General features: G+C 73.1%; 49 protein-coding genes (2 of these 49 running past the window's edge). 26 read left to right on the top strand and 23 right to left on the bottom strand.

What is annotated here, in order from left to right; translation table 11 throughout:
* Together stsB and ACWDXC_RS13460 are read right to left on the bottom strand one after the other, a co-directional pair.
* Positions 1-864, bottom strand: partial view of a StsB family radical SAM/SPASM domain sactipeptide maturase gene (stsB, locus tag ACWDXC_RS13465; RefSeq protein ID WP_449981290.1) — the 5' portion only. 579 nt of this gene lie to the left of the window's left edge; the window shows 864 of its 1,443 coding nt (coding positions 1-864); it begins with the start codon at positions 862-864; its stop codon lies off the left edge, out of view.
* Positions 865-962: 98 nt separating this feature from the next.
* Entirely contained in the window at positions 963-1,232 is a 270-nt protein-coding gene (locus ACWDXC_RS13460) for a StsA-related sactipeptide RiPP (RefSeq protein WP_219517446.1), read from the bottom strand.
* Positions 1,233-1,445: 213 nt separating this feature from the next.
* Between ACWDXC_RS13460 and ACWDXC_RS13455 the strand changes: the two genes are divergently transcribed.
* From ACWDXC_RS13455 to ACWDXC_RS13435, 5 genes are all read left to right on the top strand, one after another.
* Complete coding sequence (locus ACWDXC_RS13455; protein WP_219517448.1) at positions 1,446-1,646, top strand: aroma-sacti cluster domain-containing protein; 201 nt, start codon at positions 1,446-1,448, stop codon at positions 1,644-1,646.
* The gene (locus ACWDXC_RS13450) at positions 1,643-4,735 is read left to right on the top strand and encodes an AAA family ATPase (protein WP_449981288.1); all 3,093 of its coding nucleotides are present in this window, start codon (positions 1,643-1,645) and stop codon (positions 4,733-4,735) included. Before ACWDXC_RS13455 ends, ACWDXC_RS13450 begins: the two co-directional genes overlap by 4 nt.
* A 2-nt stretch (positions 4,736-4,737) precedes the next feature.
* Positions 4,738-5,607 carry a S8 family serine peptidase gene (locus ACWDXC_RS13445; protein WP_219514662.1) on the top strand — a complete coding sequence of 290 codons (870 nt, stop codon included), beginning with the start codon at positions 4,738-4,740 and terminating at the stop codon, positions 5,605-5,607.
* Complete coding sequence (locus ACWDXC_RS13440) at positions 5,597-6,199, top strand: GAF domain-containing protein (protein WP_219514664.1); 603 nt, start codon at positions 5,597-5,599, stop codon at positions 6,197-6,199. The genes ACWDXC_RS13445 and ACWDXC_RS13440 overlap by 11 nt, the downstream gene beginning before the upstream one ends.
* Before the next feature lie 208 nt (positions 6,200-6,407).
* Positions 6,408-9,044 carry a LuxR C-terminal-related transcriptional regulator gene (locus ACWDXC_RS13435; protein WP_449981285.1) on the top strand — a complete coding sequence of 879 codons (2,637 nt, stop codon included), beginning with the start codon at positions 6,408-6,410 and terminating at the stop codon, positions 9,042-9,044.
* 9 nt (positions 9,045-9,053) lie between these two features.
* Here the strand turns inward: ACWDXC_RS13435 and dop are convergent, their stop codons facing one another.
* Positions 9,054-10,568 (bottom strand): depupylase/deamidase Dop, encoded by a 1,515-nt coding sequence (dop, locus tag ACWDXC_RS13430; RefSeq protein WP_246646523.1) that lies wholly within the window; start codon positions 10,566-10,568, stop codon positions 9,054-9,056.
* An 85-nt stretch (positions 10,569-10,653) separates the two neighbouring features.
* Positions 10,654-11,778 (bottom strand): acyltransferase family protein, encoded by a 1,125-nt coding sequence (locus tag ACWDXC_RS13425; RefSeq protein ID WP_219514673.1) that lies wholly within the window; start codon positions 11,776-11,778, stop codon positions 10,654-10,656.
* Positions 11,779-11,917: 139 nt separating this feature from the next.
* Between ACWDXC_RS13425 and ACWDXC_RS13420 the strand changes: the two genes are divergently transcribed.
* The 5 genes from ACWDXC_RS13420 to ACWDXC_RS13400 all read left to right on the top strand — a co-directional run bounded on the left by ACWDXC_RS13420 (position 11,918) and on the right by ACWDXC_RS13400 (position 17,142).
* Positions 11,918-12,787: an ABC transporter substrate-binding protein gene (locus tag ACWDXC_RS13420; RefSeq protein ID WP_246646524.1), complete on the top strand. Its 870-nt coding sequence runs from the start codon at positions 11,918-11,920 to the stop codon at positions 12,785-12,787.
* Positions 12,784-13,623: an amino acid ABC transporter permease gene (locus ACWDXC_RS13415; RefSeq protein ID WP_449981282.1), complete on the top strand. Its 840-nt coding sequence runs from the start codon at positions 12,784-12,786 to the stop codon at positions 13,621-13,623. The genes ACWDXC_RS13420 and ACWDXC_RS13415 overlap by 4 nt, the downstream gene beginning before the upstream one ends.
* A complete protein-coding gene (locus ACWDXC_RS13410; RefSeq protein WP_449981280.1) occupies positions 13,620-14,381 on the top strand; it encodes an amino acid ABC transporter ATP-binding protein in 762 nt (253 codons plus the stop codon). Before ACWDXC_RS13415 ends, ACWDXC_RS13410 begins: the two co-directional genes overlap by 4 nt.
* A complete protein-coding gene (locus ACWDXC_RS13405) occupies positions 14,378-15,997 on the top strand; it encodes an N-acyl-D-amino-acid deacylase family protein (protein WP_449981278.1) in 1,620 nt (539 codons plus the stop codon). Before ACWDXC_RS13410 ends, ACWDXC_RS13405 begins: the two co-directional genes overlap by 4 nt.
* Positions 15,998-16,173: 176 nt before the next feature.
* Complete coding sequence (locus tag ACWDXC_RS13400; protein ID WP_449981276.1) at positions 16,174-17,142, top strand: serine hydrolase; 969 nt, start codon at positions 16,174-16,176, stop codon at positions 17,140-17,142.
* A 52-nt stretch (positions 17,143-17,194) separates the two neighbouring features.
* Here the strand turns inward: ACWDXC_RS13400 and ACWDXC_RS13395 are convergent, their stop codons facing one another.
* The 3 genes from ACWDXC_RS13395 to ACWDXC_RS13385 form a co-directional block, all read right to left on the bottom strand.
* The gene (locus tag ACWDXC_RS13395) at positions 17,195-18,109 is read right to left on the bottom strand and encodes a LysR family transcriptional regulator (protein ID WP_357586807.1); all 915 of its coding nucleotides are present in this window, start codon (positions 18,107-18,109) and stop codon (positions 17,195-17,197) included.
* Positions 18,110-18,171: 62 nt separating this feature from the next.
* Positions 18,172-19,935 (bottom strand): proteasome ATPase, encoded by a 1,764-nt coding sequence (arc, locus tag ACWDXC_RS13390; RefSeq protein ID WP_219514687.1) that lies wholly within the window; start codon positions 19,933-19,935, stop codon positions 18,172-18,174.
* A 204-nt stretch (positions 19,936-20,139) separates the two neighbouring features.
* Positions 20,140-20,991, bottom strand: coding sequence for a tRNA (adenine-N1)-methyltransferase (locus ACWDXC_RS13385; RefSeq protein ID WP_219514694.1), 852 nt, complete (start codon positions 20,989-20,991; stop codon positions 20,140-20,142).
* Positions 20,992-21,046: 55 nt separating this feature from the next.
* On the opposite strand from ACWDXC_RS13385, the gene ACWDXC_RS13380 reads away from it, so the two are divergent.
* Both ACWDXC_RS13380 and ACWDXC_RS13375 read left to right on the top strand, forming a co-directional pair.
* Positions 21,047-22,153 carry a GNAT family N-acetyltransferase gene (locus tag ACWDXC_RS13380; protein ID WP_449981273.1) on the top strand — a complete coding sequence of 369 codons (1,107 nt, stop codon included), beginning with the start codon at positions 21,047-21,049 and terminating at the stop codon, positions 22,151-22,153.
* Between the two features lie 117 nt (positions 22,154-22,270).
* Complete coding sequence (locus ACWDXC_RS13375; RefSeq protein WP_449981271.1) at positions 22,271-22,831, top strand: hypothetical protein; 561 nt, start codon at positions 22,271-22,273, stop codon at positions 22,829-22,831.
* A gap of 163 nt (positions 22,832-22,994) precedes the next feature.
* On the opposite strand, the gene ACWDXC_RS13370 is transcribed toward ACWDXC_RS13375, so the two are convergent.
* Together ACWDXC_RS13370 and ACWDXC_RS13365 are read right to left on the bottom strand one after the other, a co-directional pair.
* The gene (locus tag ACWDXC_RS13370) at positions 22,995-24,575 is read right to left on the bottom strand and encodes an FHA domain-containing protein (RefSeq protein WP_449981269.1); all 1,581 of its coding nucleotides are present in this window, start codon (positions 24,573-24,575) and stop codon (positions 22,995-22,997) included.
* Between the two features lie 228 nt (positions 24,576-24,803).
* Positions 24,804-25,940, bottom strand: coding sequence for a site-2 protease family protein (locus tag ACWDXC_RS13365; protein ID WP_449981267.1), 1,137 nt, complete (start codon positions 25,938-25,940; stop codon positions 24,804-24,806).
* Between the two features lie 146 nt (positions 25,941-26,086).
* Here ACWDXC_RS13365 and ACWDXC_RS13360 point away from each other — a divergent pair, with 146 nt between their 5' ends.
* The 3 genes from ACWDXC_RS13360 (at position 26,087) to ACWDXC_RS13350 (ending at position 28,856) form a co-directional block, all read left to right on the top strand.
* Positions 26,087-26,947, top strand: coding sequence for a RecB family exonuclease (locus tag ACWDXC_RS13360; protein ID WP_449981265.1), 861 nt, complete (start codon positions 26,087-26,089; stop codon positions 26,945-26,947).
* 71 nt (positions 26,948-27,018) lie between these two features.
* Entirely contained in the window at positions 27,019-28,176 is a 1,158-nt protein-coding gene (locus ACWDXC_RS13355; RefSeq protein ID WP_449981263.1) for a sensor histidine kinase, read from the top strand.
* Complete coding sequence (locus tag ACWDXC_RS13350) at positions 28,173-28,856, top strand: response regulator (protein ID WP_219514710.1); 684 nt, start codon at positions 28,173-28,175, stop codon at positions 28,854-28,856. Before ACWDXC_RS13355 ends, ACWDXC_RS13350 begins: the two co-directional genes overlap by 4 nt.
* A gap of 28 nt (positions 28,857-28,884) precedes the next feature.
* Here ACWDXC_RS13350 and ACWDXC_RS13345 read toward each other — a convergent pair whose 3' ends face one another.
* The 8 genes from ACWDXC_RS13345 to metH form a co-directional block, all read right to left on the bottom strand.
* Positions 28,885-29,910, bottom strand: a complete 1,026-nt coding sequence (locus tag ACWDXC_RS13345) for an ABC transporter ATP-binding protein (protein WP_219514718.1) — start codon at positions 29,908-29,910, stop codon at positions 28,885-28,887.
* Positions 29,907-30,932 (bottom strand): ABC transporter ATP-binding protein, encoded by a 1,026-nt coding sequence (locus ACWDXC_RS13340; protein WP_449981260.1) that lies wholly within the window; start codon positions 30,930-30,932, stop codon positions 29,907-29,909. The genes ACWDXC_RS13345 and ACWDXC_RS13340 overlap by 4 nt, the downstream gene beginning before the upstream one ends.
* Positions 30,929-31,942, bottom strand: coding sequence for an ABC transporter permease (locus ACWDXC_RS13335; protein ID WP_219514722.1), 1,014 nt, complete (start codon positions 31,940-31,942; stop codon positions 30,929-30,931). The genes ACWDXC_RS13340 and ACWDXC_RS13335 overlap by 4 nt, the downstream gene beginning before the upstream one ends.
* An 85-nt stretch (positions 31,943-32,027) precedes the next feature.
* A complete protein-coding gene (locus ACWDXC_RS13330) occupies positions 32,028-33,797 on the bottom strand; it encodes an ABC transporter substrate-binding protein (RefSeq protein WP_449981258.1) in 1,770 nt (589 codons plus the stop codon).
* Between the two features lie 46 nt (positions 33,798-33,843).
* Positions 33,844-34,836, bottom strand: coding sequence for an ABC transporter permease (locus ACWDXC_RS13325; RefSeq protein WP_219514732.1), 993 nt, complete (start codon positions 34,834-34,836; stop codon positions 33,844-33,846).
* A 226-nt stretch (positions 34,837-35,062) separates the two neighbouring features.
* Positions 35,063-35,545 carry a cellulose synthase gene (locus tag ACWDXC_RS13320; protein WP_449981256.1) on the bottom strand — a complete coding sequence of 161 codons (483 nt, stop codon included), beginning with the start codon at positions 35,543-35,545 and terminating at the stop codon, positions 35,063-35,065.
* A gap of 519 nt (positions 35,546-36,064) precedes the next feature.
* Positions 36,065-36,709 carry an HAD family hydrolase gene (locus tag ACWDXC_RS13315; protein WP_357586795.1) on the bottom strand — a complete coding sequence of 215 codons (645 nt, stop codon included), beginning with the start codon at positions 36,707-36,709 and terminating at the stop codon, positions 36,065-36,067.
* Positions 36,710-37,011: 302 nt separating this feature from the next.
* The gene (gene metH / locus ACWDXC_RS13310) at positions 37,012-40,473 is read right to left on the bottom strand and encodes a methionine synthase (RefSeq protein ID WP_449981254.1); all 3,462 of its coding nucleotides are present in this window, start codon (positions 40,471-40,473) and stop codon (positions 37,012-37,014) included.
* A gap of 143 nt (positions 40,474-40,616) precedes the next feature.
* Here metH and ACWDXC_RS13305 point away from each other — a divergent pair, with 143 nt between their 5' ends.
* The gene (locus tag ACWDXC_RS13305) at positions 40,617-41,471 is read left to right on the top strand and encodes a PAC2 family protein (RefSeq protein ID WP_219519052.1); all 855 of its coding nucleotides are present in this window, start codon (positions 40,617-40,619) and stop codon (positions 41,469-41,471) included.
* Between the two features lie 92 nt (positions 41,472-41,563).
* Here ACWDXC_RS13305 and ACWDXC_RS13300 read toward each other — a convergent pair whose 3' ends face one another.
* Together ACWDXC_RS13300 and ACWDXC_RS13295 are read right to left on the bottom strand one after the other, a co-directional pair.
* The gene (locus ACWDXC_RS13300) at positions 41,564-42,445 is read right to left on the bottom strand and encodes a sirohydrochlorin chelatase (protein ID WP_449981252.1); all 882 of its coding nucleotides are present in this window, start codon (positions 42,443-42,445) and stop codon (positions 41,564-41,566) included.
* Positions 42,446-42,467: 22 nt separating this feature from the next.
* Positions 42,468-43,607 (bottom strand): uroporphyrinogen-III synthase, encoded by a 1,140-nt coding sequence (locus tag ACWDXC_RS13295; RefSeq protein ID WP_449981250.1) that lies wholly within the window; start codon positions 43,605-43,607, stop codon positions 42,468-42,470.
* Between the two features lie 238 nt (positions 43,608-43,845).
* Here ACWDXC_RS13295 and def point away from each other — a divergent pair, with 238 nt between their 5' ends.
* Positions 43,846-44,328, top strand: a complete 483-nt coding sequence (gene def, locus ACWDXC_RS13290) for a peptide deformylase (protein WP_308126248.1) — start codon at positions 43,846-43,848, stop codon at positions 44,326-44,328.
* Here def and ACWDXC_RS13285 read toward each other — a convergent pair.
* The 3 genes from ACWDXC_RS13285 to ACWDXC_RS13275 are packed head-to-tail and all read right to left on the bottom strand — an operon-like array spanning position 44,264 to position 46,080.
* Positions 44,264-44,557, bottom strand: a complete 294-nt coding sequence (locus ACWDXC_RS13285; protein ID WP_246647011.1) for a WhiB family transcriptional regulator — start codon at positions 44,555-44,557, stop codon at positions 44,264-44,266. The genes def and ACWDXC_RS13285 overlap by 65 nt on opposite strands.
* Positions 44,558-44,581: 24 nt before the next feature.
* Complete coding sequence (locus tag ACWDXC_RS13280; protein WP_449981248.1) at positions 44,582-45,502, bottom strand: glycosyltransferase; 921 nt, start codon at positions 45,500-45,502, stop codon at positions 44,582-44,584.
* The gene (locus ACWDXC_RS13275) at positions 45,499-46,080 is read right to left on the bottom strand and encodes a D-glycero-alpha-D-manno-heptose-1,7-bisphosphate 7-phosphatase (protein ID WP_308126249.1); all 582 of its coding nucleotides are present in this window, start codon (positions 46,078-46,080) and stop codon (positions 45,499-45,501) included. The genes ACWDXC_RS13280 and ACWDXC_RS13275 overlap by 4 nt, the downstream gene beginning before the upstream one ends.
* A 173-nt stretch (positions 46,081-46,253) precedes the next feature.
* Between ACWDXC_RS13275 and ACWDXC_RS13270 the strand changes: the two genes are divergently transcribed.
* From ACWDXC_RS13270 to ACWDXC_RS13230, 9 genes are read left to right on the top strand one after another with little or no spacing between them, the layout of a single operon-like run.
* Positions 46,254-47,885: a carbamoyltransferase family protein gene (locus ACWDXC_RS13270; RefSeq protein WP_219519064.1), complete on the top strand. Its 1,632-nt coding sequence runs from the start codon at positions 46,254-46,256 to the stop codon at positions 47,883-47,885.
* Positions 47,882-48,880 carry a glycosyltransferase family 2 protein gene (locus ACWDXC_RS13265; RefSeq protein WP_449981245.1) on the top strand — a complete coding sequence of 333 codons (999 nt, stop codon included), beginning with the start codon at positions 47,882-47,884 and terminating at the stop codon, positions 48,878-48,880. The genes ACWDXC_RS13270 and ACWDXC_RS13265 overlap by 4 nt, the downstream gene beginning before the upstream one ends.
* Entirely contained in the window at positions 48,877-49,992 is a 1,116-nt protein-coding gene (locus ACWDXC_RS13260; protein WP_449981243.1) for a glycosyltransferase family 9 protein, read from the top strand. Before ACWDXC_RS13265 ends, ACWDXC_RS13260 begins: the two co-directional genes overlap by 4 nt.
* A complete protein-coding gene (locus ACWDXC_RS13255; protein ID WP_449981241.1) occupies positions 49,989-51,176 on the top strand; it encodes a glycosyltransferase in 1,188 nt (395 codons plus the stop codon). The genes ACWDXC_RS13260 and ACWDXC_RS13255 overlap by 4 nt, the downstream gene beginning before the upstream one ends.
* 2 nt (positions 51,177-51,178) lie before the next feature.
* Complete coding sequence (locus tag ACWDXC_RS13250) at positions 51,179-51,727, top strand: D-sedoheptulose-7-phosphate isomerase (protein WP_357586781.1); 549 nt, start codon at positions 51,179-51,181, stop codon at positions 51,725-51,727.
* Positions 51,727-53,061, top strand: a complete 1,335-nt coding sequence (locus ACWDXC_RS13245) for a PfkB family carbohydrate kinase (protein ID WP_449982032.1) — start codon at positions 51,727-51,729, stop codon at positions 53,059-53,061. Before ACWDXC_RS13250 ends, ACWDXC_RS13245 begins: the two co-directional genes overlap by 1 nt.
* Entirely contained in the window at positions 53,058-53,732 is a 675-nt protein-coding gene (locus ACWDXC_RS13240) for an SDR family oxidoreductase (protein WP_219505570.1), read from the top strand. The genes ACWDXC_RS13245 and ACWDXC_RS13240 overlap by 4 nt, the downstream gene beginning before the upstream one ends.
* A complete protein-coding gene (locus ACWDXC_RS13235; protein WP_357586777.1) occupies positions 53,723-54,595 on the top strand; it encodes a glycosyltransferase family 9 protein in 873 nt (290 codons plus the stop codon). The genes ACWDXC_RS13240 and ACWDXC_RS13235 overlap by 10 nt, the downstream gene beginning before the upstream one ends.
* Positions 54,592-55,566 (top strand): UDP-glucuronic acid decarboxylase family protein, encoded by a 975-nt coding sequence (locus tag ACWDXC_RS13230; RefSeq protein ID WP_219505574.1) that lies wholly within the window; start codon positions 54,592-54,594, stop codon positions 55,564-55,566. Before ACWDXC_RS13235 ends, ACWDXC_RS13230 begins: the two co-directional genes overlap by 4 nt.
* A gap of 130 nt (positions 55,567-55,696) precedes the next feature.
* Here the strand turns inward: ACWDXC_RS13230 and mshC are convergent, their stop codons facing one another.
* Positions 55,697-56,651: the 3' portion of a cysteine--1-D-myo-inosityl 2-amino-2-deoxy-alpha-D-glucopyranoside ligase gene (mshC, locus tag ACWDXC_RS13225; RefSeq protein ID WP_449981238.1), read on the bottom strand. The gene runs 269 nt beyond the window's last position; 955 of the gene's 1,224 nt are visible here — the last part of the coding sequence; its start codon lies beyond the right edge, outside the window — the gene reads right to left on this strand; the stop codon is at positions 55,697-55,699.

The following is a 56,651-nucleotide window of genomic DNA, read 5'->3' as shown; positions in this document are numbered from 1 at the left end:
GATGCGCAGGTGGTCCTCCCACCCGAACTCGAACTCGTCGTCGACGCCCCGGCCCAGGTTGTTGTGGTACATCAGCCGGATGTCGCGGACCTCGATGCCCTCCATGAAGGTGGCGAAGTCCTCGAGCTGGTCGACGTTGTCGGAGGTGACCAGGTGGTTGATGAGGGGCACCACGCCGGCGTCGTTGAGCATCCGCAGCGCCCGGTGGGTCTTGTCGAACGAGCCCGCGCCCCGGGTGCGGTCGTGCGTCTCGGCCGTGGCGCCGTCGACGCTCACCGTGACGGTGCCGAACAGGTCCGCGAAGCGCCGGGCGATCTCCGGGGTCCGGATCATCGTGGCGTTCGTGATGATGTTCGAGGTCAGGCCGCTGTCGTTGGCGTGCTGGACGATCTGGAACAGGTCCTTGCGCAGCATCGGCTCGCCACCGGTGAAGATCATGGTGGAGGCGCCGAACTCGGCCACCTGGGTGACCAGCGCCAGCGACTCCTCGGTGGTGAGCTCGCCCGGCAGGCACTTCTCCGAGGAGGCGTAGCAGTACGGGCAGCGCAGGTTGCAGCCGTCGGTGATGGCGTAGTAGACCTGGCTGAGCTGCGGCTCCGACATCGTGACCCGGGGCCGGTTCCCGTTGTAGTAGACGATCCAGCTCAGGATGAGCTTGGCGAGGAGCCGGTCGGTCTCCTCGGTCTCCTCCAGCCGGCCTCCCGGACGGGCCAGAGCCCGCAGGACGCCGAACTCCCGCGCGTCCAGGACGCACCGGCCACCCGACAGCGGATTGATGACCAGGTAGTCCCCATCGTGCACGAAGTAGGTCAGGTCTTCCGGTACGTCGAACAGCGAGTGGTTCCGGGCCAGCTTCCCAGACATCATTCCCCTTCACGCTCTCAGCGGCAGGTGCGGCCCCGGGCCAGGCCCGGCGGCCTGCGGCCCGGAGCCGCGTACGCGACAGCCGGCGTCGGCCGCGCCTAGTTCGCCACGGCCCCGGACCCGGAGCCGGACCAGGCCCCGCACATGCACTTGGCGTCGGCCTCGATCGAGTGGACCTCGACCTCCGGCCTGGCCCACTGCTCGCCCGACAGGACCTCGGGCAGCGTGGCCGGGATCTTGTCCTTGAGCGAGATGAGCAGGTCGGTTTCTTCCTTGGTCAAGGTGGCGAACGCCTCCTCGACCTCAGCGGCGATCGGGTCGTTGATGATCCCGGCCTCGCGCAGAGCTTCCTTCGGATCGAAGGCCATGCCCTCACCTCTCCGTGTTGGTGATGCGTTGCAGGTCGAGTATGAGCCGGTCACGAGAGGGTGGCACAACCCCACAAACGTGGGCTCTACCGGCGGTGACCTGGACCGGCGAGACCCCACGATCGTGGGGTTCCCGATCTCTTGCGATCGGCGGTGTCCCGTTTCAGCCTGGGTGTCAGGGCGCGGTCGTTCGGCGGACGAGGGGAAGAGCTGATGAGCGGTACCGGATCGGGTGTGTTCGACGCGCTCTCGCTCCTGCGGGCGGCCGGCCATCCCATCGACCTGCTCGACGAGCGGCAGCGGCGGGTGTTCGCCGAGCTCACCGAGCCGGAGGTCGCGCTGCTGAACTCGATCAAGAAGCGTCTGGACGAGGTCGCCGGCGAGGTCGAAGGACAGGAGCTCAAGCTCGTATGAGCGCACGGGGGCCGCGGCCTGCGCGCCGCAACGTCGTGGTCCTGTTCATCGACATGGTCGGGTCGACGGAGCTGGCCGAGCGCCTGGACCCGGAGCTGCTCATGCGGGTCCTGGACCGCTACTACGCCGCCTGCCGGGCGCGGATCACCGAGCACGGCGGCGTCGTGGAGAAGTACATCGGTGACGCGATCATGGCGGTGTTCGGCGTGCCGGTGAGCCGGGAGGACGACGCGCTGCGGGCGGTGCTGGCGGCGCGCGACTCGATGGCCGAGGTGCACCGGCTGGGCGCCGAGCTGGGCGCCGAACTGGGCGCCGAACTGGGCACGGGTGCGGGTTCGGCGGCCGCCGCGCGGGAGGGCGTGCGGCTGGACGCGCACTGCGGGGTCGCGTTCGGCGAGGTGATGGTGGCCGACGGCGCGGGGCCGGGCGTGCGGGTGATCGGCGACCCGGTCAACACGGCGGCCCGCCTGCAGTCGGCCGCGGCGCCCGGGGAGATCCTCGTCGGGGACGACGTCGCCCACCTGGTACGGCGGCACGCCCTGCTGGAGGAGGTGCCGCCGCTCAGCCTCAAGGGCAAGCGGGAGCCGGTGCGCGCCTGGCGGCTGGCCGGGGTGGAGCCCGACCGGGACGAGCCGGAGCCCGGCGCGGTGCCGCTGGCCGGCCGGGCCGAGGAGCTGCGCGGGCTCACGCTGCTGCACGAACGCGTGCTGGCCGACCGGCGCTGCGGCATGGCGACGGTGCTCGGCGCGCCCGGCATCGGCAAGTCGCGGCTGGTCAGGGAGTTCCTGGACCGGCTGCCCGACGGGGTGACGGTGCTGACCGGCCGGTGCCCCTCCTACGGCATCGGCGCCACCTACCGGCCGATCGCGGAGATGCTGGAGGCGCTGAACGGCGGCTGGCCGGCCGTCGCCGCGATGCTCGGCCCGCAGAGCGCGCGGGTGCTGCGCGGGCTGGCGGGCACCGGGGAGCCCGGCGAGCTCGACACCGCCGGGGTGGCGGAGATCGCGCGGGCGGTGCGGTCGCTGTTCGAGGTGCTGGCCCGGCGCGGCCCGCTCGTGGTGGTGCTGGACAACCTGCAGTGGGCCGAGCCGACGCTGCTCGACCTGATCGAGGACTGCGCGGCGTGGCTGGCCCGGGTGCCGGTCCTGCTCGTCTGCGTGGCCCGGCCGGAGCTGTGCCGGACGCGGCCCGCGTGGGGGGCGGGCGTGGTGCGCGCCCTGTCGCTGGAGCTCGGCCCGCTGGGCCGGCCGGACATGGCCCGGCTCGTCGCCGAGCTCGCCGCCCTGCGCGCCGGTCGCGCCGAGGTGGTCGCCCACGACACGGCGGTTGCGGTGCATGACGACGTCCTCGACCGGGTGACGCACGGCTCGGACGGCAACCCGCTGTTCGCCGAGCTGATGCTGGAGACGCTGGCCGAGGGCGGCTCCTCGCTGCCGCCCACCATCCAGGCGCTGCTCGGCGCCCGGCTGGACCGGCTGGACGAGGCCGACCGCGACGTGCTGGAACGGGCCGCGACCATCGGCCAGGCGTTCACCGAGGAGCTGGTGGCGGAGCTGCTCGGCGCCGGGCCCGACGCGGTGCGGGGGTCGCTGCGGCGGCTGCGCGACGACCGGCTGATCCGGCCCGGCGCGCTCCCGGGCGCGTACGAGTTCACGCAGACGCTCACCCGGGAGACCGTCTACGCGCTGACCAGCAAGCACGCGCGGGCGGACTGGCACCGGAAGCTGGCCGCCCGGGCGGGCGGCCAGGCGGGCGGCACTCCGGAGGACGCCCCGTTCCCCGGCCCCGGCCAGGCGGACGTCAGCCTGCACCTGCTGGCCGCCTGCCGGCTCACCCGCGAGGTGCGGCCGGGCGACCCGCTGCTGCCCGAGCTGACCGACCGGGCCGCCGCCTCGCTCATCAGGGACGGCTCCCGGGCGCTGCGCCGCAAGGACCTGCCGGCGGCGATCGCGCTGCTGGAACGCGGCCGGGAGATGCTGCCGCCGGGCCGGGACGAGCACCGGTCGCTGGCCGTCCGCATCAGCGACGCCCGGCTGGCCAGGGGCGAGGGCGACCGGGCGGCCGAGGCGCTGGACCGCGCCGGGGAGCTCGCTCCGGACGACCCGCGCACCGCGCTCACCTGCGCGATCCAGCGCGAGATCCTCGCCCTGCGCGCCGGCGCCCGCGGGCCGAGGCTGCCGCCGCTGCGCGAACGGCTGGCGCTCGACCCCGGCGACGAGCTGAGCTGGTGCCGCTTCCACCAGCTCGAAGCCCTGGCCCGCATCGAGGAGGGCCGGTTCGGCGCGGCGGACCGGGCGCTGCGCGACGGGCTCGGCCGGGCGCGGGCGATGGGTGACACGTACGAGGAGGACCGGCTGCTGGGCGGGCTGTGCGAGCTGGTGCAGTGGTCGCCGGCGCCGGTCCCGGAGGGGCTGGCGCTCTGCGCCGGCCTGCTGGACCGCTTCGCCGGCGACCGCGCCCTGCTGGTCCCGGTGCTCGCCACCCGGGCGCGGCTGCTCGCGCTCGCCGGTGAGCTGGAGGCCGCCGGCGAGGCGCTCGACACGGCCGACCGGCACGCCGCCGACCTGCACCTGGGGCTGCCCGCGCTCGCGGTCGCGCAGGTGCGGGGGCTGGCCGAGTCGCTGGCCGGCGACCACGAGAGCGCCGGGGACCGGTTCCGGCGGGCCGCCGCCGCGCTGCGCGCCGCCGGTCACGGGGCGCCCGCCGCCACCCTGGAGGTCTACGCGGCGCGCGAGACCCTGCGGGCCGGGGACGCCGGGCGGGCCGCCGCCGAGCTGGCGCGGCTCGCGGACGGCGGCGGCCCTCGGCAGCTGCGTGGCGAGGTGAGCGCCGCCGCGACCCGGGCGCTGCTCGCGGCGCTCGGCGGCGCCCACGAGGAGGCGGCCCGCGCCGCCGCCCGCGCGCGGGCGCTGCTCGGCTCGACCGACGACCCCTGCCTGCGCGGCGACGTCCTGGCCGACCTCGCCAGGGCCGACCGGGCCGCCGGGCGCGACCCGGCCGCCGCCGCCCGCGCGGCGATCGAGGCGTACCTCACGAAAGGAGCGAGCTTGCCCGCCCGCAGGATCCGCGACTGGTGGGAGGAGCCGTGACCATGACGCCGCCCTGGCGCAGGGACCGGCCCGCCCAGTTCCCCGGGGTGCCCGCGTGGGGCCTGTCCACCCGGCGGCAGTCCCCCGAGCCCTTCGACGTCAGCCCGCTGTCGGGGGTGAGCAAGGAGTGGGCGTGGGGCGGGTCCGACGGCTCGGGTGTACGGGTGTGCGTGCTGGACACCGGCGTGGCCGCCGACCATCCGAGAATCGGCGGGCTGGAGCGGTCGCTGCACGTGGTCGGCGGGGACGACGGCAGGCCGGTCGTGGCCGAGTGCGAGCCCGCCGACCCGGCCGGGCACGGCACGGCCTGCGCCGGGGTGATCCGGTCGATCGCCCCCGGCGTGTCGCTCACCTCGGTGCGGGTGCTCACCGACGGGAAGACCGGCTCCGGCGACGCGCTCGTGGCCGGGCTGAGCTGGGCCATCGAGGAGGGCTTCGACCTGGTCAACCTCAGCCTGTCGACGACGAGGTCCGGCTTCCGCGAGTCGCTGCACGAGCTGGCCGACCGCGCCTACTTCCGGCGCTGCCTGCTCGTGGCCGCCGCGCACAACATGCCCGTGCTCAGCTACCCGTGGACGTTCTCCTCGGTGGTCTCGGTGGCCAGCCACGACCTGCCCGACCCGATGACGTACTACTACAACCCGGCGCCGCCCGCGGAGTTCCACGCGCGCGGCGTCAAGGTGCCCGTCGCGTGGCCGGGCGGCCGGGAGATCCGCAGCACCGGCAACAGCTTCGCGGCCCCGCACATCACCGGCATCTGCGCGCTCATCCTGGGCAAGCATCCGTGGCTGACGCCGTTCCAGCTCAAGACCGTGCTCTATCTGGCAGCCGACAACACCCTGACTCACAGCGGAGAGGCCCATGTCTCCTGACGACATCGACGGCACCGAGCGCCGGCTGCTGCAGTCGGTCGTTGAAGTGGCCCGGCACATGTTCGGCGCCGCCGCCGCCTCCATCTTCCTGGTGGAGCCGGAGACGGGCGATCTGATCTTCGAGGCGGTGTCGGGCGAGGGCGAGAAGGAGCTGGTCGGCAGCCGGTTCCCGGCCGGGACGGGGATCGCCGGCTGGGTGGCGGCGAGCGGGCAGCCGATGGTCGCGGACGACGTGGCGGAGGTCGCGCCGTTCGCCCGCGACGCCGCCGAGTCGACCGGGTACGTGCCGCGCACGATCATGGCGGCGCCGCTCATCCGCTTCGAGGAGTGCGTCGGCGTCCTGGAAGTGCTGGACCGCACGGCCTCGCGCAGCGAGCTGGACGACATGGAGCTGCTCGGGCTGTTCGCCACCCAGGCGGCCTGCGCCCTGGAGCTGCTGCTGCGCATCCGGGCCGGGCGGCGCGCCGAGCCGCCGGCCGATCCGCGCGACCTGCTGCGCCGGATCGGTGAGCGCCTGTCGGCGTCCTCGCGGCCGCCCGACGCGACGGCGGTGCGCCTGCTGGCGCTCGCCGACGACCTGCTGGGGCCGTGACGGCCGGGCTGCGGCGCCGTCACCAGGCGGTGTGACGGCAGGTCTCTTTCCACATACGAGAGCGATCTTTACGTCCACTAAGAGCTATGTCACGATCACTCCGTTTTGCCGTTTGTTCTCAGGGAAGGCGGAAGTGATCACTCCCCCACCGGCACCCCCACCCTCCCGGCCCCTTGCTTCCTGGCACGACTCACTCTGAAAGGACGACATGGGAGCCAGCCGTCCGCATGACGCACTCCCCAGGAACGCATGGCCGTTCGTCGGACGCGCCACCGCGCTGCGCACCACCACGGAGGCGGCGGCGCGGGCGGAGGTGCGCGGCGTGGTGGTCGTGGGGCCGCCGGGGGCCGGCCGGACCCGCCTGGCCGCGGAGGCGCTCGCCCGGCTGGCCGCGGCGGGACACCCGGTGGCCTGGGCCGGCGCCACCGCCGCCGCCGCGGCGATCCCGCTGGGCGCGCTGCTCCACCTCGCGCCGCTGAGCGACTGCGCGGCACACGGCACCCGGGTGGTCTTCGACCGCATCGTGGAGCGTTTCAGCGCCCCCGCCGCCGAGCGTCCGGTGCTCGTCGTGGACGACGCCCACCTGCTCGACAGCGTCTCGGCCGCGCTCGTCCACCGGCTCGCCCTGCACACGCGCGCCTTCGTGCTGCTCACCGCCCGGCAGGGGCAGCCCGCGCCCGACGTGGTGACCGCGCTGTGGAAGGAACGGCTGGCCCGGCGCGTCGAGCTGCGCCCGCTCGCCGACCACGACGTCGACACGCTGCTCGAACGCGCGCTCGGCGGGCCGCTGGACGCCGTCACCCGCCGCACGCTGCGCCGCCTGTCGGCCGGGAACCCGCTGGTGCTGCGCGAGCTGGTGCAGTCCGGGCTGGAGGGCGCGGTGCTGCACCGCGTCGACGGCCTGTGGCACCTGGGCGAGCAGCTGCGGGTCACGGGGCGGCTCGGCGACCTCCTGGAGGCGCAGATGCAGGTCGGCGACCCGGCCGTGCTGGGCGTGCTGGAGACCCTGGCCTGCCAGGAGCCCCTCGGCCAGCGGGTGCTCGAACGCCTGGCCGGGCCCGCCGCGGTCGCGCAGGCCGAACGGCAGGGGCTGATCACGGTCGACCTCTGCGGGGCGCGGCAGCGCACCCGGCTCACCATCCCCGCCTACGGCGAGGTGCTGCGCGCCCGCATGCCGCGCGCCCAGGCCCGGGTGATCTGGGGGCGGCTCGCCCGGGAGCTGGCCGCGTCACCGGGCCGCCGCGAGGACGACGCGCTCGACCTGGCCGTCGCGCGGCTCAACGCCGGTCTCGGCACGTCGGCGCGCGAGCTGCTGCACGCCGCGCAGCGCACCGCGGGGCGGCTGGAGCTGAAGGCCGCAGAACGGCTGGCCACCGCCTCTCTGGACGCCGGGGGCGGCGTGGACGCGGCCCTCACGCTGGCCGAGGTCCTGTGCCACCAGGGACGCCACGCCGACGCCGCGAGCCTGCTCCCGGCGGCCGAGCAGTGCCGCGACGCCGAACGCGCCGGACGCCGGGCGATCCTCCGCGAGAAGATCGGCTACTGGCGCCGCCAGCTCACGCCGGACCCGCAGGACCCGGGCGGCGAGCGGGCCGCGGAGGCGGTGCGGGCCTGGACGATGCTGCTCGACGGGCACGTCAGGCGCTCTCTGGCGGCCGGGACGGCGCTGCTCGGGCCGGCCGACCCGCTGCCCGCCGAGGCTGCGGTCCGCGCCGCCACGGCCGCCCAGCTCGCGGCGGGGCTCATGGGCGACACCCACCGGGCCGAGGCCGCGCACGCCCGCGGCGTGGCGGTCACCTCGGCGGGCCGGGCGGTGTCGCCGTGGGCGCGGGCCCAGGTGGCCGCCGCCCGCTGCCTGGCGCTGATGCTGGGAGGCGCGCTCACCACCGCCGCCGAGGACGTGGAGACGGGCTACCGGGAGGCCGTCGAGGGCCAGCTCACCGCGCCGGTCGTCGGCGTGTGGGCGGTCGTGCGCGGCTTCGTGGCCAAGGCGCAGGGCCGGGTGGCGCCGGCCCAGCAGGCGCTGCGCGAGGCCGTCGTGCTGCTCGGCGAGCACGACCCGCTGCGGCTGCGCGGCGTCTACCTGGCCGAGCTGGCGGGCGCGTACGCGATGGCGGGTGACACGGTGCAGGCCGACGCCTGGCTCAGCCGGATGGACGGCTGTCCCCCGCCGCCGGGCGCGCTGTTCGACCCGTGGATCGAGCGCAACCGGGCGTGGGCCGCCGCCGCCGCGCTCGACCTGCTGGGCGCCGCGAACCATGCCATGCAGGCGGCCAAGGCGGCGCGGGAGGCCGAGTCGCCGATGGTCGAGGCGCTGGCGCTGTTCGACGCGGCGCGCTTCGGCGAGGCCAGGGAGGTGTCGGCCCGGCTGCACCGGATCGCCGGGGAGACGGCGGCGCCCGCGGCGGCGGCGTTCGCGCGGGCGTCCACCGCGCTGGCCACCGACGACGCCCGGCAGCTCACGGCGGCGGCCGAGACGCTGTATCACACGGGCCACCTGCTGCACGCGGCCGAGGCGGCGGCGACGGCGCACCGGCTGCACGCCAGGGCGGGGCGGCGCACGGCGGCCAAGACCGCGCTCGCCTTCGCCAGGGAACGGCTCGCCGAGTGCGGGGCCGTGCGGACGCCGCTGACGGACCTGACGGGCAGCGAGGCGTCGCTGACGCCCCGGGAGCTCCAGATCGCCAAGCTGGTCACCGCCGGGCTGCCGGCCCGCGAGGTCGCCGGCCGGCTCGGCCTGTCGCTGCGGACCGTCAACAACCACCTGGGCCGGGTGTACGCGAAGCTCGGCGTCTCCGGACGGCACGGGCTCGCGCAGGTCCTGGGCAGCGGCCCGGAAGGCTGAGCCCGCTGGTCACTCGCCGCCGGTGAGGGCGGCGACCAGGTCGGCGGCGGTGCGGCAGCGGTCGAACAGCTCGCCGACGTGCTGCTTGGTGCCCCGCAGCGGCTCCAGCGTGGGGACGCGCTGGAGGGACTCGCGGCCCGGGATGTCGAAGATGACCGAGTCCCAGGAGGCGGCGGCCACGGAGTCGCTGTACTGGCGCAGGCAGCGCCCGCGGAAGTAGGCGCGGGTGTCGGTCGGCGGGTTCTCGACGGCGCGCTCGACCTCGTCCTCGGTGATGAGGCGCTGCATGCGGCCGCGCGCCACGAGACGGTTGTAGAGGCCGCGGTCGGGGCGGATGTCGGAGTACTGCAGGTCGACGAGCTGCAGGCGGGGGTGCGACCAGGCGAGGCCGTCGCGGCTGCGGTAGCCCTCCAGCAGCTCCAGCTTGGCGACCCAGTCGAGCTCCTTGGACAGCTGCATCGGGTCCTCGGCGAGGCGGGTGAGCACCGACTCCCAGCGGTCGAGGACGTCCTTGTTCATCTCGTCCTGGGCGGTGCCGCGCTCCTCGACATACTTGCGGGCCTGCTCCAGGTATTCCATCTGGAGCTGGACGGCGGTGAGCTTGCGGCCGTCGCGCATGGGGATCTCGTAGCGGCAGCTCGGGTCGTGGGAGACGGCGCGCAGGGACTGCACGGGGTTCTCCACGGCGAGGTCGCGGCTGAGGAAGCCCTCCTCGATCATGGCGAGGACGAGCGCCGTCGACCCTAGCTTCAGGTATGTGGAGATTTCCGACATGTTGGCGTCGCCGATGATGACGTGCAGCCGCCGGTACTTCTCCGGGTCGGCGTGCGGCTCGTCACGGGTGTTGATGATCGGCCGCTTGAGCGTCGTCTCCAGGCCCACCTCGACCTCGAAGAAGTCGGCGCGCTGGCTGATCTGGAAGCCCTCGCCGCGCGAGTCCTGGCCGATGCCGACCTTGCCGGCGCCGACGACGACCTGCCGCGAGACGAAGAACGGCGTCAGGTGGCGGACGATGTCGGCGAACGGCGTGGCCCGGCGCATCAGGTAGTTCTCGTGGCAGCCGTAGCTGGCGCCCTTGGCGTCGGTGTTGTTCTTGTAGAGCTGGATGGGGGCGTTGGCGGGGATCGCGCCGGCCCGCTGGGCGGCGTCGTACATCACCCGCTCGCCCGCCTTGTCCCAGATGACCGCGGCGCGGGGGTTGGTGCACTCCGGCGTGGAGTATTCGGGGTGCGCGTGGTCGACGTAGAGCCGGGCGCCGTTGGTCAGGATGACGTTGGCCAGCCCGAGGTCCTCGTCGGTGAGCTGGGTGGGGTCGGCGACCTCGCGGGCGAGGTCGAAGCCCCTGGCGTCGCGCAGGGGGTTCTCCTCTTCGAAGTCCCAGCGCGCTCTGCGTGCCCTGGCCGCCGAGGCCGCCAGGTAGGCGTTCACGACCTGGGAGGAGGTCACCATCGCGTTGGCGCCTGGCTGACCGGGTACGGAGATGCCGTACTCGGTCTCGATGCCCATCACCCGACGCACCGTCATGCGCACCCTCTGTTCGTCCGGATCTGTCTATCCGCCGTTTATATGCCCGAGCCTATGCCCTTCACAGTGCCCCGGGGTCACAGAGTTATGGCACCGACGCCTTTTCAACCTGTACGGCGGGAGTTGTTGTGCTTTGTGGAGTTCTGCGGGGCTTGAGTAGCCGCTGGATGGGCCGTTCGGCAAAGAGGTAGATCGCGTACGACAGCGCCACGGCCGCCAGCGTGGTCACCGCGACCACCGCGAGCGGGGGCAGATCCCCGACGAGCAGGGGGATCAGGGCCGCCGCGACCACGGAGTGGAACAGGTAAAGCGGGTAGGTGGTCGCCCCGAGCGCGGTCAGCGCCGGGCGCGCCCGCACCCGCATGAGCCCGAGCGCGACCAGCGACATGACGACGAAGATCAGCGTGACCGTGATGATCACGCTGACGTCGCTGACGGGCATGTTCCTGAACCCGGCGAGCTCGATCCGGCCGTGCACGCGTTCGAGCGCGGCGTGCAGCGACATCCCGTACGACCCGGCCACGTAGAGCCAGGGAAGCCAGGCGCTGCCGTGCTTGTGGATGAGATAGAGCGACATGCCGGCGATGAAGTAGGGCGCGTACCGGGGCATGACGATCTCGTTGAGCAGCGGGTTGCCCAGCAGCTCGGCGCCCAGCGCGGCCACCAGCCAGACGCCCGAGAAGGCCAGCACGCGCCCGTACGTGACGCCCGCGATCACCAGGATCGAGATGAGCAGGTAGAAGCGGAGCTCTGCCCACAGCGACCAGTAGACGCCCGTCGCGTCCGTGACCTTGAACAGCCGCTGGAACATGGTGGCGTTCACCAGGTAGTCGCCTGGCGAAAGTTTTGGGTTGAGCGGCTTGGCGGCGGTCAGCCCGTAGAAGGCCGCCACGGCGATCAGGCTGAGCCAGTACGCCGGGTAGAGCCGCACCAGCCGGGAGCGGGCGAACGCGCCGAGCCCGCGCCCCCACACGCTCATCAGGATGACGAATCCGCTGATGACGAAGAACAGCTCCACGCCGAGGATGCCCAGCCCGGCGATCGGGGCGACGGCGGGGAAGAGCTCGGCCGGCCGGTCACCCCAGACCGAGGCGTAGGCGATCAGGTAGTGGAAGGCCAGCACGGCGAGGGCGGCGATGAACCGCAGGAGGTCGAGCTCGGCCAGCCGGCCGTCCCCGCGAGCATGCTTCGGCCGGTTCGCTTGACGCACGGCCCTTAGACGTCACAACGATCACTTCGGTTCCATTTATTCACTTCTGTCACAACAAGCATCGAAATTTTCGTGGCTGAGAGCCGTAAGCCGTCACGGTCGTTGGGGCCGGGGTGTGCCGCTCGTCACCATGTCGGCCATGCGAAATCACCTGGTCATCGCAGTGGCGGCGGTCGCCCTGCTGAGCGCGGGCTGCGGCCGGTCCACCTCCGGCGCGGCGGCGCCCTCCGTACCCCCCACCACCGGCAAGAGCGCGAAGGATCTCGTCCCCGAGGACGTCCGCAAGACGGGCGTGCTGCGGGTCGCCACGGCGGAGGGCTATCCGCCGATGGAGATGTACAAGCCCGGCACCCAGGAGCTGACGGGCGTCGACATCGACCTGGCCAAGGCCATCGGCGAGCAGCTCGGGCTCAAGACCCAGGTGACGAACGCGGCCTTCGACGGCCTCATCCCCGGCCTCCAGGCCGGCCGGTGGGACCTGGCCATGTCCTCCATGAGCGACACCGAGCAGCGGCGCCAGGCGGTCGACTTCGTCGACTACTTCCAGGCCGGCGGCTCGATCCTGGTGAAGAAGGGCAACCCCGAAGGCATCAAGACCCTCGCCGACCTGTGCGGCAAGAAGGTCGTCCTGGCCAAGGGCAGCTCCAACCTCGACATCGGCATGCGCCAGAACGACAAGTGCGACAAGAAGATGGAGATCCTGCAGAGCGAGGACGCGCCGACCGGCCTGCTGACGATCGACTCCGGCCGCACCGTCGCCACCATCGTCGACTCCCCCGTCGGCCACATGTACGCCAAGGACACCGGCAGGTACGAGGTCCTGTCCGAGCAGTACGACGCCGGGCCGTGGGGCATCGCGGTGGACAAGAAGGACACCGCCCTGCGTGACGCCGTCGCCAAGGGCCTTCAGGAGCTGATGGACAGCGGCGGCTACAAGGCCATCCTCGACACCTACGGCGTGGCCGCCAACGGCCTGCCCAAGGTGACGATCAACACGGGCGCGTCGTGACGGAACTGCCGATCGACGCGGTGCGCCCGCCCCGGCCCGGCAGGGTGGTCGCCGCCGCCCTGGCCGGGCTGGCGCTGGCCTGGCTCGCGTACACGATCATCGTCAACGAGAACCTGCACTGGGACGTGATCGTCGCGTTCCTGTTCGACTCCAGGATCCTGAGCGGCCTGCTCGTCACGATCGCGCTCACCGTGCTGTCGATGGTGATCGGCGTCGCGCTGGGCGTGATCGCGGCGGTGATGCAGCTGTCGGACAGCCCGGTGCTGCGCGGCGCCGCCGGCCTCTACACGTGGTTCTTCCGGGGCACGCCGCTGCTGGTGCAGCTGATCTTCTGGTTCAACGTCGGCCTGGTGTTCCCGGTGATCGGCATCGGGGTGCCGTTCGGCGGGCCGATGCTGGTCGAGTGGCAGGCGAACGTGCTCATCACCCCGTTCATCGCGGCCGCGCTCGGCCTGACGATCAACGAGGGCGCCTACATGGCGGAGATCGTCCGGGCCGGCATCCGGTCCGTCGACCCCGGCCAGCGGGAGGCGGCCGAGGCGCTGGGCATGTCCCACCGGCAGATCCTGCGCCGCGTGGTGCTGCCCCAGGCGATGCGGGTGATCATCCCGCCGACGGGCAACCAGTTCATCTCGATGCTCAAGACGACGTCGATGGTGTCGGTGATCGCGGGCGCCGAGCTGCTGACCGTGGCGCAGCGGATCTACCTGGGCAACTTCGAGGTGATCGCGCTGCTGGTCGTGGCGTCGGTGTGGTACCTGGTGCTGACCACCGTCGCGAGCGTGGGCCAGCACTTCCTGGAGAAGAGGTTCAGCCGCGGGGAGGCCGGACGATGAGTGTCATGGTGAGCGTGCGCTCGGTGCGCAAACGGTTCGGGTCGCTGGAGGTGCTCAAGGGCGTCAGCCTCGACGTGCCCGAGGGCGGCGTGGTCTGCGTCGTCGGGCCGTCCGGGTCCGGCAAGTCGACGCTGCTGCGGTGCGTGAACCGGCTGGAGACGATCGACTCGGGCCGCATCTGGGTGGACGGCGAGCTCATGGGCTTCCGCGAGGTGGGCGGGAAGCTGCACCTGCTCAAGCCGGCCGAGCTGTGCCGGCAGCGGCGCAAGATCGGCATGGTGTTCCAGCGCTTCCACCTGTTCCCGCACATGACGGCCCTGGAGAACGTGATGGAGGGGCCGTGCACCGTGCAGGGCGTCTCCCGGCAGCGGGCCCGCGAGCAGGCGGGCGCGCTGCTGGAACGCGTCGGCCTGTCCGACCGGGCCCACCACTACCCCGCCCAGCTCTCGGGCGGCCAGCAGCAGCGGGTCGCGATCGCGCGCAGTCTGGCGATGGAGCCGAAGGTGATGCTGTTCGACGAGCCGACCAGCGCGCTCGACCCCGAGCTGGTGCAGGAGGTGCTCGGCGTCATGCGGGACCTGGCCACGAGCGGGATCACCATGGTGGTGGTCACGCACGAGATGGGGTTCGCCAGGGAGGCGGGCGACCATCTGGTGTTCATGGACGACGGGATGATCGTCGAGGAGGGGCCGCCACGCGACGTGCTGTCCGCCCCCCAGCACGAGCGCACCCGCGCGTTCCTGGGGCAGGTGCTGTGAACGCCGACCTGCTGATCGCCGGCGGTCTGCTGGCCGACGGCACCGGCGCCCCGGCGCGCCGCGCGGACGTCGCCGTGACGGGCGGGCGGATCACCGTGCTCGAACGCGGCGCCCCCGCCGGTCCTGGCGGGGGCGGGGGCGTGGACGCCGCCGGGCGCGTGGACGCGGCCGAGGTCGTGGACGCGGCCGGGCTGGTGGTCGCGCCCGGGTTCATCGACGTGCACACCCACTCCGACGCCGTCACGCTGCTGGGCGAGGAGGCATGGGAGCTGGCGGTCGCGCCCGTGCGGATGGGCGTGACGACGGAGATCTGCGGCAACTGCGGGTCCGGGCTGTTCCCGGGGCTGCCGGAGCGGCTGCCGGAGATGCGGGCGTCGAGCCGGGTCACCTTCGGCGGACGAGTCCCGATTTTTCCGGATTTCGAGGGTTTCGCGGAGGCGCATCGGGCCGCCCCCCGCTCCAACCACCTGAGCTCCCTCGTCGGCCACGGCACCCTGCGCGCGGGCGTGCTCGGCTACGAGGACCGCCCCGCCTCCCCGCGCGAGCTGGACGTCATGCGCGGCCTGCTCGACGACGCCCTCGCCGCGGGAGCCACCGGCCTGTCGACCGGCCTCATCTACACCCCCGGCACCTACGGCGGCACCGACGAGGTGGTCGCCCTGGCCGCCGTCGCCGCCCGCCACGGCCGCCCGTACGTCACCCACCTGCGCGACGAGATGGCCCGCGTGGAGGAGGCGCTGGAAGAGGCCGTCGAGATCGCCCGCCGCAGCGGCGCGGCCCTGCACGTCTCCCACCACAAGACCGCCGGCCGCCACGCCTGGGGCAGGACCGTCCGCACCCTGGCGCGGATCGCCGAGCTGCGCGAGCAGGGCCTGGACGTCACCTGCGACGTCTACCCCTACACCGAGGCGAGCACCTCCCTGGCGGCCATGCTGCCGCCGTGGGCCAACGACGGCGGCACCCGCGCGCTGCTCACCCGCCTGGCCGACCCCGGCCAGCGCGACCTGATGCGCCGCGCGATCGCCGACGGCGTGCCCGGCTGGGAGAACACCGTCGGCAATGGCGGCTGGGACCGCATCTCCGTCGCCTGCGCCCCCCGCAACCCGGCCGTCGAGGGCCGCACCATCGCCGACCTCGGCGGCGACCCCGTCGACGTGGCCGCCGACCTGCTGCTGTCGGAGGACGGCGAGGTCACCATCATCAGCCACTCCATGCGCGAGGACGACGTCCAGCGGGTGCTGGCGAGCCCGTTCACCATGATCGGCTCCGACGGGGTGCCCAAACCCGGCCACCCCCACCCGCGCCTGGCCGGCACCTTCCCCCGCGTCCTCGGCCGGTACGTGCGCGAGCAGGGGCTGGTGACGCTGGAGGAGGCGGTGCACAAGATGACCGGGATGGCCGCGGCCCGCTTCGGGCTGCGCGACCGCGGCGTCGTGCGCGACGGGGCGCACGCCGACCTCGTGCTGTTCGACCCCGCCACGATCGCCGACGGCGCCACGTACACCGACCCGCTGCTGCCCCCCACCGGCCTGCGCCTCGTCGTCACCGCCGGCCAGGTGGCGGTCCGCGACAACACGGTCACCCCCGCCCGCCCAGGAAGGATCGTGACCCCATGACCCCCACCGACCCTGAGACCCCCGCCGACGCCGGGCGCCCCCTTGATGCGCCTCCGTCCGGCGGCGCACCCTCGTCTGGTGGTGCGCCACCATCCGCAGGTGCGCCCCTGTCCGGGGGTGCGCCGCCGTCCGGGGGCGGGCTTCGGGCCGGAGGGGGTGCGCGGGAGGTTGCGGGGTTGTTGCGGGAGGTCGCCGCGGTGGTGGAGGCCGCGGCTCAGGCGGGTGACGGCTCGGGGACGATCGGCGGGGCGCTGGAGCGGATCGCGGCGGCGTGCCCCGGCACGCTGGCCGTGGCCGTGCGGCCGGCCGCGCTGGCGCCGCCCGGTGTGCCGTTCGGGCCGGTCCCCGAGGGGAGCAGGCCGCCGGCGTCCGGCGGCGAGGTTCCGGAGCGGGACGGTCAGCCGGCCGCCCGCGCCGCCCTCCCGGACGACGGGCCCGGCCTCGAGGCGTACGGGCAGGCGCACCGGGAGCTGTCGCTGAACGAGGACGTGGAGCTGCCGCTGGCCAGCGTCGGGAAGCTGCTCCTGCTGGCCGAGGTGGCGATGAGCGTCGACGGCGGCATCCTGGACCCGGACGAGCCGGTGCGGGTGCACGACGACGACTACTGCGGCGGGTCGGGCCTGCTGCTGGGCCTGTCGGCGCGTACGTGGACGGTCGGCGACCTGGCCCTGATGACGGCGGCGGTGAGCGACAACACGGCGACGAACGCGCTGCTGCGCCGCATCGGCCTGGACCGGGTGAACGCGGCCGGCGCGGCGCTCGGGCTGACCCGTACGCGGCTGCTGGACCGGATCAGGGAGCCGCGCGGCCCGGAGCATCCGCCGACGTTCGCGATCGGCACGGCCGGGGAGCTGGCGGGGCTGGCGGCGCTGGTGGCGGGCCCGGCCGGGTGGCAGGTGCTGATGCGCGAGTGGATGCTGGCCAACACCGACCACGGCCTGGTCCCGGCGGTGCTGGGGCATGACCCGGAGGGCGGCAGGGTCGCCTGCAAGACGGGCACGGACGACGGCATCCGTACGGACGTGGGGCTCATGGGCCCGCTCGCCTACGCGGTCCTCGCCGGCGGCCCGCCGGGCTCGGACCAGGACCTGGTGCGGGCGGTCCGCCTCACGGGCGCCCTGATCGCCGCCGCCGCGGCCCGGTAGGAAGCCTGCGGTACGGGCGCGCCCCCGGGAAACAGGGGGCCGCCCGGGGCCGTCAGCTCGGCAGGGAGTTGCGGAGCTGGGCGGCGGCGGTGCGGAGGTAGGCGGTGAAGGACTTGGCCGCCGGGTTGGGGTTGGTGGCGCGCCGGGCGACGCCGATGCGGCGGTGCAGCTGCGGCGTCTGGAGGCGGCGGATCTGGACGCCGGTGACGCCGTGCAGGCCGAGGCTGGGCACGAGCGCGACGCCGAGCCCGGCCCGGACGAGGCCGATCGTGACCTCGTAGTGGTCGCTGCGGCAGCGGATCTGCGGGGTGAAGCCTTCGAGGGCGCCGGCCCGTTCGAGGATGGAGACGGGGTGGTCGGCGCCGAACGTGGTGATCCACGGCTCGTCGGCGAGGTCGGCGAGGCGGATGCGCGGCCGGCGGGCGGCGGGGTGGCCGTTGGGGACGACGAGGAGCTGCGGCTCGTCGAGCAGCGGCAGCACTTCGATGCCTTCGGGGCACTCCCACGGGTCGAGCGCGTGCTCGAAGACGACGAGGATGTCGAGGGCGCCGCGTTCGAGGTCGGTCAGGAGCTCGAACGGCTGCCCTTCGACGAGGTCGAGCGTGACGGCCGGGTAGCGGCTGGCGAAGCGCGACAGGGCGAGCGGCACGAGGCGGTAGCCGGCGGAGGCGAAGAAGCCGATGCGCAGCGCCCCGGCGTCGACGCGGGCCTGGGCGCGCAGGTCCTTCTCGGCGGCTTCGAGGATGTCGACGACTTCCTGGGCGCGGTGGGCGAGGCGGCGGCCGGCGTCGGTGAGGCGCAGGCTCTGCGCGTTGCGTTCGACGAGGCCGACGCCCGCTTCGTCCTCCAGGCGGGCGAGCTGGTGGGAGACGGCGGAGGGCGACAGTTTCAGCTCGCGGGCGGCGGCGGCGATGCTGCCGGCGCGGAACACCTCGAGGAGGACGCGGAGGCGGTTGCTGCTGAGCACCCTCCCACGATAGGAGCCGCCGACCAGCGCTTTCGACGCGGCCGGCGGCTCCTCTCGGGGTCTTACAGGTATTGGCCGGTGTTGGCGACGGTGTCGATGGACCGGCCGGCTTCGGCGCCCTGCTTGCCGGAGACGAGCGTGCGGATGTAGACGATCCGCTCGCCCTTCTTGCCGGAGATGCGGGCCCAGTCGTCGGGGTTGGTGGTGTTGGGCAGGTCCTCGTTCTCGGAGAACTCGTCCACGCAGGCCGCGAGCAGGTGCTGCACCCGCAGGCCCTTCTGGCCGCTTTCGAGGAACTGCTTGATGGCCATCTTCTTGCCTCGGTCGACGATGTTCTGGATCATCGCGCCGGAGTTGAAGTCCTTGAAGTAGAGGACTTCCTTGTCGCCGTTGGCGTAGGTCACCTCGAGGAAGCGGTTCTCCTCACTCTCGGTGTACATGCGCTCGACGACGCTCTGGATCATGCCGTGGATGGTGGCCTCGCGCGACTGCCCGTGCTCGGCGAGGTCGTCCGGGTGGAGGGGAAGGTCGGCGATCAGGTACTTGGAGAAGATGTCCTTGGCCGCCTCGGCGTCCGGCCGCTCGATCTTGATCTTGACGTCCAGGCGGCCGGGCCGCAGGATCGCCGGGTCGATCATGTCCTCGCGGTTGGAGGCGCCGATGACGATGACGTTCTCCAGGCCCTCGACGCCGTCGATCTCCGACAGCAGCTGGGGGACGATGGTGTTCTCGACGTCGGACGAGACGCCGGAGCCACGGGTGCGGAAGATCGAGTCCATCTCGTCGAAGAACACGATCACCGGGGTGCCCTCGGAGGCCTTCTCACGCGCGCGCTGGAAGACCAGGCGGATGTGCCGCTCGGTCTCGCCGACGTACTTGTTGAGCAGCTCCGGGCCCTTGATGTTGAGGAAGAAGCTCTTGCCGGACTGGCCGGTCTTCTCCGCGACCTGCTTGGCCAGGGAGTTGGCGACGGCCTTGGCGATGAGCGTCTTGCCACAGCCGGGCGGGCCGTAGAGCAGGACGCCCTTGGGCGGGCGGAGCTTGTGCTCACGGAACAGGTCGGCGTGCAGATAGGGCAGCTCGATGGCGTCCCTGATCTGCTCGATCTGCCGCATGAGGCCGCCGATCTCCTCGTAGGAGATGTCGGGCACCTCTTCCAGCACGAGCTCTTCGACTTCGGACTTGGGGATGCGCTCGTAGACGTAACCCGAGCGCGGCTCCAGGAGCAGCGAGTCCCCGGCCCTGATGGGCTGGCCGACGAGCGACTCGGCGAGCCGCACGACCCGCTCCTCGTCGGCGTGCGAGATGACCAGGGCGCGCTTGCCCTCGTCAAGGAGCTCCTTGAGCATCACGATCTCGCCGACCTCTTCGTAGCCGAGTGCTTCGACCACGTTGAGCGCCTCGTTGAGCATGACCTCCTGGCCACGCCGCAGCGAGTCGACGTCGACGGCGGGGCTGACGTTCACCCGCAGCTTGCGGCCGCCGGTGAACACCTCGATCGTGCCGTCTTCCCGGGCCTCCAGGAAGGTGCCGAACCCGGATGGCGGCTGCGCCAGCCGGTCGACCTCCTCCTTGAGGGCGACGATCTGATCCCTGGCCTCCTTGAGCGTTGCCACCAGGCGCTCGTTCTGGCCGGTCACGGCCGCGAGGTTAGCCTGTGCTTCGTGGAGACGCTCTTCGAGGACTCTGGCCTGACGGGGTGACTCGGCAAGCTTCCGCCTCAGCGCGGTGATCTCCTCCTGGAGGAAGGAGACCTGTGTTGAAAGATCAGCGACCTCCCGTTCGCGCTGCGCGGCTCGAGCCTCAGCATCATCGCGAGCTGCCACGCCCCGTCACCTCCTTCCCAGTCGAGGGCGACTACTTAGGACCTTACCTATCTCGGGCCCCTCCGTAACCTGGCCGGGCAGTGTTCGTACAGTGACAATCAGTATTTGGTGAATAATCCCCAATAGTGCGTTTAATACTCCCAGCATATGCACACGGTGATCTGTTCCCGTGTCACGCGCCAACGCACCCTCGTGGCCAAATTGTCATAGTTCCTCGGTCGTCCCCTTCGGTCGTCGGCGGCGCGGCGGCGGGGTCACGCCGTCGGCCATGCGACGGGCGGAGACGAGGAATCCCGTGTGGCCGATCATCCGGTGATCGGGCCGGACGGCGAGCCCTTCGACATGCCAGTCGCGAACCAGGGTCTCCCACGCCTGAGGCTCGGTGAAACTCCCGTGATCGCGAATGGCCTCGACGGTTTTCGACATCTGGGTGGTCGTGGCCACGTAACAGCAGATCACGCCGCCCGGCGTGAGCGCCTTGGCGGCGGCGTCGACGCACTCCCAGGGAGCCAGCATGTCGAGGATGACGCGGTCGACGTCGCTCTCGTCGATCGAGGCGACGAGGTCGCCCACGACCAGGCGCCAGTTGTCGTCCATGGGGCCGCCGTAGAACTTCTCCACGTTCTTGGCCGCCACGTCCGCGAACTCCTGGCGGCGCTCGTACGAGGTCACGTGCCCCTCGGGGCCGACGGCCCGCAGCAGGAAGCACGTCAGCGCGCCGGAGCCGACGCCGGCCTCGATCACCCGGGCGCCCGGGAAGATGTCGGCCATGCCGACGATCATCGAGGCGTCCTTGGGGTAGATGACCGCCGCGCCGCGCGGCATCGCCAGCGTGTAGTCCTGCAGCAGGTGGCGGAAGGCCAGGTACTGGGTGCCGCCGGAGGAGCGCACCACGGAGCCCTCGGGCTGACCGATCAGCTCGCTGTGCGGGATGGCGCCCTTGTGCGTGTGGAAGACGCCGTCCTCCTTGAGCGTGATCGTGTGGCGCTTGTTCTTGGGGTCGGTGAGCTGCACCTGATCCCCGGGCCGGAACGGCCCATGCCTGCGGAAACCCATGGCGGCAAGGTTATAGGGCTTTCGAGCACGTCTGGACGCGCGATATCAATGGGGGATGTTCCCTCGTGAAGTGATCTCCGTCGGCTCCCTGGTGCTGCGCGTCCCGGGCGCGGACGACGCCGACGCCATCGTCGCCACCTGCGACGATCCGGTGTCGGCCAGGTTCCTCCCCTTGCTGCCTTCGCCTTACACACGGCAGGACGCGCTGGCGTACCTGGCTCGCGCGGAGGAGAAGTGGGACGAGGGCGCCGCGGAGTTCGCGATCACCCAGGACGGCCGCTACGTGGGCGCCGTCAGGGTGAGCGCGCCCGACAGGTGGGGGACGGTGCGGCTCGGCTACCTGGTGTCGCCGTGGGCGCGCGGCAAGGGGGTGGCCTCGGCGGCGGCGCGCGGGCTGAGCGACTGGCTGCTCGACCACGGCGTGGCGCGGGTCGAGCTGGAGGCCGAGGTGGAGAACGTGGCGAGCCTGCGGGTGGCCTACCGCTCGGGCTTCACCGAGGAGGGCCGCAGGCGCGACGCCAAGACGCTGCGCGACGGGCGGCGGACGGACGTCGTGACGTTCGGCAGGATCGGCCGCGACCCGGCCGGGCTCTGGGAGCCGTTCCTGCCGTTCTTCGCCGGCGGGGAGCTGTCCGACGGGGTGGTGTGCCTGACGCCGATGACGGTGGACGACGCCGGCGCCTTCCACCGGATGCTCCAGGAGCCGAGCGTGGCCGAGTACGGCGTGGGCATCGCCAACTCGCCGGCCGACGACGAGCGCCGCTGCCGCTACACCGGCTACTTCTGGGTGTCCGGGCAGCGGGTCGAGCTGGCGATCAGGGACGCCGGGACGGGCGAGTTCGCCGGGCACATCCAGCTCGTGCAGATCGTCCCCGAGTTCGGGCAGGCCATGGTGGGCTACTCGCTGACCGAGCGCTTCCGCGGCCGGGGCTTCATGACGCGGGCGGTGCGCCTGCTGACCGGGTGGGCGTTCGCCGAGACGCCGCTGCACCGGATCGTCGCCGGCACCGACGTGTCCAACACCGCGTCGCAGGCGGTGCTGGAGCGCGCCGGGTTCGTCCGTGAGGGGATGCGCCACAAGCTCCTGCCGAAGGCCGGCGGCGGCCACGCGGACGAGCTGTGCTGGGTCCTGATGCGTCCCGATGCAGGCGAGAAATCCTGATTACCGCTTTGAGGTCTGGCCAAGGGGCGCGCGGCGGAAGATACTCCGAGTCACCGCCCCTGCAATCAGCGTGAACGAACGGCTTGGTCCTGAGCGCCTCAGCCGAGGGATGTCACGATGCCAGACGAACGTGTCCATGTCGCCATGCGCGAGCTCATCTCCGCGTTCTCCTGCCTGGACCGGGCGGGGCTGACCGATCGCCTGGCGCGCGCCGCCGCGACGGTCGCCCGCGCCGCCTACGCGGGGTTCGTCCGCTGCGATCCGCTGCGTGAGGAGGCGCACGCCGTCCACACGCACGGGCCGCCGGGCGATCCGCTGCGGATGCGGGCCTGGCTGGCGGAGTCGGGCGTGCTCAAGGAGCTGGCCGCCGCGGACGGGCCGGTGTGCCTGGCCCGGGACGTCTCGGTGGGCGCGCCCGGCTTCCTGGCCACGCCGGTGCCGCTGACGACGTGCGACCACGTGTCGCTGTGGGTGGCGGGCCGCGCCTTCGACGCGGCCGACGAGCACCTGCTGGGCCGCTTCGCCACCGCCGCCGGGCGCGCCCTGGAGGCCGCCGGCGACCTGGAGGCGGCCACCCGCCTGCTGCGCGGCGTGCAGGCCTTCACGCCGCCCCGCCGCCCCCGCGTTCCCGTACGTCCGCAACAGCGGATCCGGCCGCCCGTAACCGGCCCGGATTGACCCGTACGCCGTTTCCGTACGCACGCTGTTCCGCACGTCCGGCGTTTCCCGGGCGTCCAGCGTTTCCCGGGCGTCCGGCATCCGAGGCGTACGGGATTTCCCGCACGCACGGCGTTTTCCCGGCGGGCAGAGCCGCGTGGTGAATGCGCGCCGGGGAAACGGTTCAGCCGCGGTGGGCCTCGAAACGCAGCGTCCGTGAGACGCCGACGCGCACGGTCGTGCCGGGCGCGATCGTGACGGGCTCGTTGGGCGGGATGTCGTAGAAGTTCGGGTCGCCGGGCGGCTGGATCTGGGTGCCGTTGACCGAGCCGAGGTCGACCAGGTTGACGTCCCAGCCGTCGAGCGCCACCCGCAGGTGCCGCCGCGAGACCGAGCCGTCGGGGCTGGTCACCTTGGCGGGGCGGGCGTTGCCGCCGGCCACCTCGGGCGCCCGCTCGGGGTCGCGGCCGAGCAGGTAGTCGCTGTCGAGCGGCAGCGCGGTGCCGTCGTCGAGCACGAGCACGCCGAGCTGCGGGCGCGGCCCCTTGTACGGGACGAGCGAACGCTGCACGAGCGCGATGCCGCACACCGCGCAGTAGGGGGCGCGCGGGTCGTTGAAGTGGTCGTTGGTGCAGTCGACGCCGTAGACGAGCGGCCGGTCGCCGTGGTCGGGCTGCTCGTGGCCGGGCTGTGAGTGTCCCTGTGGGTGCCCCTGCGGGTCGAACGGCGGGGGCGGCCCCTGCGGCTGGTCGAACGGCTCCGGCGGCGGGCCGAGGTGCGGCGGGTGGTCGCCGGGCGGCGGGCCCAGGTGCGGCGGCGGGTCCTGCGAGGGCGGGCCCATCAGGGGCGGGCCTGGCTCGAAGTGCTCCTGCTGCGGCGGGGCCTGCTCGTACTCGGGGACGGTGCCGTTGCCCGGCGCGGGCGCGGGCTCGTCGTAGCTGGGGAACGGCGGCGGGCCCGGCGGCCCGGGATGCTCGGCCCCCGGCGGCGCGAGGTGCGGCTGCGACGGCGGCTGCGGCTGGATCTGGGGCTGGGACTGCGGCTGGGGGTGGTGGGGCGCCGACGGCGGCTGCGGCCGGAACTGCGGGCCCGAGGGCGGGCCGGGCTCGGGGCCGGACAGCGGGTAGGGCGGGGCCTGGGCCGGCGGCTCGGCGCGCGGCAGCAGGTCGGGCTCCATGTGCAGGGCCGTGTTGGGCATCTCGCTGGTGAGCGACCTGGAGCGCTCGGCCCGCTCGGAGCGCTCGTCGGCGCCGGACCGGCTGCCGGCGCCGACGGGCTCGCCCGGCTCGTCCGCGTCGCCGGGGGCGGCCGTGATGCCGCCGCCGTGCACGACGCCGCCGGAGAAGCCGACGGCCGGGTGCGGGTCGCGGGCGCCGGGGAGGCTGAGCTCGATCCGCTCGACGGGGCCGGCGATGAGCCGGTCGGACCAGGTGAGGGAGTCGCTGCCGGCCAGGCGGGTCTCGCCGGAGGCGGTGGTGACGGTGGCCGAGGCCGAGCCGCTGACCAGGACGGCCACGCCGCCGCCGACCGGGCCCGCGACCGCGCAGGTGGCCGGGTCGCCGGCCATGTTGGCGGCGAGCACCTGGGCGGCGCGCCGGGCCAGCGCCCTGCCGTCGCCGCCGGAGGCGGCCGTCTCGCGCAGCGCCTCGATCAGGCCGGTGCCGGCGGCCTCGTCCACGTCGCACACCAGCAGCAGGCCGCCCAGATAGGCGACCAGGCCGTCGCCGGGAAGCGGGCGCACGGTCCCGAAGCCGTGGTCAGTCATGAGTCCTCCCCCATGACCGTGCTGCGCTCGGTCACTCAACTCTCCTTACCGAAAGCCGACGGTATGACGGCACTCATACGCATCCCGGACGCGAGGCCGTCGCGCCGCCCCCCAACTGTGCAAGCTCGGGCAAACAGCACACTATCGGCCAGACGTCGCAGCATCGAAACTCCGGCGTCCCGATCAATGACATTATCCGGGGCCGGTCGCTTAGACGAGTGGGACAAATCAGACGCCGATGAAGACGCGGTTGACGTCGGCGGTGGCGAGCACCCCGTAGATCTCCCCACCCCGCTCCACGAGCAGGTACTCGCCCGCGGGCGCCTCGCGCATGGCGTCGATGAGCGCCTCGCCCTCCAGGTCGGCGGCCAGCACCACGGACGGCTCCAGCGACTTGGCCAGCGCGCCCACGTCGACCCAGGGCCGCCGGTGCTCGGGGGTGGCCTGCACGGCCGACTCGTTGACGATCGCCAGCGGCCTGCCGTCGTGGTCGACCACGACGAGCGCGCCCGCCCGGCTCTCGGCGGCCTGCCGCAGCGCCTCGGCCAGCGGCGTCCCGGCCGTCACCGGGATCGCCCGGCGCGCCAGCCCGCGGGCGTTGAGCTGCGGGATGCGCGCCCGGAACCGGGCCGCCTTGAGCGACTGCCCGGCGGCCACCCAGATGAAGGAGGCCAGCACGAACGGCCAGATGAGGTCGCGCGGGTCGAGTTCCTGACCGGACATCGTGGACATCGCGAACGGGATCGCCACCAGCGCCACGGCGAGGATCCGGCCGCCCCACGCGGCGGCGACCGTGCCGGCGCCGGGGCTGCTGGTCAGCTTCCACACGCCGGCGCGCAGCAGCCGCCCGCCGTCGAGCGGCAGGCCGGGCAGCAGGTTGAACACGCCCACGATGAGGTTGGACACCCACAGCTGCCAGATCAGCACCTCCGGGATGCCCCCGCCGTTGATCAGGAACTCGTCGGCGGCGTAGCCGATCCCCGCCAGGCCCAGCGACAGCACCGGGCCCGCCGCCGCGACCATGAACTCCTTGCCGGGCGTGGGCGGCTCCTTCTCGATCTCCGACACGCCGCCCAGCAGGTAGAGGGTGATGCGGCGCACCGGCAGCCCGTAGGCCTTGGCCAGCACGCTGTGGGCCAGCTCGTGCAGCAGGACCGACACGTACAGGAGCACCGCGAAGACGAACGCGACAGCGTAGGCGGCGCCGCCGGACAGGTGCGGCAGCATGTCGCGCACGGTGTCGCCGAACAGCCAGGTGATGAAGGCCGCGACGATGAACCACGTCCACGACACGTAAACCGGGATCCCGAAGGGCTTCCCCATCCGGATGCCCGAGAACTCCTGCCGCGGGCTCTGCTCGCTCACCGCACTCCTCGCCGTCCACGCCGCCACCGGCCGCATCACTGGCCGCATCACCGGATGCCGCCGCTGCCCTTGATGCTACGCGCCGGACCACGTGATCCAGGACTCGCCGCCGTATTATGTCGGGCCGGTGACCTAGAGTGCGGTGCATGACGCTGACCGAGCCGGTGATCATCGGAGCCCTCTCCCCGTCCCGGGCGGGCGACTTCATGACCTGCCCGCTGCTCTACCGGTTCCGGGTGATCGACCAGCTTCCGGAGAAGCCGTCGCAGGCCGCGGTGCGCGGCACCGTGGTCCACGCGGTCCTGGAGCGGCTCTACGACCTGCCCGCGCCGCGCCGGTCGGTGCAGGCCGCGCTGGAGCTGCTGGAGCCGCAGTGGGAGCGCCTGCTGGCCGAGGAGCCGCTCTACGGCGAGATGTTCGCCGACGACGCCGAGCGGGCCGACTGGCTGGCGCAGGCGCGGGCGATGCTGGAGCGCTACTTCACGCTGGAGGACCCGACCCGGCTGGAGCCCGCCGAGCGCGAGCTCTACGTGCAGGCGGTGCTCGACGGCGGGCTGATGCTGCGGGGCTACGTCGACCGGCTCGACGTGGCGCCGACCGGCGAGGTCCGGGTGGTCGACTACAAGACGGGCAGCGCGCCGGGGCCGGAGTGGGAGGCCAAGGCGCTGTTCCAGATGAAGTTCTACGCGCTGGTGCTGTGGCGGCTGCGCGGCGAGGTGCCCCGGCTGCTGCAGCTCGTCTACCTGGGCGGCCGGGGCGAGGTGCTGCGTTACGCGCCCGACGAGGCCGACCTGCTGGCGACCGAGCGCAAGGTGCGGGCGCTGTGGGCGGCGATCGAGCGGGCGCTGGAGACCGGCGAGTGGCGGTCGCGGCCGAGCCGGCTGTGCGACTGGTGCGACCACCAGGCGCTGTGCCCGGAGTTCGGCGGCACTCCCCCGCCGGTGCCCGACCGCCAGCCCGGCGACACCGTCCGGAGCAACCGGCGGGCGGCCAGCGACGAGCTGTAGTCCCCCCTCCTGGCCCGGGATCCTTCTTGGGGAGGAGGTTCCGGGCTCTCACCTGGGCCTACAGTGAAGCGGTGCGCACCGGCCGAATGACGTTCCATGACTCGGTCCTGGCCCTGCTCGTGGCCGTGGGTTCGGTGCCGCTGTTCCTGCTCCAGAGCGCCGCGCGCGCCGAGTGGACCCGCGCGCCCGACGCGTTCGGCGTGGCGCTGGTGCTGCTGATGTCGGCGCCGGTGGCCGTGCGCAGGTCGTGGCCGCTGGCGGGGCTGTGCGCGAGCCTGGTGCCCCAGACGCTGCTGGCCGCGCTCGGCTACGGGTTCGGGCCGGCCGCGCCCGCCGGGCTGGTGCTGCTCTACTCGGTGGCGGCCCACCGGGGGCTGGCGGCGGCGCTGTGCGCGCTGACGCTGTCGCTGGCCGTCTACACGGTGGGGGTGTCGGCCGGGCCGGTGACGCCGGCCCGCTGGAGCGACCACCTAGTGGTGATCGTGGTGCTGGTCGCGCTGTGGGGGGCCGGGCGGAGCCTGCGGCTGCGCCGCGCCTACCTGGCCGAGCTGAAGGACCGCGCGGCCCGGCTGGAGCGCGCGCACGCGGCCGACACGCGGGCGGCGCGGGCCGAGGAGCGCTCCCGGATCGCCCGCGAGCTGCACGACGTGGTGGCCCACCACGTGAGCGTGATGACGGTGCAGGCGGCCGCCGCCCGCAAGGTGCTGGCCTCCGATCCGGAGCTGGCCTGCGAGGCGCTGTCGGCGATCGAGAACACCGGCCGCGTCGCGATGGCCGAGATGCGCGACCTGGTGGGCGTGCTGCGCGCCGGCACGCGGGCCGAGCTGGGGCCGCAGCCGGGCCTGCGCGACCTGCCCGCGCTGGTCGAGCAGATGCGCGAGGCCGGTCTCGACACGGGCCTGTCGGTGCACGGCGAGGCCGGGCGGCCGCTCCCGGCGGGCGTCGACCTGGCCGCCTACCGGCTGGTCCAGGAGGGGCTGACCAACAGCCTGCGGCACGCGGGCACGGGCGCCCGCGCCGAGGTGACGGTCCGCCACGCGCCGGGCGAGCTGGACGTACGGGTCGAGGACGACGGACTGGGCGCGGCGGCCGCGGCCCGGCCGCCCGGTCACGGGCTGGTGGGCATTCGCGAACGCGTGGCCCTCTATGGTGGGATCATTGACGTGGGCCCGAAGTCGGGGGGCGGTTTCGAGGTGCGGGCGAGGTTCCCGTTGAAGGACGAGCGATGACGATCAGAGTCCTGCTGGTCGACGACCAGCCGCTGCTGCGCACCGGTTTCCGCCTGATTCTCGAGGCCGAGCCCGACATCACGGTCGTGGGCCAGGCGGGCGACGGCACCGGCGCGCAGGAGCAGACCCGGGCGCTGCTGCCCGACGTGGTGCTGATGGACATCCGCATGCCGGGTGTCGACGGGATCGAGGCGACCCGCCGGATCGTGCGCGAGGCGGCGCCGGCGGCGCACGTGCCGAAGGTGCTCGTGCTGACCACCTTCGACCTCGACGAGTACATCGTGGAGGCGCTGCGCTCGGGCGCGTCGGGGTTCCTGCTGAAGGACGTGCCGCCGGACGAGCTGGTGCAGGCGATCCGGGTGGTGGCGGCGGGCGACGCGATCGTGGCGCCGAGTGTGACCCGGCGGCTGCTCGACCGCTTCGCCGCCCGGCTTCCCCCGGCCTACGAGCAGGCCACCCCGGCCCGGCTCGACCGGCTGACCGACCGGGAGCTGGAGGTGCTGCGGCTGATCGCCAAGGGCATGTCCAACGCGGAGATCGCCGCCAAGCTCGTGGTGAGCGAGACCACGGTCAAGACCCACGTCGGCAACGTGCTGACGAAGCTGGGGCTGCGCGACCGGGTGCAGGCCGTCGTGCTCGCGTACGAGACTGGCCTGATCACGCCGGGCGCCCTGTCCTGACCCGCGGGCCGGGACAGGGCGCGGCGCGTCAGTCCTTGCCCGCCTCGCCGGCCGTGGCGGCGGCGACCGGGGCGTTCTCCGGGAAGTGGCAGGCGACGCTGTGGCCGCTCGCCAGCGTCTCCAGCGGCGGCTCCACGGTCTTGCAGATCTCCTGCGCCTTCCAGCAGCGGGTGTGGAAGCGGCAGGCGGGCGGCGGGTTGAGCGGGCTGGGCACGTCGCCCTTGAGCCGGATGCGCTCGCGCTCCTTGCGCGCCTTCGGGTCGGGCACCGGCACCGCCGACAGCAGCGCGTTGGTGTAGGGGTGCATGGGCGAGCTGTAGAGGCGCTTGCGGTCGGCGATCTCCACGATCTTGCCCAGGTACATGACCGCGACCCGGTCACTGATGTGGCGCACCACCGACAGGTCGTGCGCGATCACCACGTAGGTGAGGTCGAGCTCCTTCTGCAGGTCTTCCAGCAGGTTGACGACCTGGGCCTGGATCGACACGTCCAGCGCCGAGACGGGCTCGTCGGCGATGATGAGCTTCGGCTTGAGCGCGAGCGTGCGGGCGATGCCGATGCGCTGGCGCTGGCCGCCGGAGAACTCGTGCGGGTAGCGGTTGTAGTGCTCGGGGTTGAGCCCGACCAGCGCCAGGATGTCCTGGACCGCCTTCTTGACGCCGTTCTCGGTCCGGACGCCCTGGATGCGGAACGGGGCGCCGACGATCGCGCCGACCGTGTGGCGGGGGTTCAGCGACGAGTAGGGATCCTGGAAGATCATCTGCATGTCGCGGCGCAGCGGGCGCAGCTTGCCCTGGCTCAGGTGGGTGATGTCGCGGCCCTCGAACTCGACCGAGCCGCCGGTCGGCTCCAGCAGGCGCGTGACGAGCCTGCCGGTGGTCGACTTGCCGCAGCCGGACTCCCCCACCAGGCCGAGCGTCTCGCCCTTGAACACGTCGAAGCTGATGCCGTCGACCGCCTTGACGGCGGCGACCTGCTTCTTGAACAGGCCCGCGGTGACGGGGAAGTGCTTCTCCACGTTCCTGACGGACAGAAGCGGCTCGTTCTCGCTCACTGGGTCTCCAGCACTGGCTTGATCTCGTTCTCCCACAGCGACCGCCGCTCCGTCCTGGGCATGTGACAGCGCACCAGGTGGCCGCGCTCGGTCGGCGCCAGGTCCGGCACCTCGGTGGACGCCCGCCCCTCGGTGCGGTCGGCGTACGGGCAGCGCGGGTGGAAGGCGCACCCGGGCGGCACGTTGATGAGGGACGGCGGCGAGCCCTTGATGGGCAGCAGCCGCTCGGTGGGCTCGCGGTCGAGGCGAGGCATCGAGCCCAGCAGCCCCCACGTGTAGGGGTGCTCGGGGTTGTAGAAGATCTCGTCGGTCTTGCCGTACTCGACGCACTTGCCGCCGTACATGACGAGGATGTCGTCGGCCAGCTCCGCCACGACGCCGAGGTCGTGGGTGATGATGATGAGCGCGGAGTTGAACTCGCGCTGCAGGTCACGCATCAGGTCGAGGATCTGGGCCTGCACGGTGACGTCGAGCGCGGTGGTCGGCTCGTCGGCGATGAGCAGCTCGGGGTCGCACGACAGCGCCATGGCGATCATCGCGCGCTGGCGCATGCCGCCGGAGAACTCGTGCGGGTAGCTGTCGACGCGCTTGCCGGGCTCCGGGATGCCGACGCGGCCGAGCAGGTCGACGGCGTGCTTGCGCGCCACCTGCTTGCTGACGTCGTTGTGGATCCGGTACGCCTCGATGATCTGGTGGCCGACCGTGTAGTAGGGGTGCATGGACGACAGCGGATCCTGGAAGATCATCGCCATCTTCTTGCCGCGCAGCCCGCGCACCTGCTCGGCGGGGGCCGAGACGAGCTCCTCGCCGTCGAGCCAGATCTCGCCGGAGATCTTGGCCCGGCCGCCCTTGTGCAGGCCGAGGATGCCGAGGCTGGTCACGCTCTTGCCGGAGCCGGACTCGCCCACGATGCCGAGCGTCTGGCCGCGCTCCAGGCCGAAGGTGAGCCCGTCGACGGACTTGACGACGCCGTCGTCGGTCGGGAAATGGATCTTGAGATCCTTGACGTCCAGGAAGCTCACGACAACCTCACCCTCGGGTCGACCCAGGCGTAGAGCAGGTCGACGATCAGACTCGCGACCACGACGAAGCAGGCGGCGAACAACACCACGCCCATCACCTGCGGCAGGTCCTGGTTGCGGATGGCCAGGATGGCGAACTGGCCGAGCCCGGGCAGAGTATAGGTGGTCTCGGTGAGGACCGCGCCGCCGATGAGGAGGCCGAAGTCGATGCCGAAGAGGGTGAGGATCGGCGTCAGCGCGGCCCGCAGGCCGTGTTTGACGACGACGTCGCGTTCGCTCAGGCCCTTGGCCCTGGCGGTGCGCACGTAGTCCTCGCCCATGGTCTCCAGCATGCCGGCGCGGGTGAGCCGGGCGTAGGTGGCCGCGAACAGGAACGCCAGCGTGATCCAGGGAAGCAGCAGGTTGAAGGCCCACTGCGCCGGATTCTCGGTGAAGTCCGTCCACGAGCCGCCCGGTGGTGTCCAGCCCAGCCCGTAGCTGAAGACGACCAGCGAGAGCATGCCGGTGAAGAAGATCGGCAACGACACCCCGGCCAGCGCGGTGCCCATCGACAACCGGTCGAAGAAGGTGCCGCGCCGCAACGCGGAGATGACGCCCACGGACACGCCGCCCAGCACCCAGAGCAGGGCCGCGCCGATGGCCAGCGAGAACGTCACCGGCATCCGGTCCAGCAGGTCCGGCCACACGGGCTGGCCGGAGATGAAGGAGTAGCCGAAACAGGGCGCGGGGCACTGCTCGACCCCGGCGCCGTAGTCGTACTCGGCACCGGCGACAATGCCCTTGGCGAACCGGCCGTACTGGACGATGACCGGGTCGTAGAAGCCGAGCTTCTGCGCCACCAGGTGCACCGTCTCCGGTGTGGCCGCGCGGCCGACGTACCGGGAGGCCATCGCCTCGGGACTGGATCCGGCCCACTGCGGCACCACGAAGAAGATGCCGAAGGTGACCATGCTGATGACGATCAGCATGGCGATGGCGCCGATGAGTCGTCTGATGATGTATGTGAGCACCGCTGCCGGCCGGATGGCCTGCCCGTCGCCGGGCAGGCCATCCCTGCCTTCACCTGCCTTCGCTAGTTCCCCGAAGCCCGCCTGGTCACTCCACGCCGAGCAGGGCGTAGTCGTACTGGCTCTGGCCCTCGTTGTAGGCGAGGTTGGTCACGCCCTGGCCGCGCAGGAGCAGCGACTTGGCCCACACCACCGGGAGGATGGAGGCGTCCTCCATGACGGCCTTGTCGACCTCGACCCACAGCTTGTTGCGCTTGGTCTCGTCGAGCTCGACCTTGGCCTGGTCGATCAGGCCGTCGACCTTGTCGCTCTTGACGCTCAGGTTGTAGTTGCCCGCGGGGCGGATGGTGCGGCTGTCGACGATGGCCTGCATGAAGCCGTAGCCGTCAGGCCAGTCGGAGCCCCAGCCGTGGGCGGCGAGGCCGACGCCGTTCTTCTTGACGTAGTTGACGTTGCCGGCGTAGTCCGAGAAGTAGCTGGAGCCGGGGAAGCCCTTGAGCGTCAGCTTGATGCCGACCCGGGCCAGCGCCTGCTGCATCGACTCGGCCAGCGCCTTCTCGCGCGGACGGTCGGCGCGGAAGGTCATCGTGGTGGAGAAGCCGTTCGGCTGGCCGCAGGCGGTCAGCGCGGCCTTGGCCTTCTCGACGTCGCCCTTGTTCTCCGGCGTCGCGTACAGGTCGAACTTCTCCTGGCCGACGATGGGCGGCGGCATCACGTTCGTGGCGATCTCGCCGCCGGCGACCTCGCCGCCGAAGGCGGTCTGGTTGGCGACGCGGTCGGCGGCCCACATGACGGCCTTGCGGCACTCGATGTTGTCCAGCGGCGGGGTGTCCGGGATCACCGAGACGTACCAGAGCCTCGGGATCGTCGGGTTGTCCGTGCGGGCCTTCAGCGCCGGGTCGGGCAGCACCTTGCCGAGAGCGGCCGGCTGCATGCCGGTGCCCTGGACGTCGAGGTGGATGTCACCGGAGATGAGCTGGTTGTCCACGTCGTCGGCGTTGACGTTGAGCTGGACCTCGATCTTGTCCGGCAGCGCCGGGCGGTTCGGGTCGGTCGCCGGGTCCCAGTTCTCGTTACGGACCAGGCTGAAGCGCTTGCCGGCCTCGTTCGTCTCGAACTTGTACGGGCCGGAGGAGATCACGTGCTCCTTGTACTTCGCGCCGGTGTCCTTGTCCTTGGGCACCGGGGCGGTCATCGGCATCTGCACGATGTAGTCGAAGGAGGCGAACGGCTCCTTCAGGTGGAAGACGACGGTGGTGTCGTCGGTCGCCTCGACGGCCGAGCTGTAGTCGGCGTCCGGGGTCTTGTAGACGCCCTTGAAGTCCTTCGGCCAGTCGAGCAGCTCGTTGAGGTAGGACGGGCCGTGCGGGAAGGTCTCCTTGTCGTACGACCGCGCCACCGCGTAGGCGACGTCCTTGGCCGTGATCGGAGTGCCGTCCTCGAACTTCAGACCACTCTTGATCTTGTACGTCCAGGTCTTGCCCTCGTCGCTCGGCTCGCCCAGCGCCTCGGCCAGGTCCGGGACGACCGTGTTGCTGTCCTTGCCGGGGCCCGTCTTGTACGTCGTCAGCGTCCGCCAGTAGTACCGGCCGAAGTTGAACGAGTAGCCGTAGTAGGTGTCAGCGGGGTCCAGGCTGTCCCAGTCTGCATAGTTCGCGACTTTCAGCGTGCCGCCCTTCTTGGTGGAAGGGTTGAACACCTCGGTGAGCGCGGCGTTGAACGCGGGTTGCGCGGCAGCGCCGGACGCCGACTGGGCGGGCTGCTGGGAATTGCTGCCGCCCCCTCCGCCGCCACAGGCGGAGAGCACCAGGGCCAGCGTCGCTGTCGCGGCCGCTGCCAGTGCGGATTTCCTTCTCATTGACTACCCCTTGTTAGTGGAGATGGGGATGGAGCAGGGCGAAGGGTCAGTGCGCCCGCGGGTCGAAGGCGTCCCGAAGGCCGTCGCCGAACAGGTTGAACGCCAGGACAGTGATGAAGATCGCCAAGCCGGGGAAGAGCACGAAGTGCGGCAGCGTGTAGAAGCGCACCGCCTCCGAGAGCATGCCGCCCCAGGTGGGGGTCGGCGGGTTGATGCCGACGCCCAGGAACGACAGCGCCGCCTCGAACAGGATGTTCGTCGGGATCAGCAGCGTCGCGTAGACCAGGATCGGCGCCATCAGGTTGGGGAGGATCTCGCGGAACAGGATGTAGCCGTTGCGCGCGCCCAGGCTCCGTGCCGCGTCGACGAACTCGCGCTCGCGCAGCGACAGCGTCTGGCCCCGGACGATGCGGCCGATGCTCGGCCAGCTGAAGAAGCCGATGATGAACACGAGCATCGCGATGCGCAGCCCGTTGCCCTCCAGCCCGAACCCCTTGTCGGGGATGACGCCGGCCAGCGCGATGGCGAAGACCAGCAGCGGGAAGGCGAGGAAGACGTCCATCAGGCGGCCGATGATCTGGTCGGCCCAGCCGCCGAAGTAGCCGGCGATCACGCCCATGACCGTGCCGATGACGACCGACACCAGCGTGGCCAGGATGCCGATGAGCAGCGAGATCCAGGCGCCGGCGACGATGCGGCTGAAGATGTCACGGCCGTTGACCGGCTCGACGCCGAGCAGGTATTCGCTGCTCATGCCGCCGAAGTCGCCCTTGGGCAGCAGCGTGCTCTGGTCGATCTGGTCCTGGTGGAACTCCAGGGGCGGATGGCCGAGCAGGCTGATGATGGGCGAGGAGAAAATCGCGACCAGGACGAGCAGGATCACGGTGATCCCGCCGGCCAGCGCCACCTTGTCACGGCGCAGCCGCATCCAGGCGATCCGGCTCAGGGAACGCCCCTGGACGGCCTTGCCCGCTCCCTCGAGCACGGACTCCGGGCGCGCCTCCGAGGCGGAGCCGGAAACGTCAAGCGGTGCGGTCATGCCGGATAGCCCCCTGATTTTCAGACGACGTTGTCTGCTCGTTCGCAATACAGACCGCTCGTCGCGACCTCAGGAGGCAGGATCTATGCCCTGAGCTGCGCTGACTAGTCCCTCGGACCGCAGTGTGGCTCAACTGTGATTCACGCGAAACTCATTCGTATTGATCTTGACGAGAATGTCAAGACCCCGTCCCGGTTGCGTCTCGGAACTGTGACACGGGAACCGCTCAGCTGATGCCCCGGCGTCGCAGCAGGTCCTCGATGTCGGAGAAGTCGTCATCGCCCTTGGCGGCCTTCTTCTGCTCCACCGCCGGCTTCGCGGGCGCCGCCTGAGACGCCTTCCCGGCCGCCGCGGGCGCCTGAGCTGCGGGAACCTTCTCCGCCTTGGCGCGCCCCGCGCCCCTCAGCTTGCGTCCGCGCATCACACCCGACGCCACGAACAGCACCACCGACAACCCGGCCACCGCCACGCCCGCCCACACCATCGGATTGAACACCAGGCTCGTCACGAACCCCACGACCGTCGTGCCGATCGTCCACAACGCCTGGAGCGCCCCGGTCAGATAGGCGGCCAGCGGCAGCAGCGCCCACGCCGCCGTCCGCATGCCCGACGCCGCGCCGCGCCGCCGGAACGCCAAGAAGCTCAGGAACAGCCCGGCGAGGGTCAGCCCGGTGCAGAGCGGGAACCATGCGATCGTTTCGAAAGGCATTCGGGGCCACCTCCGTCGTCGGTTACCTCTCCATCCTGGCACGCGATATGGCGCGTGTTCCTCCTCCCCGAGAACCACCCGACCCTTAGGGGACGAACGCCCCACCCGTACGGGACCGGCCCCCTATCGTCACCCAACCGCCCCGATCCCGCCAGCCCACCCTTTTCGGGCCGGGCTTCCGCGGGTGCCGCTTCCCACGGGGTGCCGCCGGGCCAGAGCGCCACCTCGCGGGAGCACCCGCGAGATGGCCCCGCGAGACGACCCCGTGGAGGGCGCGCCTCGCGGTGGCCCTTCCCGGGAGGCGCCGTCTGCCGGCGGGCGAGGGCCTCCGCATGTGAGGGGTGGCCGTTCATACGGGGTGGCCGTTTATGCGGGGGTGGCCGTCACGGAAGGCGTCCGGCGGGACGCCTTCCGGATGAGGGTCCCGGCTTCTCGGCGGTGTGGGGCCTATCGGGCGTCTCGCCGTACGGGCGCGGCCTCGTACGGCGTTGTGCGCCCCTCAGGAGGACGGGAGCGAGGTCAGGCGGGGATGAGGGCGCGCAGGTCGGCGGGGGTGACTTCGGTCAGGGAGGAGACGACCAGGCGGCCCGGCGCCGGGTCGATGGGCAGCAGGCTGGGCACCGCGACCACCGCGCACCCGGCGGCCGTGCCGGCGGCGACGCCGTTGGGCGAGTCCTCCAGCACCACGCAGCGCACCGGCTCCACCCCGAGCAGGCGGGCGGCCGTCAGGTACGGCTCGGGGTCGGGCTTGGTGCGGGTCACGTCGTCGGCCGTCACGATGGCGTCGAACCGGTCGCGGCCCACGGCCTTCAGCACCGCGTCCGCGATCTCCCGCAGCGACGAGGTCACCAGCGCCACCGGCACCCCCTCGTCCCGCAGCGCGTCGAGCAGCTCCGAGGCGCCCGGCATGACCTCGACGCCGCCGTTCAGCGTCGTGACCATCCCGCTGACCATCCACTCGCGCACGGTCGCCTCGGAGGCGTCGGAGCCGGACACGGCCAGCATGTACTCCACGGTGCGCTCCATGGAACCGCCGACGAGGTGCGTCTGGTGCTCCGGCGACCACTCGCCGCCGAGCCGCGCCATCACGCCGGTCTCGATCTCCAGCCACACCTTCTCGGTGTCGACGAGCAGACCGTCCATGTCGAAGAAGACCGCTTCCACACATCCCCCGTTCCAACGAAAAGGCGGCGTCGCCGCCGCTGCACATCCGCCTTCCACCGTAGGCGGTCCCCCCGGACCCGCCCCAAGGGGGGCCGCATATCGCCCACCCGACGGCACATCCCCAGATGTCGTACGGGCCCCGTACCAGTGGAAACCGGCCCGCCCCGGAGGACGCAGGCAGAGCGCCGGACGGCTTCGGGGCGGACGGGACGGGCGGGCGGGACGGCACGGGACGGACGGCACGCGACGGGGAGGGACGGGCGGGGCGGCCGGGCAGGGCGCGACCGCCCCGCCCGCTTCCGTCAGACGTTGAAGTACTTGGCCTCCGGATGGTGGGCCACCAGGGCGGAGGTCGCCTGCTCGGGGTGGAGCTGGAACTCCTCCGACAGCGTGACCCCGATGCGCTCCGGGTCGAGCAGCTGGAAGAGCTGGACCTGGTCCTCCAGGTTGGGGCAGGCGGGGTAGCCGAAGGAGTAGCGGCAGCCCTGGATGTTGACCTTGAGCATGTCGTCCAGCGACTCGTCGCCGCCGATCCGCCACTCGGAGCGGACCCGGGCGTGCCAGTATTCGGCCAGCGCCTCGGTGAGCTGCACCGACAGGCCGTGCAGCTCCAGGTAGTCGCGGTAGGCGTCCTTGGCGAACAGCTCGGCCGTGGCCTCGGAGATCTTGCTGCCCATGGTGGCGATCTGGAAGCCGACGACGTCGACCTCGCCGGAGTCCTTGCCGCGGAAGAAGTCGGACAGGCACAGGTGCCGGTCGCGGCGCTGGCGCGGGAAGGTGAAGCGGGTGCGCTCGTCGCCCTTGTCGTCGAGGATGATCAGGGAGTCGCCGTCGCTCACGCACGGGAAGTAGCCGTAGACGACGGCCGCCTCCAGCAGGCCCTCGGTCTGCAGGCGCTCCAGCCACATGCGCAGCCGGGGCCGCCCCTCGGTCTCGACGAGCTCCTCGTAGCCGGGGCCGTCGCCGCCCCGGGTGGGCTTGAGGCCCCACTGGCCGAGGAACAGCGCGCGCTCGTCGAGGAAGGAGGCGTAGTCGGCGAGCGGGATGCCCTTGACGATGCGGTCGCCGTGGAAGGGCGGCGTGGGCACCGGGTTGTCGGCGGCCACGTCGGAGCGGGAGGGCAGCTCCTCGACGGGGGTGCGGTCGAGGACGGCGCCGGTCTTGACGCGGCGCTCGCGCAGCGGCGGCAGGGTGGCGCCCTCGACGCCGCGCTTGACGGCCATGAAGGCGTCCATCAGCCGTAGGCCCTCGAAGGCGTCGCGGGCGTAGCGGACCTCGCCGGGGAACAGCTCGGCCAGGTCCTGCTCGACGTAGGCGCGGGTGAGGGCGGCGCCGCCGAGCAGCACCGGGTAGCGGTCGGACAGGCCCCTGGACTTCATCTCCTCCAGGTTCTCCTTCATCACGACCGTCGACTTGACCAGCAGGCCGGACATGCCGATGACGTCGGCCCGCTGCTCGTCGGCGGCCTCCAGGATGGCGGAGACGGGCTGCTTGATGCCGAGGTTGACGACCTCGTAGCCGTTGTTGGACAGGATGATGTCGACGAGGTTCTTGCCGATGTCGTGCACGTCGCCCTTGACGGTGGCGAGCACGATGCGGCCCTTGGTCTCACCCTCGACCCGGTCCATGTGCGGCTCGAGGTAGGCGACGGCGTTCTTCATCACCTCGGCCGACTGCAGCACGAACGGGAGCTGCATCTGGCCGGAGCCGAACAGCTCGCCGACCGTCTTCATGCCGTCGAGCAGCACGTCGTTGATGATCTCCAGTGCGGGCCGCTGGGCCAGGCCCTCGTCGAGGTCGGCCTCCAGGCCCTTCTTCTCGCCGTCGATGATGCGCCGCTTGAGCCGCTCCCACAGGGGCAGCGCGGCCAGCTCCTCGGCCTTGCCGGCGCGCATCGCGGCGGCGTCGACGCCCTCGAACAGGTCCATGAACCGCTGCAGCGGGTCGTAGCCCTCGCGGCGCCGGTCGTAGACCATGTCGAGGGCGACCTGACGCTGCTCGTCGGGGATGCGCGCCATCGGCAGGATCTTGGAGGCGTGGACGATGGCGGAGTCGAGCCCGGCGTTGACGCACTCGTTGAGGAAGACCGAGTTGAGCACCATGCGGGCGGCCGGGTTGAGGCCGAAGGAGATGTTGGACAGGCCGAGCGTGGTCTGCACGCCGGGGTAGCGGCGCTTGAGCTCGCGGATGGCCTCGATGGTCTCCAGCCCGTCGCGCCTGGTCTCCTCCTGGCCGGTGGCGATGGGGAAGGTGAGGCAGTCGACGATGATGTCCTCGACCCTCATCCCCCAGTTTCCGGTCAGGTCCTCGATCAGGCGGGTGGCGACGCGCACCTTCCACTCGGCGGTGCGGGCCTGGCCCTCCTCGTCGATGGTGAGGGCGACGACGGCGGCGCCGTGCTCGCGGACCAGGCGCATGATGCGCTGGAAGCGGGAGTCGGGGCCGGTGCCGTCCTCGTAGTTGACGGAGTTGACGACGGCGCGCCCGCCGAGCATCTCCAGACCCGCGCGGATCACCTCGGACTCGGTCGAGTCGATCATGATCGGCAGGGTCGAGGCGGTGGCGAGCCGGAAGGCGAGCTCCTTCATGTCGGCGACGCCGTCGCGGCCGACGTAGTCGACGCACAGGTCGAGCATGTGCGCGCCGCCGCGGGCCTGGTCGCGGGCGGTCTCGACGCAGTCGTCCCAGCGGCCTTCGAGCATGGCCTCGCGGAAGGCCTTGGAGCCGTTGGTGTTGCAGCGCTCGCCCACGGCCAGGTAGGAGGTGTCCTGCCGGAACGGGACGGACTGGTAGAGGGAGGACGCGGCGGGCTCGGGGTGCGGGCGGCGGGCGGCGATCTCCCGGCCGCGCACGGTCTCGACGACCTGGCGCAGGTGCTCGGGGGTGGTGCCGCAGCAGCCGCCGACGAGCGACAGGCCGTAGTCGCGGGAGAAGGTGTCGTGGGCGCCGGCGAGCTCGCCGGCGCTCAGCGGGTAGTAGGCGCCGTCGGCGGTCAGCACCGGCAGGCCCGCGTTGGGCATGCAGGACAGCCGCAGCCGCGAGTGGCGGGCCAGATAGCGCAGGTGCTCGCTCATCTCGGCGGGGCCGGTGGCGCAGTTGAGGCCGATGACGTCGACGCCGAGCGGCTCGATGGCGGTGAGCGCGGCGCCGATCTCCGAGCCGAGCAGCATGGCGCCGTTGGTCTCGATCGTCACCTGGGCGATGATCGGCACGTCGCGGCCGGCCGCCTCGATGGCCCGCTTGGCGCCCACGACGGCGGCCTTGACCTGGAGGAGGTCCTGGCAGGTCTCGATGATGAGCGCGTCGGCGCCGCCGGCGATCAGGCCGGCCGCGTTGTCGCGGTAGGCGTCGCGCAGCGTCGAGTAGGGCAGGTGGCCCAGCGTGGGGAGCTTGGTGCCGGGGCCCATGGAGCCCAGCACGAAGCGCGGGTGCTCCGGCGTGGACCAGTGGTCGGCGCGCTCGCGCGCGATGCGGGCGCCGGCCTCGGAGTATTCGTAGACGCGGGCGCCGATGTCGTACTCGCCGAGAGCGCTCAGGTTGGCGCCGAAGGTGTTGGTCTCGACGCAGTCGACGCCCACCGCGAAGTAGGCGTCGTGGACGCCGGCGACGATGTCGGGCCGGGTGACGTTGAGCACCTCGTTGCAGCCCTCATGGCCCTGGAAGTCGTCGAGCGTCGGGTCCTGCGCCTGCAGCATCGTCCCCATGGCGCCGTCGGCGACGACCACGCGCTGGGACAGCACATCACGGAAGGAGGAGATGCTCATGGTCCAAGACTATCGGCTGTGCCCGCGCGGATTTTCCTGCGGGATGCCCCTCAGGGCGCGCGGCGCTGATCACGCTTACCGAGTGACATGAAAGGGCCCCCACCGCATAGGCTTAGCGGGATGGCGGAGACAGGAGGCGACACGTGATCGAGCTCGAAGGGCTCCCCGAGCTCGTCGACCCGGTGCTCATTGCCGCGTTCGAGGGGTGGAACGACGCGGGCGAGGCTTCGAGCGGTGTGATCGCCCATCTCGAGTCCGCGTGGAAGGCCGAGCCGCTGGCCGAGCTCGACCCGGACGACTACTACGACTTCCAGGTCACCCGTCCCGTCGTGGAGATGGGCGAGGGCCTGACGCGGTCGATCGTGTGGCCGACGACCCGCCTGCTGCGCGCCCGCCCGCCGGGCAGCGAGCGTGACGTGGTGCTGCTGCGCGGCATCGAGCCCAACATGCGCTGGCGCGCGTTCTGCGCCGACATCGTGGAGGTCTGCCGCGAGCTGGGGGTGGAGCTGGCCGTGATGCTGGGGGCGCTGCTCAACGACTCCCCCCACACGCGGCCGGTGCCGATCCTGGGCGGGGCCACCGACGAGGCGCTGGCCCGCTCGACCAACCTGGAGCTGAGCCGCTACGAGGGCCCGACGGGCATCGTGGGGGTGCTGCAGCACGCGTTCGGCGAGGCGGGGCTGGGCGCGATCACGCTGTGGGCGTCGGTGCCGCACTACGTGGCCCAGCCGCCCAACCCGAAGGCCACGCTGGCGCTGCTGCGCCGCCTGGAGGACGTGCTGGAGATCCCGATGCCGCTGGGCGACCTCGACGAGGAGGCCCGCGCCTGGGAGCACGGCGTCGACGAGCTCGCCTCGCAGGACAGCGAGGTGGCCGAGTACGTCAAGGAGCTGGAGGAGCGCAAGGACGCGGCGGAGCTGCCGGAGGCGAGCGGTGACGCGATCGCCGCCGAGTTCGAGCGCTACCTGCGCCGCCGCGACCGCGACACGGACTCCTGACCCGTACGACCTCCCGCACGGCCTTCTGTACGGCCTCCCGCCCTTGCGGGAACGGCACCCGCGGTGGCTGCCGGCCGGGTGTTCCACCAGGCCTACATCGAGCCGGTCGCCGGCGCGTACGGCGTGCCCGGCCGGGACGCGAGCGCCGGGGAGCCCGGCCGGGACGCGAGCGCCGAGGAGCCCGTCCGGGAGCCGGGGCCGTCCGGCCGGGCGCGTACGGCGGCGTCGTAGCGGAGCCAGACGAGGTCGGCCACGCCGGGGGCGGGGCCGAGCGGGGCGCTGACCACGTCCGCGCCCGAGTCGCGCAGCCGGGCGTGGAAGAACCCGGGGGCCAGCAGGTAGGAGGCGACGGCGACGCGCGGTGAGCGGGCGCGGGCGAGCGCCTCGCCCAGCGACGGGGAGCCACTGGAGACGAACGCGGCGGTGACGGGCCGCGCCAGGCGCGCGCTGAGGAGGCGGGCGGCGGCGCGGACGTCGGCGAGCCCGGCCGGGTCGGACGAGCCGGCCGCGCCGAGGACGACCGCGTCGCCGGCGCGCAGGCCCGCCTGCGCCAGGCGGCCCGCCAGGGCGGCGGTGAGCAGGTCGTGCGGGCCCAGCCGGTCGGCCACGACGGCGCCGGGGCGGTGCGCGGCGACGACGGCGGGCAGGTCGACGTGCAGGTGGTAGCCGCCGGCGAGCAGCAGCGGGACGACGACGACCGGGCCGCGCGCGGCGGCCAGCACGGCCGGGAGCGGCGGGGAGCTGATCTCCAGGTAGGCGAGCTCGACGCGGACGCCGGGCCGGGCCCGCCGCACGGCCCCGGCCAGCGCCGCCAGGGTCCGCTCCCCCTCCCGGCTACGCGTCCCGTGCGCGGCCAGCACGAGCGAAGGAGGCGCCGGCCTGCCACTCAGCACGAGCGAAGGGGGCGTCGGCCTGCCGCTCAGCGGGAGCGAGGGGGTCGCCGGTCTGCCGGTCGGCGGGGGTGCGGGGGTCATGGGTCTGCCTTACGGGTGCGGGTCATGGGGCGGGGTCGTAGGCGCAGGCCAGGCGGTAGCCGCGTTTGACGACCGTCTCGACGATGCCGCCGGGGCCGAGGGCGCGGCGCAGGCGGGTGACGGCCATCTCTACGGCGTGCTCGGCCGACTCCTTGGCGGCGCTGCCCGGCAGCACGGTGCGCAGGTCGGCGCGGGAGACGACGTGGCCGGGCTTGGCGGCCAGGCGTTTGAGCACGGCCATCGGGGCGGGCGGCAGCGGCCTGAGCTCGCCGTCGACGACGGCCGCGTGGCCGCGGATCTCCACCCGGTGCCCGCCCGCGTCCAGCCGGATGACGGCGTGCTCCGGCAGGTGCCTGGCCAGGGCGCGGGCCAGCGCGCCGAGCCGGGAGCGGTCGGGCTGCAGCGTGGGGACGCCGCGCTCGGTCAGCGGCGCGGCGGTGACCGGCCCGACGCAGGCGGCCACGACGGGCCCGGCGAACGCGGCCAGCAGCCCCTCCTCCAGCCCCTCGGCCCGGGCCGCGCCGAGCATGGCGTGCACGGCGGGCGCGCTGGTGAAGGCGACGGCGTCGACCGCGCCGGAGACGGCCTGGCTGATGAGGCGGCGCAGCGGCGACGGGTCGCGGTAGGGCAGCCACCGGTAGACGGGGATCTCGATCACCTCGGCCCCGGCGGCGCGCAGGGCGTCGGCGAAGCCGGTGAGGGGCTCGCCGTGCTGCTGCACCGCGATGCGGCGGCCGCGCAGGTCCTGGGCGAGCAGGTGGTCCTTCACCTCGTCGCAGGACTCGGCGGGCGCCGTCCAGTGGTCGTTCAGCCCGGCGGCGCGGACGGCTCCCCTGGCCTTGGGGCCGCGGGTGAGCAGCCGGGCGTGTGACAGGTGCTCGGCCAGGTCGCCGGAGAGCCCCCAGCCCTCGGCGGCGGCCATCCAGCCGCGGAAGCCGACCCCGGTGGTGATGACCACGTCGTGGAGCGGTCCGTCCAGGGTGAGGCGGGTGGCGGCGAGCAGGTCGGCGTCCTCGGCGAGCGGCACGAGCCTGATCGCGGGGGCGCTCAGCACGCGGGCGCCGCGCCGTTCGAGCAGCGCGCCGAACTCCTCGCGCCGCCGGGTTGCGGTGACGCCGACGGTGAAGCCCGCCAGCGCGTCGGGCGCGGTCTCCAGGATCATGCGGGCACCTCGCCGGCGGGACGGGGCATCACACGGGTGAGAGCCGATGGTGAAATCACGTCTTCGATCCTGCGATCGGGGCGTTTCGGCACTGTTACCGCCGTGCTAAAAGCACTGTTGCCGCCGGGGCCGTGAGGAGCTGTCACCGCGGTGCCACAAGCCCGGATCCGCGCGGTTGGCGGGGCTCGCGCCGGGGAAACCCCTTGGGAGTGCGACGCGACGTATCGGGGAGTTTCGGGTGACGGTGCCTATCCGGATGTTCGGCGACCCGGCGCTGCGCGTGGTGTCGGAGCCGGTGAAGGACTTCGACCGCGAGCTGCGCAAGCTGGTCAAGTCCCTGACGGCGACGCTGCGTGCCGGTCAGGGCCGGGCCGGGCTGGCCGCTCCTCAGCTCGGGGTGCCGCTGCGCGTGCTGGTCTACGCCTATGACGGCGCGCAGGGCCATCTGGTCAATCCGAGGCTGGAGCTGTCGGAGCGCCGGATCACGGCGGACGAGGCGTGCCTGTCGGCGCCGGGCGTGTGGTGGCCGCTGGAGCGGGCGTACATGGTGACGGCGCGTGGCCGGGACATGTTCGGCAAGCCGGTGACCGTGCGCGCGCTCGGGGTGCTGGCCCGGGTCATGCAGCACGAGGTCGACCATCTCGACGGGGTGTTGTTCAGCGACCACCTCGAAGAGGACGAGCGGGCGCGGTTCCTGGCGGCGGCAACGCCTTCGGGATGAGGGCCCGCCGCTGGTCGGGGTCGGTGCCGCCCCAGACGCCGTGCGCCTGGCGGCTGCTGATCGCGTAGTCGAGGCAGGGTCTGCGCACGGGGCAGTCGCGGCAGATCGCCTTGGCGCGTTCCACCTGCGAGCGGCCGGGGCCCTGGTGCGAGATCGGGAAGAACAGCTCAGGGTCCAGGTCCAGGCAGGCTGCCCTGCGTGACCATTCGAGCGTCGTCGTCATGCTCATCGCGCCTACCCAGGCGAAATCGGGTCATACCTCTTCGAGCAGCTGGTCCCAGTCACGCAGGAACCTGTCGAGCCCGTACCGGGACAGGGCGGCGGCGCGGGCGGCCTTGCCCGCCTGCGCGGCCCGCTCGGGGTCGTCGGCGAAGCCCCTGAGCGCGTCGGCAAGCACGTCCACGCGGGTGGAGACGACGCCCGCCTCCGGCGGCACCGCCTCGACGGCCTCGGTGGCGGCCAGCGCCACGACGGGCATGCCGAGCGTCATCGCCTCGATCAGCGCCAGCCCGAGCGAGGTCCAGCGGTAGGGGTGCAGGTAGACGCGCCGCCGCGCCAGCTCGGCGTGCATGGCGTGCTGCGGCAGGTCCTCGTACGTGCCGTAGGGCAGGCCGTCGACCTTCATGCCGAACAGGTCGAGCGGCGCCGCGGCGGCGAAGCGCGGCAGCAGGTCGGTCCCGGCCACGCGGGTGCGCCGGACGGGCTCGTTGACCACGACGCCGGCCCGGCGCAGCTCGCCGGTGTAGAGGTGGCCGGGGTCGGGCACGCCGTGCTCGATCACCCGGGTGGGCGCCCGGCCGTTGTCCCAGAACAGCTCGTTGAAGTACGTGACGTGCACCAGCGGGATGTCGTCGCGCCCGGCCAGCGGGTGCCGCGTCTCGGGCACGTCGCCCTTGGGCGTGTTGTGCTCGACGTAGACGCCGGGCAGGTCGCGGCCGAGCCATTCGCGGGCCAGCTCCAGCTCGTGCGGCCGCTGGTAGACGACCAGGTCGATCGGCTCGTCGCGGAGCCGGTCCCAGGGCACCTCGCGGGCGGCGGCGGGCCAGTCGTAGGTGGCCGCCCGCCCCCGGCCGTCGGGACCACGGCCGGGGACGAGCGGGATGACGTAGTCGTGGCGGCCCCGGACGAACGCGGTCGTCCACGAGCCGTGCACGTGCCAGAGCAGGATCCTCACCAGTGGCTCCAGTCCACGTGGCGGGCGTCCTGGCCGGCGGCGACGGTGACGGTGTCGCTCAGCACGCGGTCGGCGACGTCGATGAGGTCGGCGGCCACTTCGGCGGCCCGGTCGATCTCCTCCTGGAGGGTCAGGGCCGTGGGCACCATGATGCCGCGGGCGCCCGCCGCCCTGGCGGCCTCCATGTCCCTGCCGATGTCGCCGACGACGACGCAGTCGCGCGGGCTCACGTCGAGCACCGCGGCCGCCCTGATCACCAGGCCGGGCGCGGGTTTGCGGCAGGTGCAGCCGTCGCCGTCGTCGTGGACGCAGATCGCCCACGCGTCGAACGGCCCGAGCAGCTCCTCCACGCGGGCGTTCACCTGTTCCATCTCGTCGGCCGTCAGCAGGCCCTTGGCCACGCCCGACTGGTTGGTCACGACCGCCACCGGCACGTCGGCGCGCCGCAGCCTGCCGAGGGCTTCCAGCGCGCCCGGCATCGGGATCACCCGGGCCGGGTCGCCGTTGTACGGGACGTCCCTGATCAGGGTCCCGTCACGGTCGAAGAGCACGGCCCCGGGACGTCGTTGTTCGAACACTGCCCACCTCCGTCGCGTGCCTCGCAGCTACCCGGCCGCATGTCCGGCAAACAACTACTTAGAGTAATCAACCACCCTTTGGCGCAGGGCGTTTCCGCATTTCCCGGGATCGGGTCATGTTTGAGAGCCGCTCCTCTCGGTAGCGGTTCTCCCAATCCGCAGGGGGAGGACTGATGAGATTTCTCGGCATCAACGCGATCTTCCACGACCCGGCCGCCGCACTCGTGGTGGACGGCAAGGTGGTCGCCGCCGCGGAGGAGGAGCGGTTCAGCCGCCGCAAGCACGGCAAGCGCCCGCTGCCGTTCTCCGCGTGGGAGCTGCCGGAGCAGGCCGCCGCCTGGTGCCTGCGCGAGGCGGGGATCGGGCCCGAGGACGTCGACGCCGTGGCCTACTCCTACGACCCCGCCCTGGTCCGGCAGGCGCCCGACGGCGACTGGGAGGAGCTGCGCACCCGCTACGCGGTACGCGCCCCGCTGTTCCTGGCCACGGCGCTGCCCGGGCTGGACCCGGCGCAGGTGCGGTACGTGCCGCACCACGTGGCCCACGCCGCCTCGGCCGGGCTCGCCTCACCGTGGCGCGACTGCGCGGTGCTGGTGTGCGACGGGCGCGGCGAGGACGTCTCCCACCTGGCCGGCCGCTACCGCGACGGCGAGCTGGAGGTGCTGGCCACGCAGCGGCTGCCGCACTCGCTCGGCCTGCTGTACGAGGAGGTCACCGAGCACCTGGGCTTCATGCGCTCCAGCGACGAGTACAAGGTCATGGCGATGGCCTCCTACGGGACGCCGCGCCACCTGGCCGAGCTGCGCGAGCTGATCTGCACCACCGGCGACGGCGGCTTCCGCGCCGGGCCCGTCGACTGGAACGGCTACGCCAAGGCCCTGCAGAAGGGCGAGCCGTGGACCGCCGACCACGCCGACCTGGCCGCCAGCGTGCAGACGCGGCTGGAGGAGGTGCTGCTGGAGCTGGCCGCCTGGCTGCACGAGCGCACCGGCGAACGGCGGCTCGCACTGGCCGGGGGCGTCGCGCTGAACTGCGTGGCCAACACCCGGCTGCTGGCCGAGGGGCCCTTCGACGAGGTGTGGGTGCAGCCGGCCGCCGGCGACTCCGGCACCGCGCTCGGCGGCGCCCTGCACCTGGCGCAGGCGTACGGCGAGCCCGCCGCGCCGATGACCAGCGCCGCGCTCGGGCGCGGGTTCACCGACGAGGAGCTGGGCGCGTGGCTGGAGGTGGCCCGGGTGCCGCACTCGCGGCCCGCCGACCTGGCCGCCGCCGTGGCCGCCGAGCTCGCCGCCGACCGGATCGTCGCCTGGTTCCAGGGGCGTTCCGAGTACGGGCCGCGCGCCCTGGGACAGCGGTCGCTGCTGGCCCATCCCGGGCACGCGCGCAACACCGAACGGCTCAACGACGTCAAGGGGCGCGAGCAGTTCCGGCCGATCGCGCCGATGGTCCTGGAGTCGCGGGCCGGTGAGATCTTCGGGCGGGGGCCGACGCCCTCGCCGTACATGCTGTTCGTGCACGACGTGCATCCCGACTGGCGCGACCGCATCCCGGCCGTGGTGCACGTGGACGGGACCGCCCGCATCCAGACGGTCTCCCCCGCCGCGCAGCCGCTGATGGCGCGGGTGCTGGCCGAGTTCGAGTGCCTGACCGGGCTGCCGGTGGTGGTGAACACGAGCCTCAACACGGCGGGACGGCCCATGGTGGACGACCCGCGTGACGCCCTGGAGTGCTTCGGCTCCTCGCCCGTCGAGGTGCTGGCGCTCGGCCCGTACCTGGTGCGGCGCGCGGAGGTGTTCGGATCATGATCACTGTGGTGATCCCCACGATCGGGCGGCCGTCGCTGGCGGCCACGCTCGACGCGCTGGGGACGGACCTGCCGATCATCGTGGCCGACGACCGGCGCACCGGCTCGCCGCCGCTCGCGCTGCCGTCCCACGTCCGCGTCGTGCGCTCGGGCGGGCGGGGGCCGGCGGCGGCCCGCAACGCCGGCTGGCGGCTCGCCAGGACGCCGTGGGTGGCGTTCCTGGACGACGACGTGGTGCCGGAGCCCGGGTGGGCCGAGGCGGTCTGGAAGGACCTGGCCGACCTGCCGGACGACGTGGCGGGCAGCCAGGGCCGCATCGTGGTGCCGCTGCCCCGCGACCGGCCGCCCACCGACGCCGAACGGCACACCGCCGGGCTGCAGACGGCCGAGTGGCCGACGGCCGACATGGCCTACCGGCTGTCGGCGCTGGAGATCGTGAGGGGCTTCGACGAGCGCTTCCCGCGCGCGTACCGGGAGGACGCGGACCTGGCGCTGCGGGTGCGGGCGGCGGGGCACCGGCTGGTGCGGGGCTCGCGCGTGACCGTGCACCCGCTGCGGCAGGACGGTTACTGGTCCAGCGTGCGCTTCCAGCGGGGCAACGCCGACGACGCGCTGATGCGGCGCCTGCACGGGCGCGGCTGGCGGGCGGCGATCGGCGGCCCGCGCGGCCGCCTGCGCCGCCACGCCGTCACCACGGCCCTCGGCCTGACAGCCCTCGCCCTGGCGGCCACCGCCGCCGCGCTCCCCGCCGTCCGCCGCACGCCGGCCGCGGCCGGGCGCGCCACCCGGGCGGCGGACAGGAGCCGCAGGCTGGCCTGGGCGGCCGGGGTGGCGGCCGCGGGGTGGGCGGCGATGACGGCGGAGTTCGCGTGGGCGCGGATCGCGCCCGGCCCGCGGACGCCCGCCGAGGTGGCGCGGATGGCCGTCACCAGCGTCGTGATCCCGCCGGTCGCCTGCGCGCACCGGCTTCGGGGGGAATGGAGGGTGCGGCGATGAGCGCTGCGGTGCTGTCACGGGCCCGCCCGCAGGCGCAGCCGGCCGCCGAGAGCGAGCCGGCGGGCCGCGGGCCGCGGCGCGGCCGGGGCCGGGTGCTGGTCGCGCGGCTCGACGACGCCGGGGACGTGCTGCTGGCCGGACCCGCCGTGCGGGCGGTCCGGGAGGGCGCCCGCGAGGTGGTGATGCTGGCCGGCCCGCACGGCCGGGCGGCGGCCGAGCTGCTGCCCGGGGTGGACCGGGTGATCGAGTGGCGGGCCCCGTGGATCGACCACCACCCGCCGGCCGTGGACGCCGACCGGGTGAACGAGCTGGTCCGGCGGGTGCGCGGCATCGACGAGGCGCTGATCCTCACGTCCTTCCACCAGTCGGCGCTGCCGCTGGCCCTGCTGCTGCGGCTGGCCGGGGTGCGCCGCATCTCGGCGATCAGCAACGACTACCCCGGCTCGCTGCTCGACGTGCGTCACGTCGTGGACGAGAGCCAGGACGTGCCGGAGGCCGAGCGGATGCTCGAACTGGCCCGCGCCGCCGGGTTCGAGCTCGCGCCCGGCGACGACGGCAGACTCGCAGTTCGGCGGCCACTTCCGGATATGAGCCGCCAGATCGGGCAGGCACTGAGCGCCGGCGGCGTTGCCGGCAAAGGCGCGTATGTCGTGGTGCACCCGGGGACCACCGCCCCCGCCCGGTCCTGGCCCGCAGAGAGGCACCGCCAGACCGTGAAGGAGCTGGTCGACGACGGGCATCGCGTCGTCGTCACCGGCAAGGAACGCGAGCTCACCGCCTTCGTCGCCCACCAGGTCGCCGCCGACCTGGGCGGCAGGACGACGTTCGCCGAGCTGGCGGCCGTGATCGAGGGCGCGTCGGTGCTGGTGGCCGGCAACACCGGCCCCGCGCACCTGGCGGCCGCGGTCGGCACCCCGGTCGTCAGCCTGTTCGCTCCCGTCGTCCCGGCCGCCCGCTGGGCTCCGTACGGCGTGCCGGTGGTGCTTCTCGGTGACCAGCAGGCGCCCTGCCGCGCGAGCAGGGCGCGCCTGTGCCCGGTACCCGGGCATCCGTGCCTGTCAGAGGTGACGAGTGAGCAGGTGGTCAAGGCAGTAAGGGAGCTGGCGCAGTGAAGATCGATCTCATCTCGGAGCATGCCGATCCGCTGGCCGCCGTGGGCGGCGTCGACTCGGGCGGCCAGAACGTGTACGTCGCCGCGCTGGCCGTGGCGCTGGCCGGGCGCGGCCACTCGGTGGTCGTGCACACCCGCCGGTCCGATCCCGTCCGTCCCGTCTCGGTGCCGCTCGCGCCGGGCGTCACGGTCTCCTACGTCCAGGCGGGGCCGCTCGCCCCGGTGCCCAAGGACGAGCTTCCCCCGTACATGCCGGAGTTCACCGAGCGGCTGGCCGAGCGGTGGGCGCGCCGCCGGCCGGACGTGGTGCACGCGCACTTCTGGATGAGCGGGCAGGCGGCGCTGGATGCCGCCGACGGGGTGCCGGTGGTGCAGACGTTCCACGCGCTGGGCACGGTCAAGCGGCGCTGGCAGGGCGGCGCCGACACCAGCCCGGCGCACCGGATCGCCACCGAGCGCGAGATCGGCGAGCGGGCCGACGCGATCCTGGCGACCTGCCGGGACGAGGTGCTGGAGCTGCGCGCGATGGGCGTGCCCGAGCGGCGGATCACCGTGGTGCCGTGCGGGGTGGACGTGGACGCGTTCCGCCCGGACGGGCCGGTCGCGCCGCGCGACGGGCGGCCGCTGGTGCTCAGCATCGGCCGGCTGGTGCCGCGCAAGGGCGTCGACACGGTGATCGCGGCGCTGCGCAGGCTGCCGGACGCCGACCTGGTGATCGCCGGCGGGCGGGCCGACGACGAGGAGGCGGTGCGGCTGCGCGACCTGGCCGGCCGCTACGGGCTGGCCGACCGGGTGCGGGTGATCGGCAGCGTGCCGCGCGAGGACGTGCCCGCGCTGATGCGCTCGGCCGACGTGCTCGTCGCGGTGCCCTGGTACGAGCCGTTCGGGATGGTGCCGGTGGAGGCGATGGCGTGCGGGGTGCCGGTGGTGGCCTCGGCCGTCGGCGGCCACCTGGACACGGTGGCCGGGGCGGGCCTGCTCGTGCCGCCGCGCCGCCCGCGCGCCCTGGCCAGGGCGCTGCGCGACGTGCTCGACAACCCGGACAGGCGCCGCGAACTGGGCGAGGCGGGAGCCCGCCGGGCCCGCGACCGGTACGGCTGGCCGAGGGTCGCCGAGCTGACCGAGGCCGTGTACACGCAGGTCATCGACGGCCAGCCGCGCCGTCTGGCCGCTCTTGGGGGGTAGCCATGGACACGCATCTGGAGAAGCTCCGCACCGCCCTGGCGCGGGTCGACGGCCACGCGGTCACGGTCCGCGCCTGGGGCGGCAAGCTGGCGGGCGTGCTGTCGGCCGGCGGCCGGCTGCTGGCCTGCGGCAACGGCGGGTCGGCGGCCGAGGCGCAGCACCTGACGGCCGAGCTGGTCGGCAGGTTCAAGGACGACAGGCAGCCGTACGCGGCGATCCCGCTGCACGCCGACACCTCCTCGATGACCGCGATCGTCAACGACTACGGCGCCGACGAGGTCTACGCCCGCCAGGTGCGGGCGCACGGCCGGCCCGGTGACGTGCTGGTGTGCCTGTCGACCAGCGGCGGCAGCACGAACGTGATCAACGCGGCGCTGGCGGCGCAGGAGGCCGGCATCCTCGCCTGGGCGCTGACCGGGCCCGCGCCGAACCCGCTGGCCGACGTCTGCGACGAGACCGTCGCCGTGCCGTTCGACGACACGGCCACCGTCCAGGAGGTCCACCTCGCGATGATCCACATGCTCTGCGACGCGGTGGAGGAGGCGCTGTGATGGGGCCGCTCGTGGTGATCGGGGACACGCTGCTCGACGTGGACGTCGAGGGCGAGACCGAGCGCCTGTGCCCCGACGCGCCCGTGCCGGTGGTGGACGTGGCCGCCGAGCGCGCCCGGCCCGGCGGCGCGGGCCTGGCGGCGCTGCTCGCCGCCCGCGACGGCGCCGACGTGGTGCTGATCACCGCGATCGGCGACGACCCGGCCGGCCGCCGCCTGTGCGGGCTGCTGGCCGACGAGCTGGAGCTGGTCCGCCTCCCGCTGCGCGGCGGCACCGTACGCAAGACGAGGATCAGGTCGCGCGGCCAGACGCTGCTGCGGATCGACACCGGCGACGGCCGGGCCAGGCGGGCGCCCGAGCACGCCAGGGCGGCCGAGGCGGTCGCCGAGGCGGGCGCGGTGCTGGTCGCCGACTACGGCCGGGGCGTCGCCAGGGTCGCGCTGGAGCTGCTGCGGGGCGTGGACGTGCCGGTCGTGTGGGACCCGCACCCGAAGGGCGAGCGGCCCCCGGCCGGCTGCGCCCTGGTCACGCCGAGCGAGGCGGAGGCGCGCGGCCTGTGCCCCGGCCCCTACCCCGGCCCCGACCGGGCCGCCCGGCGGCTGCTGCGCGAGCTGGACGCCCGGGCGGTCGCCGTGACGGCCGGGACGCGCGGCGCCTCGCTGGCGCGCCGCGACGGCTCCCTCACCAGGATTCCGGCGCCCGTGCTGGCCACCGGCCAGGACGTGTGCGGCGCCGGTGACCGGCTCGCGAGCGCCGCCGCGCTCGCCCTGCGGGCCGGCGCGGACGTGGAGGAGGCGGTGACGATCGGCGTCGGCGAGGCTTCGCGCTTCGTCGCGCGCGGCGGCGCCGCCGCGGTCCGCGTCCAGGAGCAGGAGCTGGGCGACCGGCCGCGCACCGCGGTCGAGGTGGCCGAGCTCACCCGGGCCTCCGGCGGGCGGCTGATCGCCACCGGGGGCTGCTTCGACCTGCTGCACGCCGGGCACGTGAGCCTGCTGCGGCGGGCCAGGGCGCTGGGCGACGCGCTCGTCGTCTGCGTCAACTCCGACGCGTCGGTGCGCAGGCTCAAGGGCCCCGCCCGGCCGGTCGTGGACGTCCGCGACCGGGTCGAGGTGCTGCGCGCGCTGAGCTGCGTGGACGCGGTGCTGGTGTTCGACGAGGACACCCCCGTGGACGCGATCGAGCTGCTCCGCCCCGACGTGTGGGTGAAGGGCGGCGACTACGAGGGCGGGAACCTGCCCGAATCCGAGGTCCTGGCAGGGCTCGGCGCGGAAACGGTCGTGCTGAGCCTGCTGCCGGGACGGTCGACCACGAATCTGATCAGGGAGATCCGATGAACGTATTGATCACGGGAGGCGCGTCCGGGCTCGGCCTGGCCACGGCGGAAGCGGTGGAGAAGGAGGGCTGGCGTCCGCTGGTCGTCGACGTGCGCGACCCCGACCAGCGCTTCGAGCACGTGACCGCCGACCTGGCCGACCGGGGCGAGGCCGAGCGGGCGGTGCGGGAGCTGGCCGAGCGGGCCGGCGGCCTGGACGCCGTCGTCACCGCCGCGGGCATCGACGCGTGCGGGCGGCTGGAGGACGTGCCCGCCGACGACTGGGAGCGGGTGATCCGGGTGAACCTGCTCGGCACGGCCGCGGTCGTCCGGGCGGCGCTGCCGCACCTGAAGGCGTCCCGGGGCCGGGTCGTCACCTGCGCCTCGACGCTCGGGCTGCGGCCGCTCAGCGACGCCTCGGCCTACAGCGCGTCGAAGTTCGGCGTCGTCGGCTTCACCCGGGCGCTGGCGCTGGAGATGCGCGGCGAGATCGGCGTGACGCTGCTGGTGCCGGGCGGCATGCGGACGAGCTTCTTCGACGGCCGCCCCGAACAGTACAAGCCGGGCCCCGAGGCCGGGCTGAACGACCCGGCGGACGTCGCCAGGACCGTAGTGTTCGCGCTGTCGCAACCGGCCGGCTGCGAGATCAGGGAGCTCGTCATCTGCCCCGGCACGGAGACGTCATGGCCCTAGAACTGCTGGTGCTGCGCGGGCTGGGACTGGGCGACCTGCTGACGGCCGTCCCCCCGCTGCGCGCGCTGCGCCAGGCCTTCCCGGAGCACCGGATCACGCTCGCCGCGCCCGCCGTGCTGGGCCCGCTGCTGCCGTTCATCGGGGCGGTGGACGCGCACCTCGACGTGTCGGGGCCGGGGCCGGTGCCGTTCGAGCGGCCCGACATCGCGGTCAACCTGCACGGCAAGGGCCCGCAGAGCATCGAGGCGCTGCGCCGTACCGGCCCGGGCAGGCTGATCAGCTACGGGACGGGCCCCGCCTGGCGCGACGACCTGCACGAGGTGCGGCGCTGGTGCGAGCTGCTGGAATGGCACGGCATCCCCGCCGACCCGGACGACCTGACGCTCGGCGTCTCCGACCGGACCGGCCCGGCGATCGTGCACCCGGGCGCCGCCTACCCGGCGCGCCGGTGGCCGCCGGAGCGGTTCGCCCGGGTGGCGGCGGCGCTGGACGACGTGGTCGTCACCGGCAGCGCCGCCGAGGTCGGCATCGCCCGGCGGGTCGCCGAGCTGGCCGGGCTGCCGCCGGAACGAATGCTGGCCGGCCGCACCGACCTGGCCGACCTGATCGACCTCGTCGGCCGGGCCCGGCTGGTCGTGTGCGGCGACACCGGCGTCGCCCACCTGGCGACCGCGTTCTGCGTGCCGTCGGTGGTGCTGTTCGGGCCGGTGTCGCCCGCGCTGTGGGGGCCGCCGCCCGGCTGGCGGCACGTCGCGCTCTGGGCGGGCCGCAACGGGGACCCGCACGGGGAACGGCCCGACCCGGGGCTGCTGAAGATCGAAGTATCCGAAGTCGTCGACGCCGCAATGGAGGTCACGTCATGAGGGCGCTGGTCACCGGAGGAGCCGGGTTCCTCGGCTCCTACCTGTGCGAGCGGCTGCTGGACGAGGGGGCGGACGTGGTCTGCATGGACAGCTTCCTCACCGGCGGCCCACGCAACGTGGAACACCTGATCGACCGGCCGTCGTTCCGCATCATCGAATGCGACCTGACCGGCTACGTGCACGTGCCCGACCGGCTGGACCTGGTCCTGCACTTCGCCTCGGCCGCCTCGCCGGCCGACTACCTGCGCTACCCGATCGAGACGCTGCGCGTCGGCAGCGTCGGCACCCTGCACGCGCTCGGGCTGGCCCGGGAGAAGGGCGCGCGGTTCGTGCTCGCCTCCACCAGCGAGGTGTACGGCGACCCGCTGGAGCATCCGCAGCGCGAGACGTACTGGGGCAACGTCAACCCGGTCGGCCCGCGCAGCGTCTACGACGAGGCCAAGCGCTTCGCCGAGTCGCTGACCACGGCCTACCGGCACGCCCGGGGCACCGACACGGGCATCGTGCGGATCTTCAACACGTACGGGCCCCGGATGCGGCCGTTCGACGGCCGGGCGATCCCGACGTTCATCCGGCAGGCGCTCATGGGCGAGCCGATCACGATCACCGGCGACGGCTCGCAGACCCGGTCGATCTGCTACGTGGACGACACGGTGTCGGGCATCCTGGCGATGGCGGCCAGCGACTTCGCCGGGCCGGTGAACATCGGCAACCCGGACGAGCTGACCATGCTGGAGCTGGCCACGATGGTCAGGGACCTGAGCGGGTCGTCGTCGCCGATCGAGTTCATCGACCGGCCGGCCGACGACCCCCGGGTGCGCCGGCCGGACACGTCGCTGGCGGCCGAGCGACTCGGCTGGAAGGCCCAGGTGCCCGCCGAGGAGGGGCTGCGGCGGACCATCGAGTGGTTCTCGGCCGAGCTCGCCGGCTTCACCCCGGCGGCCCCCATGGCCGCCGAGGCGGGCGCCTGACCGGCCGCCCCGCCGCCACGGGCGCGCCCGCCAGCGCCATCACGGGCCGCGCCCGCCAGCGCCATCACGGGCCGCGCCCGCCAGCGCCATCACGGGCTGCGCCCGTCAGCGCCATCACGGGCTGCGCCCGTCAGAGGGCGATGCCGAGGAGGGCGTCGGTGAGGTCGCGGACCAGGGCCGGGGCGCCGGGGTCGGTGCCCCGGCCCGCCAGCGCCTCCTCCGCCCAGGCGTCGACGGCGGCGAGCGCGCCGGGGGCGTCCAGGTCGTCGGCGAGCCGCTCGCGCACGGCGGCGAGCACGTCGCCGGCGGGCGGGGCCGTGGCGAGCGCCACGGCCGAGCGCCAGCGCTCCAGCCGCGCCTCGGCCTCCGCGAGCATCGCCGGCACGTATCCCCAGTCGGCCCGGTAGTGGTGGGCGAGCAGCACGAGCCGGATCGCCATCGGGTCGTGCGCGGCCCGCAGCTTGGACACGAACACCAGGTTGCCCTTGGACTTCGACATCTTCTCGCCGTCGAGCCCCACCATGCCGGCGTGGGTGTAGAAGCGGGCGAAGGGCCACTCCCCCGTGGCCGCGTGGCCCTCGGAGGCGCCGCACTCGTGATGCGGGAAGATCAGGTCGGAGCCGCCCCCGGCGACGTCGTAGCCGGCGCCCAGGTGGTCGAGGGCGATGGAGGTGCACTCGACGTGCCAGCCGGGCCGCCCCCGCCCCAGCGGTGAGTCCCAGGCGGGCTCGCCGGGCCGCTCGGCGCGCCACAGCAGCCAGTCGAGCGGGTGGCGCTTGCCGGGCCGCTCGGGGTCGCCGCCGCGCTCGGCGAACAGCGTGAGCATCTCGGCCTCGCCGTAGCCGGACACCTGCCCGAACTTGGGGGCGTCGGCGACGCTGAAGTAGACGTCGCCGTCGAGGTCGTAGGTGACGCCCTTGGCGCCGAGGCCGGCGATGAGATCGGCGACCCGGTCGACGACCTCGGTGACGCCCACGTACTCGCGCGGCGGCAGGATGCGCAGCGCCTCCATGTCGGTGCGGAACAGCTCGATCTCGCGCTCGGCGAGGCTCTGCCAGGCGACGCCGGTGCTCTCGGCCCGCTCC

The sequence above is a fragment of the Nonomuraea sp. NPDC003214 genome (assembly GCF_053590035.1).
The sequence above is the reverse complement of the archived record's forward strand: the minus strand, read 5'-3'. Positions and strand labels throughout refer to the sequence as shown.

What these genes read in the sequence shown, in the direction of transcription:
- metH (WP_449981254.1), bottom strand. Translation starts at nt 40,473, where the DNA reads ATGAGCATCTCCTCCTTCCGTGATGTGCTGTCCCAGCGCGTGGTCGTC.
- ACWDXC_RS13455 (WP_219517448.1), top strand. Translation starts at nt 1,446, where the DNA reads ATGAGCGGTACCGGATCGGGTGTGTTCGACGCGCTCTCGCTCCTGCGG.
- ACWDXC_RS13445 (WP_219514662.1), top strand. Translation starts at nt 4,738, where the DNA reads ATGACGCCGCCCTGGCGCAGGGACCGGCCCGCCCAGTTCCCCGGGGTG.
- ACWDXC_RS13385 (WP_219514694.1), bottom strand. Translation starts at nt 20,991, where the DNA reads ATGGGTTTCCGCAGGCATGGGCCGTTCCGGCCCGGGGATCAGGTGCAG.
- ACWDXC_RS13435 (WP_449981285.1), top strand. Translation starts at nt 6,408, where the DNA reads ATGGGAGCCAGCCGTCCGCATGACGCACTCCCCAGGAACGCATGGCCG.
- ACWDXC_RS13350 (WP_219514710.1), top strand. Translation starts at nt 28,173, where the DNA reads ATGACGATCAGAGTCCTGCTGGTCGACGACCAGCCGCTGCTGCGCACC.
- ACWDXC_RS13270 (WP_219519064.1), top strand. Translation starts at nt 46,254, where the DNA reads ATGAGATTTCTCGGCATCAACGCGATCTTCCACGACCCGGCCGCCGCA.
- ACWDXC_RS13330 (WP_449981258.1), bottom strand. Translation starts at nt 33,797, where the DNA reads ATGAGAAGGAAATCCGCACTGGCAGCGGCCGCGACAGCGACGCTGGCC.
- ACWDXC_RS13260 (WP_449981243.1), top strand. Translation starts at nt 48,877, where the DNA reads ATGAGCGCTGCGGTGCTGTCACGGGCCCGCCCGCAGGCGCAGCCGGCC.
- ACWDXC_RS13360 (WP_449981265.1), top strand. Translation starts at nt 26,087, where the DNA reads ATGACGCTGACCGAGCCGGTGATCATCGGAGCCCTCTCCCCGTCCCGG.
- ACWDXC_RS13265 (WP_449981245.1), top strand. Translation starts at nt 47,882, where the DNA reads ATGATCACTGTGGTGATCCCCACGATCGGGCGGCCGTCGCTGGCGGCC.
- ACWDXC_RS13420 (WP_246646524.1), top strand. Translation starts at nt 11,918, where the DNA reads ATGCGAAATCACCTGGTCATCGCAGTGGCGGCGGTCGCCCTGCTGAGC.
- ACWDXC_RS13230 (WP_219505574.1), top strand. Translation starts at nt 54,592, where the DNA reads ATGAGGGCGCTGGTCACCGGAGGAGCCGGGTTCCTCGGCTCCTACCTG.
- ACWDXC_RS13300 (WP_449981252.1), bottom strand. Translation starts at nt 42,445, where the DNA reads ATGACCCCCGCACCCCCGCCGACCGGCAGACCGGCGACCCCCTCGCTC.
- ACWDXC_RS13380 (WP_449981273.1), top strand. Translation starts at nt 21,047, where the DNA reads ATGTTCCCTCGTGAAGTGATCTCCGTCGGCTCCCTGGTGCTGCGCGTC.
- ACWDXC_RS13460 (WP_219517446.1), bottom strand. Translation starts at nt 1,232, where the DNA reads ATGGCCTTCGATCCGAAGGAAGCTCTGCGCGAGGCCGGGATCATCAAC.
- ACWDXC_RS13295 (WP_449981250.1), bottom strand. Translation starts at nt 43,607, where the DNA reads ATGATCCTGGAGACCGCGCCCGACGCGCTGGCGGGCTTCACCGTCGGC.
- ACWDXC_RS13450 (WP_449981288.1), top strand. Translation starts at nt 1,643, where the DNA reads ATGAGCGCACGGGGGCCGCGGCCTGCGCGCCGCAACGTCGTGGTCCTG.
- ACWDXC_RS13245 (WP_449982032.1), top strand. Translation starts at nt 51,727, where the DNA reads ATGGGGCCGCTCGTGGTGATCGGGGACACGCTGCTCGACGTGGACGTC.
- ACWDXC_RS13375 (WP_449981271.1), top strand. Translation starts at nt 22,271, where the DNA reads ATGCCAGACGAACGTGTCCATGTCGCCATGCGCGAGCTCATCTCCGCG.
- ACWDXC_RS13235 (WP_357586777.1), top strand. Translation starts at nt 53,723, where the DNA reads ATGGCCCTAGAACTGCTGGTGCTGCGCGGGCTGGGACTGGGCGACCTG.
- ACWDXC_RS13410 (WP_449981280.1), top strand. Translation starts at nt 13,620, where the DNA reads ATGAGTGTCATGGTGAGCGTGCGCTCGGTGCGCAAACGGTTCGGGTCG.
- ACWDXC_RS13440 (WP_219514664.1), top strand. Translation starts at nt 5,597, where the DNA reads ATGTCTCCTGACGACATCGACGGCACCGAGCGCCGGCTGCTGCAGTCG.
- ACWDXC_RS13320 (WP_449981256.1), bottom strand. Translation starts at nt 35,545, where the DNA reads ATGCCTTTCGAAACGATCGCATGGTTCCCGCTCTGCACCGGGCTGACC.
- ACWDXC_RS13250 (WP_357586781.1), top strand. Translation starts at nt 51,179, where the DNA reads ATGGACACGCATCTGGAGAAGCTCCGCACCGCCCTGGCGCGGGTCGAC.
- ACWDXC_RS13240 (WP_219505570.1), top strand. Translation starts at nt 53,058, where the DNA reads ATGAACGTATTGATCACGGGAGGCGCGTCCGGGCTCGGCCTGGCCACG.
- ACWDXC_RS13285 (WP_246647011.1), bottom strand. Translation starts at nt 44,557, where the DNA reads ATGAGCATGACGACGACGCTCGAATGGTCACGCAGGGCAGCCTGCCTG.
- dop (WP_246646523.1), bottom strand. Translation starts at nt 10,568, where the DNA reads ATGACGGTGCGTCGGGTGATGGGCATCGAGACCGAGTACGGCATCTCC.
- ACWDXC_RS13325 (WP_219514732.1), bottom strand. Translation starts at nt 34,836, where the DNA reads ATGACCGCACCGCTTGACGTTTCCGGCTCCGCCTCGGAGGCGCGCCCG.
- ACWDXC_RS13370 (WP_449981269.1), bottom strand. Translation starts at nt 24,575, where the DNA reads ATGACTGACCACGGCTTCGGGACCGTGCGCCCGCTTCCCGGCGACGGC.